Source organism: Aeromonas caviae (assembly GCF_000819785.1).
Lineage (GTDB): Bacteria > Pseudomonadota > Gammaproteobacteria > Enterobacterales > Aeromonadaceae > Aeromonas > Aeromonas caviae.
In genome coordinates this window covers 1-47,211 of record NZ_CDBK01000068.1, presented here as the reverse complement: position 1 = coordinate 47,211, position 47,211 = coordinate 1, and the positions used below count along the sequence as shown (strand labels likewise).

At 63.5% G+C, this 47,211-nt stretch carries 36 protein-coding genes; 18 read left to right on the top strand and 18 right to left on the bottom strand.

The genetic code is table 11. The annotated features are described in order from the left end of the window. Nucleotides 1-407 precede the first annotated feature (407 nt). On the bottom strand, nt 408-3,872 hold the full coding sequence (mfd, locus tag BN1120_RS10815) for a transcription-repair coupling factor (RefSeq protein WP_042016087.1): 3,465 nt from the start codon (nt 3,870-3,872) through the stop codon (nt 408-410). Between the two features lie 42 nt (nt 3,873-3,914). Continuing rightward, complete coding sequence (locus BN1120_RS10810; protein WP_042016085.1) at nt 3,915-4,490, bottom strand: hypothetical protein; 576 nt, start codon at nt 4,488-4,490, stop codon at nt 3,915-3,917. Nucleotides 4,491-4,566: 76 nt separating this feature from the next. On the opposite strand from BN1120_RS10810, the gene BN1120_RS10805 reads away from it, so the two are divergent. The 3 genes from BN1120_RS10805 to lolE are packed head-to-tail and all read left to right on the top strand — an operon-like array spanning nt 4,567 to nt 7,782. Next, nucleotides 4,567-5,802 carry a lipoprotein-releasing ABC transporter permease subunit gene (locus BN1120_RS10805; protein ID WP_042016083.1) on the top strand — a complete coding sequence of 412 codons (1,236 nt, stop codon included), beginning with the start codon at nt 4,567-4,569 and terminating at the stop codon, nt 5,800-5,802. Between the two features lie 40 nt (nt 5,803-5,842). Beyond that, the gene (gene lolD, locus BN1120_RS10800) at nt 5,843-6,541 is read left to right on the top strand and encodes a lipoprotein-releasing ABC transporter ATP-binding protein LolD (protein ID WP_010674567.1); all 699 of its coding nucleotides are present in this window, start codon (nt 5,843-5,845) and stop codon (nt 6,539-6,541) included. Continuing rightward, nucleotides 6,541-7,782, top strand: coding sequence for a lipoprotein-releasing ABC transporter permease subunit LolE (gene lolE / locus BN1120_RS10795; RefSeq protein WP_039039045.1), 1,242 nt, complete (start codon nt 6,541-6,543; stop codon nt 7,780-7,782). The genes lolD and lolE overlap by 1 nt, the downstream gene beginning before the upstream one ends. Before the next feature lie 130 nt (nt 7,783-7,912). Here the strand turns inward: lolE and yfbR are convergent, their stop codons facing one another. Both yfbR and BN1120_RS10785 read right to left on the bottom strand, forming a co-directional pair. Further along, on the bottom strand, nt 7,913-8,503 hold the full coding sequence (gene yfbR, locus BN1120_RS10790) for a 5'-deoxynucleotidase (protein ID WP_010674569.1): 591 nt from the start codon (nt 8,501-8,503) through the stop codon (nt 7,913-7,915). Nucleotides 8,504-8,587: 84 nt separating this feature from the next. Continuing rightward, a complete protein-coding gene (locus BN1120_RS10785; RefSeq protein ID WP_042016081.1) occupies nt 8,588-9,022 on the bottom strand; it encodes a YccF domain-containing protein in 435 nt (144 codons plus the stop codon). Nucleotides 9,023-9,452: 430 nt separating this feature from the next. Between BN1120_RS10785 and tig the strand changes: the two genes are divergently transcribed. The 6 genes from tig (at nt 9,453) to ppiD (ending at nt 17,888) form a co-directional block, all read left to right on the top strand. Beyond that, nucleotides 9,453-10,763: a trigger factor gene (gene tig, locus BN1120_RS10780; RefSeq protein WP_010674572.1), complete on the top strand. Its 1,311-nt coding sequence runs from the start codon at nt 9,453-9,455 to the stop codon at nt 10,761-10,763. Between the two features lie 86 nt (nt 10,764-10,849). Next, entirely contained in the window at nt 10,850-11,473 is a 624-nt protein-coding gene (clpP, locus tag BN1120_RS10775) for an ATP-dependent Clp endopeptidase proteolytic subunit ClpP (protein WP_005324106.1), read from the top strand. Between the two features lie 70 nt (nt 11,474-11,543). Beyond that, nucleotides 11,544-12,818 carry an ATP-dependent protease ATP-binding subunit ClpX gene (gene clpX, locus BN1120_RS10770; protein ID WP_010674573.1) on the top strand — a complete coding sequence of 425 codons (1,275 nt, stop codon included), beginning with the start codon at nt 11,544-11,546 and terminating at the stop codon, nt 12,816-12,818. A gap of 139 nt (nt 12,819-12,957) precedes the next feature. Next, on the top strand, nt 12,958-15,312 hold the full coding sequence (gene lon / locus BN1120_RS10765; protein WP_041215258.1) for an endopeptidase La: 2,355 nt from the start codon (nt 12,958-12,960) through the stop codon (nt 15,310-15,312). A gap of 240 nt (nt 15,313-15,552) precedes the next feature. Beyond that, nucleotides 15,553-15,825: a nucleoid-associated protein HU-beta gene (gene hupB / locus BN1120_RS10760; protein WP_005315375.1), complete on the top strand. Its 273-nt coding sequence runs from the start codon at nt 15,553-15,555 to the stop codon at nt 15,823-15,825. A 149-nt stretch (nt 15,826-15,974) separates the two neighbouring features. After that, complete coding sequence (ppiD, locus tag BN1120_RS10755) at nt 15,975-17,888, top strand: peptidylprolyl isomerase (RefSeq protein ID WP_042016078.1); 1,914 nt, start codon at nt 15,975-15,977, stop codon at nt 17,886-17,888. Nucleotides 17,889-18,171: 283 nt separating this feature from the next. Here ppiD and BN1120_RS10750 read toward each other — a convergent pair whose 3' ends face one another. The 5 genes from BN1120_RS10750 to BN1120_RS10730 all read right to left on the bottom strand — a co-directional run bounded on the left by BN1120_RS10750 (nt 18,172) and on the right by BN1120_RS10730 (nt 24,462). Then, nucleotides 18,172-19,764, bottom strand: coding sequence for an ABC-F family ATPase (locus BN1120_RS10750; protein WP_010674576.1), 1,593 nt, complete (start codon nt 19,762-19,764; stop codon nt 18,172-18,174). Between the two features lie 210 nt (nt 19,765-19,974). After that, a complete protein-coding gene (locus tag BN1120_RS10745) occupies nt 19,975-21,630 on the bottom strand; it encodes a cation acetate symporter (protein ID WP_039039048.1) in 1,656 nt (551 codons plus the stop codon). Next, nucleotides 21,627-21,938 (bottom strand): DUF485 domain-containing protein, encoded by a 312-nt coding sequence (locus BN1120_RS10740; RefSeq protein ID WP_042016077.1) that lies wholly within the window; start codon nt 21,936-21,938, stop codon nt 21,627-21,629. The genes BN1120_RS10745 and BN1120_RS10740 overlap by 4 nt, the downstream gene beginning before the upstream one ends. Before the next feature lie 107 nt (nt 21,939-22,045). Continuing rightward, nucleotides 22,046-22,672 (bottom strand): 3'-5' exonuclease, encoded by a 627-nt coding sequence (locus tag BN1120_RS10735; RefSeq protein WP_029314461.1) that lies wholly within the window; start codon nt 22,670-22,672, stop codon nt 22,046-22,048. Nucleotides 22,673-22,674: 2 nt separating this feature from the next. Then, a complete protein-coding gene (locus tag BN1120_RS10730; protein WP_042016076.1) occupies nt 22,675-24,462 on the bottom strand; it encodes a putative nucleotidyltransferase substrate binding domain-containing protein in 1,788 nt (595 codons plus the stop codon). Between the two features lie 157 nt (nt 24,463-24,619). Here BN1120_RS10730 and BN1120_RS10725 point away from each other — a divergent pair, with 157 nt between their 5' ends. Continuing rightward, nucleotides 24,620-25,426, top strand: coding sequence for a crotonase/enoyl-CoA hydratase family protein (locus BN1120_RS10725; RefSeq protein WP_042016074.1), 807 nt, complete (start codon nt 24,620-24,622; stop codon nt 25,424-25,426). Between the two features lie 81 nt (nt 25,427-25,507). Here the strand turns inward: BN1120_RS10725 and BN1120_RS10720 are convergent, their stop codons facing one another. Then, entirely contained in the window at nt 25,508-27,001 is a 1,494-nt protein-coding gene (locus tag BN1120_RS10720) for an alanine/glycine:cation symporter family protein (RefSeq protein ID WP_039039053.1), read from the bottom strand. A gap of 330 nt (nt 27,002-27,331) precedes the next feature. On the opposite strand from BN1120_RS10720, the gene BN1120_RS10715 reads away from it, so the two are divergent. Both BN1120_RS10715 and BN1120_RS10710 read left to right on the top strand, forming a co-directional pair. After that, nucleotides 27,332-27,745 carry a GNAT family N-acetyltransferase gene (locus BN1120_RS10715; protein ID WP_029314462.1) on the top strand — a complete coding sequence of 138 codons (414 nt, stop codon included), beginning with the start codon at nt 27,332-27,334 and terminating at the stop codon, nt 27,743-27,745. Nucleotides 27,746-27,763: 18 nt separating this feature from the next. Beyond that, entirely contained in the window at nt 27,764-28,573 is an 810-nt protein-coding gene (locus tag BN1120_RS10710) for a M90 family metallopeptidase (protein ID WP_042016073.1), read from the top strand. 78 nt (nt 28,574-28,651) lie between these two features. Here the strand turns inward: BN1120_RS10710 and BN1120_RS10705 are convergent, their stop codons facing one another. From BN1120_RS10705 to BN1120_RS10670, 8 genes are all read right to left on the bottom strand, one after another. Then, complete coding sequence (locus tag BN1120_RS10705; protein ID WP_029314465.1) at nt 28,652-29,248, bottom strand: acetate uptake transporter; 597 nt, start codon at nt 29,246-29,248, stop codon at nt 28,652-28,654. A gap of 1,098 nt (nt 29,249-30,346) precedes the next feature. Next, nucleotides 30,347-33,253, bottom strand: a complete 2,907-nt coding sequence (locus BN1120_RS10700; RefSeq protein ID WP_197713257.1) for a DUF748 domain-containing protein — start codon at nt 33,251-33,253, stop codon at nt 30,347-30,349. Between the two features lie 271 nt (nt 33,254-33,524). Then, complete coding sequence (locus BN1120_RS10695; protein ID WP_010674587.1) at nt 33,525-33,938, bottom strand: MerR family transcriptional regulator; 414 nt, start codon at nt 33,936-33,938, stop codon at nt 33,525-33,527. Nucleotides 33,939-33,992: 54 nt separating this feature from the next. Beyond that, nucleotides 33,993-34,964, bottom strand: a complete 972-nt coding sequence (locus BN1120_RS10690) for a hydroxymethylglutaryl-CoA lyase (protein ID WP_042016070.1) — start codon at nt 34,962-34,964, stop codon at nt 33,993-33,995. Then, complete coding sequence (locus BN1120_RS10685; RefSeq protein WP_042016069.1) at nt 34,961-36,925, bottom strand: acetyl/propionyl/methylcrotonyl-CoA carboxylase subunit alpha; 1,965 nt, start codon at nt 36,923-36,925, stop codon at nt 34,961-34,963. The genes BN1120_RS10690 and BN1120_RS10685 overlap by 4 nt, the downstream gene beginning before the upstream one ends. 109 nt (nt 36,926-37,034) lie before the next feature. Next, nucleotides 37,035-37,883, bottom strand: coding sequence for an enoyl-CoA hydratase-related protein (locus BN1120_RS10680; RefSeq protein ID WP_042016068.1), 849 nt, complete (start codon nt 37,881-37,883; stop codon nt 37,035-37,037). Between the two features lie 9 nt (nt 37,884-37,892). Further along, nucleotides 37,893-39,509, bottom strand: a complete 1,617-nt coding sequence (locus BN1120_RS10675) for a carboxyl transferase domain-containing protein (RefSeq protein ID WP_042016067.1) — start codon at nt 39,507-39,509, stop codon at nt 37,893-37,895. After that, nucleotides 39,506-40,654 carry an isovaleryl-CoA dehydrogenase gene (locus tag BN1120_RS10670; protein WP_042016066.1) on the bottom strand — a complete coding sequence of 383 codons (1,149 nt, stop codon included), beginning with the start codon at nt 40,652-40,654 and terminating at the stop codon, nt 39,506-39,508. Before BN1120_RS10670 ends, BN1120_RS10675 begins: the two co-directional genes overlap by 4 nt. Nucleotides 40,655-40,930: 276 nt before the next feature. On the opposite strand from BN1120_RS10670, the gene BN1120_RS10665 reads away from it, so the two are divergent. The 6 genes from BN1120_RS10665 to BN1120_RS10640 form a co-directional block, all read left to right on the top strand. Then, the gene (locus BN1120_RS10665; protein ID WP_042016065.1) at nt 40,931-42,442 is read left to right on the top strand and encodes a CoA-acylating methylmalonate-semialdehyde dehydrogenase; all 1,512 of its coding nucleotides are present in this window, start codon (nt 40,931-40,933) and stop codon (nt 42,440-42,442) included. A 79-nt stretch (nt 42,443-42,521) separates the two neighbouring features. Further along, the gene (locus BN1120_RS10660) at nt 42,522-43,679 is read left to right on the top strand and encodes an acyl-CoA dehydrogenase family protein (protein WP_042016064.1); all 1,158 of its coding nucleotides are present in this window, start codon (nt 42,522-42,524) and stop codon (nt 43,677-43,679) included. A 118-nt stretch (nt 43,680-43,797) separates the two neighbouring features. Continuing rightward, on the top strand, nt 43,798-44,589 hold the full coding sequence (locus BN1120_RS10655) for an enoyl-CoA hydratase (RefSeq protein WP_041215244.1): 792 nt from the start codon (nt 43,798-43,800) through the stop codon (nt 44,587-44,589). A gap of 78 nt (nt 44,590-44,667) precedes the next feature. Continuing rightward, entirely contained in the window at nt 44,668-45,768 is a 1,101-nt protein-coding gene (locus tag BN1120_RS10650; RefSeq protein ID WP_042016107.1) for an enoyl-CoA hydratase/isomerase family protein, read from the top strand. Between the two features lie 27 nt (nt 45,769-45,795). Next, complete coding sequence (gene mmsB / locus BN1120_RS10645; RefSeq protein WP_042016063.1) at nt 45,796-46,716, top strand: 3-hydroxyisobutyrate dehydrogenase; 921 nt, start codon at nt 45,796-45,798, stop codon at nt 46,714-46,716. 71 nt (nt 46,717-46,787) lie between these two features. Next, a partial coding sequence (locus tag BN1120_RS10640) for an SDR family NAD(P)-dependent oxidoreductase (RefSeq protein WP_042016062.1) occupies nt 46,788-47,211 on the top strand: 424 nt, incomplete at its 3' end.

Below are 47,211 nucleotides of genomic sequence, written 5' to 3'. Positions count from 1 at the left end.
CGGACTGACGGACTGACGGATTGACGGACTGACGGACTGACGCGGCGCCTCGGCGGTCGCGGTGCAATGGCTGGTGGCCCCCTTGCCGGGATACCTAGTCTGGATACGTGGGCGGGATAAATACGGCACGGGCCATCTGCGGGGCTATCGAGGCGCGTTGAACCCGTTTTTTGCCCACGATCATCCCCACATCCATCTGTTTTTCAGATGGGTGATGACTCAATGCATCGTATCAACAGATGGATTCGGCGGCAAAATGGTGCTGCCAGAAGGGCGAACCGAGGCGTCGGGGACAAGAAGGGGGGCCGGGGGCGAGATGCCGCCCCTTGCCAGCAACGAAACGGGAGCCCTGGGGCTCCCGTTGTTATGGGCGGCAGGTCGCGCCCTGCTGACGTCATGCTTCCCCCTCAGGGGGTGGCATGGCGGGCGAGATCCGCCAGCAGGCCGTCCACCAGTTTGAGGCGCATGGCCCTGTCCTGGGTCGGCACCTGGAAGCGCAGCCGGGTCGGTCCGTCCATCTTGTAGATGCGCGGCTGCTCGGAGAGCAGCTTGACCAGATAGGCCGGGTTGACCTTGGTTTCCTGGGTAAAGTCCAGATAGCCGCCGCGCTCGCTCATCTCCACCCGGCGAATGCCCAGCGCCGTGGCGCGCTGGCGGAAGGCGGCCAGCTCCATCAGCGTCTTGGTCGGCTCCGGCAAGAGACCGAAGCGATCGATGAGCTCCACTTTGAGCTCCCGCAGCTCCTGCTCATCGGCGGCACTGGCGATGCGCTTGTACATGGAGAGCCGCATGTTGACGTCCGGGATGTAGTCGTCCGGGAGCAAGGCGGGCAGGCGTAGCTCCACCTCGGTATGCTGGCTCATGAGCTGCTCGAGCGACGGCTCCTTGCCATGTTTGAGCGCCTCCACCGCTTGCTCCAGCATCTCCATATAGAGGGTGAAGCCCACCGATTCGATCTGGCCGCTCTGATCGTCGCCCAGCAGCTCGCCCGCGCCCCGGATCTCCAGATCGTGGGTGGCGAGCGCAAAGCCGGCGCCGAGATCTTCGAGGGACGCGATGGCCTCCAGCCGCTTGGCCGCATCCTTGGTCATCAGCTTGGGATGGGGGGTGAGCAGGTAGGCATAGGCCTGGTGGTGGGAGCGACCGACCCGGCCCCGCAGCTGGTGCAGCTGGGCCAGGCCAAGGTGATCCGCCCGGTCCATGATGATGGTGTTGGCGCTCGGCACGTCGATGCCGGTCTCGATGATGGTGGTGCACACCAGCAGGTTGAAGCGCTGGTGGTAGAAGTCCGACATCACCCGCTCGAGCTCCCGCTCGCGCATCTGGCCGTGGGCGATGCCGATGCGCGCCTCCGGCACCAGCTCGGCAAGATCGGCGGCGCACTTCTCGATGCTCTCCACATCGTTGTGCAGGTAGTAGACCTGGCCGCCGCGCTTCAATTCCCGCAGTACCGCCTCGCGCACCACCGCAGGTTCGTGCTGGCGCACGAAGGTCTTGATGGCGAGCCGCTTGGCGGGCGGGGTGGCGATGATGGAGAGATCCCGCATGCCGGACATGGCCATGTTGAGGGTGCGGGGAATGGGGGTCGCGGTGAGGGTGAGGATATCCACGTCGGCGCGCAGCGCCTTGATCTTCTCCTTCTGGCGCACCCCGAAGCGGTGCTCCTCGTCGACGATGAGCAGGCCCAGATCCTTGAAGGTGAGCTCGGCGCCGAGCAGCTTGTGGGTGCCGATGATGATGTCCACCTTGCCCTCGGCCATCTCCTTCATCACGGCGCTCTGCTCCTTGGCGGAGCGGAAGCGGCTCAGCACCTCCACCCGCACCGGCCAGTTGGCGAATCGGTCGCGGAAGTTGTCGTAGTGCTGCTGGGCCAGGAGGGTGGTGGGCACCAGCACGGCCACCTGCTTGCCGCCGTGCACGGCCACAAAGGCCGCCCGCATCGCCACTTCGGTCTTGCCAAAGCCCACGTCGCCGCACACCAGGCGGTCCATGCTCTTGGCCTGGCACATGTCGCCGAGCACAGCGTTGATGGCATTGAGCTGATCCTCGGTCTCCTCGAACGGGAAGCTCGCGGCAAACTGGCGATAGGCCTCCCGGTCGTGTTTGAAGGCAAAGCCGTGGCGGGCTGCCCGCATGGCATAGACATCCAGCAGCTCGGCCGCCACGTCCCGCACCTTCTCGGCCGCCTTGCGCCGCGCCTTGACCCAGGCCTCGCCGCCGAGCTTGTGGCTGGGCGGGTTGTCGGAGCCGGTGTAGCGGCTGATCAGGTGCAAACTGGTGACCGGCACGAACAGCTTGTCGCCGCCGGCGTATTCCAGGGTCAGAAACTCGGTGGGCAGGCCGCCTGCGTCTATGGTCTCGAGCCCCAGGTAGCGACCGACCCCGTGATCCAGGTGCACCACCGGCTGGCCCTGGGTCAGCTCGCCCAGGTTGCGGATCACCGCATCGGAGCTTAAGTTCTTGCTCTTGTCCCGCTGGCGCTTGCTGCGGATCTTGCCGCCGAGCAGCTCGGCTTCGGTGATGAGGGCAAGGGGCGTCTGGCCGGGCTCTTGCAGCAGGAAGCCCCGCTCCAGGGGGCAGACCAGCAGCCCGTGGCGCGCATCGCTCGAGAGGAAGGCGTCGAGGGAGGCAAACTCCCGGGGTTGCAGGTTGATCCGCGCCAGCAGATCCCCGAGCCCCTCGCGCCGCCCCTCGGACTCCACCGCAAACAGGGTGCGCCCGGCAAAGCCTTGCAGGAAGCCGTCAAGGGCCAGCAGGGGTTGCTCCTTGCTGTGGTCGAGCTGCAGATCCGGCAGGGGGGCGAGGGGCAGATCCTGCTGACCCGCTCCGCCGTCAACGGTCGCCTCCTGCAGACGCACGGCGCCATAGTCCCCGAGGGCGGCGAAGAGCTGCTCCACCGGCAGATAGATCTGCTGGGGCGGCAGCAGGGGACGGGTGTTGTCCCAGCGCCTGTCTTCATAGCGCTGGCCGATGTCGTTCCAGAAGCGCTGGGCCGCGGGGTAGATCTCCCCCACGGTGAGCAGCAGGGTGTTGCCTGGCAGGTAGTCAAACAGACTGGCGGTCTGGTTGAAGAAGAGCGGCAGGTAGTATTCGATGCCGGCGGGCCAGCGCCCCTTGCTCACCTCCTGATAGACGGAGCCCTCGGCCCGGGAGATCTCGAACTGTTCGCGATACTGGCCACGAAACAGCTCGATGGCCCCCTCGTCGGTGGGAAATTCCCGGGCGGGCAGGAGGCTCACCGACTTCACCGGCTCGCTGGAGCGCTGGGTCTCGGGGTCGAACGGGCGGATGGAGTCCACCTCGTCGTCAAAAAAATCAATGCGATAGGGGCGGCTGCTCCCCATGGGGAAGAGATCCAGCAGGGAGCCGCGGGCGGCGAATTCGCCGTGCTCCAGCACCTGTTCCACCGCCACGTAGCCCGCCTCCGCCAGACGCCCGCGCAGCTGCTGCAGGTTGAGGCGCTGGCCGCTTGTGACCATCAGGCTGTATTTGTCGAGATAAGCCTGGGGCGCCGTGCGCAGCATCAGGGTGGAGATGGGCACGATGAGCACGCCGTGGCGCATCTGCGGCAACTGGTAGAGGGTCTCGAGGCGCTGGGAGATGATGTCCTGGTGGGGAGAGAAGCTGTCGTAGGGCAGGGTCTCCCAGTCCGGGAACAGCAGCACCGGGCAATCCTGATCCGCCAGCAGGAACCCCAGTTCCTGTTCAAGGCGCAGGGCGCTCGGGGTATCGGCGGTGACCAGCAGGACGGGTCTTCGGGCTTCCCGGGTGAGGCGGGCGGCAACCAGCGCCAGGCTGCTGCCGACCAGCTGGCCGAACGTTGTCTTCTGGCCCGCTTTGGCGGGCAAGGCGGGGAGGGTCATTGGCATCATCGGAGTCTTTTACTGTTGGCGTTCTTTTGACATGGACCTGGGTTAGCGCTGACGTTCCTGGGCACGCAGCTTGAGCTGTTTCGACTGCACATGCAGGCTGGCGCGCACCAGCAGCTCCCGGTCATCCTCGCGGATGCGCACGTAGTCGAGCATCACGTGGGTGCCGTGCTCTCCAGCGTCCCGCTGCACGACCTCGCCGTAGCAGTAGACGGCGGAGGCCTCTTCCCGCAGGAAGATCTTGAGCCGCACTATCTGGTGCAGGTGTGGCACCTCGCCGTGGCCCTGATGGGGATGCAGATAGGTCAGCTGGCCAGCACCAAAGCGCAGAGTGTGAAAGCGATGTTCCGGGTGATCCTGTACCGACAGCACATAGCCCATGATCATGTCGATCTTGCGCGACTGCTGGTTGATGATCTCCACCAGATCGTGCATCGAATCGTTCTGATTGCGGATCAGGCGGCTGGTCACCATGTCGATGGAGGTAATGGCGGAGGCGATGCGAAACGGCTCGGGCAACTCGGCCTCCAGGGCTTCCAGCGAGGGCAGATGAAAGTCACCGGGCATGGGGATCACATTGACCGGTGTGGCATGGGTGACACTGAAGAACTGTTCCTGCATGGAGGCTATCCCTTGTTGTCATAGACGGTTTCCCTTTATTATCCGGTATCTTATTTTGTTGGCAATGTAGATATCCTTGAAGACTGGACTTTTTCAGCCACTGTCGCTGGCCATCGGCCTGCGTTATGCAGGCTCGCGACGCAGTAACCGCTTCGTCTCCTTTATCTCCCTGTTCTCCACCTTTGGCATCGCCATCGGGGTCGCCGCCCTGATGGTGGTGATCTCGGTGATGAACGGGTTCGAAGGCCAGCTCAAGGGGCGCATCCTCGGGGTGATCCCCCATGTGGTGGTGACCAATCAGGCCGGACGCATCGAGGCCGAGCCCGAAGGTCTGCCCGATCTGGCCCGCTTGCCCCACGTGGTAGCCACGGCCCCCATGCTCGACAGCGAAGGCATGCTGCAAAGCCCGGGTCAGCTCACCGGCGTGAGCGTGCAGGGGATCGATCCCGCCCGCTGGCCCAAGGATGACATCCTGCACGCCCAGATGCTGGGAGGGCGCCTTGACAGCCTGCAGGCCGGTGAATACCACATCGTGCTGGGGCAGGGGGTGGCCAGCCGCCTCAAGGTCTCCATCGGCGACCAGGTGCGTCTCATCCTGACCGAAGGTACCCGCTTTACCCCCTTTGGCCGAGTGCCGGCCCAGCGTCTTTTCACCGTCTCCGGCATCTTCGGGGTCGGCGCCGACGTGGACAGCCAGGTGGCCCTGATTGCCCTCGGGGATGCCCAGCGCATGCTGCGCCTGCCCGCAGACAAGGTGGGCGGCATCCGCCTCTGGCTGGACGATCCCTTCGCCGCCGACGAGGTGGTGAAGACCACGTTGCCGGATGGGCTGGAGTGGCAGGACTGGCGCCGCGAGCGCGGCGAGCTGTTCCAGGCGGTGGCCATGGAAAAACGGATGATGGGGCTGATGCTGGTGCTGATCATCGCGGTCGCCACCTTCAACATCCTCTCCGCCCTGGTGATGGTGGTCACCGACAAGGAAGGGGAGGTGGCCATCCTGCGTACCATGGGCATGAGCGAATCCGGCATCGTCAAGATCTTCATGGTGCTGGGGGCGTCGAGCGGCGTCATCGGCGCCCTGTTCGGAGGGCTGGCGGGGCTGGCGCTCTGTTTCGGCCTCAATCCTCTGCTCAATGCCCTTGGGCTCAACCTCTATATGGCGGCGGGGGGCAGCGGTCTGCCGGTCATCGTCGAACCGGCCCAGGTCATGACCATCCTGCTGGGTGCCGTGCTGCTGAGCTTCAGTGCCACCCTCTACCCGGCCTCCCGCGCGGCCCGGGTCAAACCGGCGGAGGCGCTGCGTTATGAATAATTCATCTTCTGTTGTTACTGGTGCAAGTGGAGCCCCCGTTATGAATCAATCCGTCTCCTGCGAGCCGCTGCTGCGCTGCCAGGCCCTCAACCATGTCTACAAAGAGGGCAATCTGGAGACCCAGGTACTCAAGGGGATCGAGCTGGACGTCGCCCCCGGGGAGATGCTGGCGGTGGTGGGGAGCTCGGGCTCCGGCAAGACCACCCTGCTGCACCTGATGGGGGCGCTGGACAACCCCTCCAGCGGCGCCGTGCTGTTCAAGGGGCAGGACATCCATGGCTGGGACAGCCGCACCCAGGCGAGGTTTCGCAACCAGGAGCTGGGTTTCGTTTACCAGTTCCACCACCTGCTCTCGGAATTCAGCGCGCTGGAAAATGCGGCCATGCCGCTGCTGATCGCCGGTGAGTCGGTGGCCAGCGCCACCGAGAAGGCGAGCAAGATGCTGGGGCGGGTGGGGCTCTCCCACCGTCTCAACCACAGACCGTCCGAGCTCTCCGGTGGTGAGCGCCAGCGGGTGGCCATCGCCCGTGCCCTGGTCAACGAACCCAGCCTGGTGCTGGCGGACGAGCCCACCGGCAACCTGGATCATGCCAGCGCCACCGCCGTCTATGAGCTCTTGTGCGAGCTCAACCGCGAGCTTGGCACCGCGTTCGTGGTGGTGACCCATGACTTGAGCCTGGCCGCCAAGCTCCACCGCCGGGTCACCCTGGTGAGCGGCATCATGGCGGAGGTCGCCTGATGTTCAAGCCGCTGCCCCTGTTCCTGGGCCTGCGTTACAGCCGCTCCCGCCGCCGCAACGGCTTCATCGCCTTCATTTCTGCCTCCTCCCTCATCGGGATCGCCCTCGGGGTGATGGCCCTCATTCTTGGCCTCTCCGCCATGAACGGGTTCGAGCGGGAGCTCAAGAACCGGGTGCTCTCCGTGGTCCCCCACGGCGAGCTCATCGGCATGGAAGCGCCGCTGCCTGACTGGCCGCGGCTCAGGGACTACCTGCTGGCCCAGCCCGGGGTGGAGGCGGCTGCCCCCGTCATTCGCCTGGACGGCCTGCTGGAGCACGGCTCCGCCCTCAAGGGGGTCCAGCTGCGTGCGGTGCTGCCGGAGCTGGAAGCCAATCTCTCCGATGCGGGCAACTTCATGACGGGTCGGGGTCTTCGCGAGCTGCAGGCGGGTGAACACGGGGTCATCCTCGGCAAGATCATCGCCGACAAGCTGGGGGTCAAGACAGGGGACACCGTCACCCTGCTGCTGCCCCAGGCGGGGGATGCCGCCGGCATCAAGAACCCGAAACGGGAGGCGCTCACCGTGGTGGGGCTGCTCGAGATCGGTGGCCAGCTCGACGGCCTGCTCGGCTTCATGCACCTGGCGGACGCCCAGGCCATCACCGGCATGGGCAGCGCGGTGGAGGGGTTCAGCCTCAAGGTGAGCGACGTGCTCAAGGCCCAGTCCATTACGGTGGCGGCGGCCCAGAAATTCCCTCACTACGTCTATATCAGTAGCTGGATGAGCCGTCAGGGCTATCTCTATCAGGACATCCAGATGGTGCGCACCGTGATGTACGTGGTGATGCTGATGGTGGTGGCGGTGGCCTGCTTCAACATCGTCTCCACCCTGGTGATGGCGGTGAACGAGAAGCGCAGCGAAATCGCCATCTTGAAGACCATGGGGGCGAGCCCGGGCCAGATCCGGCTTACCTTCGTCATCCAGGGGATGGTGAACGGGGTGGCGGGGGCTTTGCTTGGCGCCCTGCTGGGCGGCCTGCTCTCCAGCAAGCTGACCCAGATCCTGAGCGCCATCGAAGGGGTGATCGGGCACCGTTTCCTCAATCCCGACATCTACTTCATCGACTTCCTGCCGACCGAGCTGCACATGCAGGACTTGCTCATCGTGACCGGCGCCGCCATCCTGATGAGCCTGGTGGCGACCCTCTATCCCGCCTGGCGGGCGAGCGGCCTGGTGCCGTCCCGGGAACTGGGGCATTGATGCCCATGGATGTGATAAAGGGCCCTGCGGGGCCCTTTTTATTGTCACTCTTTTGTGGGGAAACCCCCGAAGTGGCGGTTATCGGGGCAATACGCAGGAGGAGATGATGCCTGGTGCCGTGTTGATGGCATCAATGGGCATTCAACTCATCGAGAGGCAGTGAAAAACTCCCCACGAAGACATCGATGAAGTAGCGCATGGCGGGGTTCATCCTGGCGTCCAGCATCTGCTCGAGGCGCTTTCGCGCGGGCTCGAACTCCCGGTTGCCGACGCTCAGCTCCTCCAGACACTTGGTGTAGGCGCAGAGGGTGTCTGCATCCTTCACCAGGCTGGTGAGGGCCTCGTCCTGGGCGCCGGAGTCGAGCAGGGGGCGAAAGTCCTCGACCAGCTCGGGCGGCAACATGCCCAGCAGGCGCTGCTCGGCGGCAAGTTCAATCTTCTTGTATTCGCGGGCGATTTCGGGATTGAAGTACTTGACCGGGGTGGGCAGATCCCCGGTCAGCACCTCGCTGCTGTCGTGGTAGAGGGCCATGACGGCGGCCCGGTCTGCATCCACCTGAGCGCCGAACAGGCGATTGCTGATAAGGCCGAGGGCGTGGGCCACCATGGCAACCTGCAAGCTGTGCTCGGCGATGTTTTCGGGCTGGATGTTGCGCATCAGGGGCCAGCGGTAGATGAGGCGCATACGGGCGAGGTTGGCAAAAAAATGGCTGGGCAGCATGGAAGACCTCGAATGGGGCAATGAAAAAGGGCAGACCCTAGTCTGCCCTTTTTTCCACCCGCAAGGATAGCCTGAGATGGGCTGTCAGCGGATGTAGCGGCCCGATTCGGCCTCGTGGTTGGTCACTATCATCTGGCCGATGGGGGCCAGGCTGATGAGGGCCAGCTTGAGGTGCTGGATGCCGAACGGGATGCCGACGATGGTGACGAAACAGGCCAGCGCCGAGGCGATGTGGCCGATGGCCAGCCAGACCCCGATGAGCACAAACCAGAGAATGTTGCCAATCAGCCCCAGGGCACCGGTGCCGATGTCGCTCTGGCCCGTCATGCTCTTGCGGCTCACCGCCTGCTTGCCAAACGGGAAGAAGGTGAAAGTGCCGATGACGAAGCAGGCGCGTCCCCAGGGGATCCCGATGAGGGAGATGAAGCAGAGCAGCCCCGCCAGCCACCAGGCCAGCCCCATGAAGACGCCTCCCAGCACGAACCAGAGCAGATTGAACAAGAAGCGGAAAAAGGACATGTGGGTGACTCCAGCAGCACGTAAATTGGCTGTCACCATAGCGAGCCCTGCCGGGGGACGCAATGGCACAGGCGAGAAGGTGGACAATTTGGGTCGCAGCACGCCATTTTTGTGCCCGATTGGCGGCGGATGGCGATCAAAATGGCCCGTTTACCGTGAAAAAGAGTGAGCCAGTGCAAATTATTGCGGATGGAACGCTTGAACTCGGTGCAAGGCTTCCCCATATAGGAGAAAGTCTTGCGCAAATTGTGCTGTCTGTGCCCCGGATGGGGGATGTGCGGCTCGACGCGACCACTGCACGCCGCTATAATGTCGCGTCATATTTTCTCATCACAAAGACAGTCGTTGTCTTTATAAACAGGAAGACTCCGGGCTTGCCCGGGGGCAATAAAGGGTCAGCACGCAGTGCTGAGTTGAACGAGGTAAAAGAATGCAAGTTTCTGTAGAGACAACCCAGGGTCTGGAACGCCGTCTTACCATCACTGTACCGGCCGCTACCGTTGACGCCGCCGTGCGCAAAGAATTGAATGGCCTGGCCAAAACCCGTCGCATCGACGGTTTCCGTCCTGGCAAGGCTCCGGTTGCCATCATCAAGAAGATGTTCGGTGCCATGGCTCACGCCCGCGTTGCCGATGAAATGATGCAGAACAACTTCATCAAGGCCATCATCGAGAACAAACTGAGCCCGGCTGGCGCCCCGACCATGGATCCGAAAGAGATCAAAGAAGGTCAGGATTTCGAATTCACCGCCACTTTCGAAGTGTATCCGGAGTTCGAAGTTGCCGGTCTGGAGAGCATCAAGGTCGAGAAGCCGGTTGCCACCGTGAAGGACAGCGACCTGGAAAACATGATCGACACCCTGCGCAAGCAGCACGCCACCTGGACTGAAGCCGCTGTGGCTGCCGCCAACGGCATGCGTGTGACCATGGACTTCGTCGGTTCCATCGACGGTGAAGAGTTCGACGGTGGCAAGGCTGAAGGCTTCACCCTGGAACTGGGCGCTGGCCGCATGATCCCGGGCTTCGAAGACGCCATCCTGGGCAAGAAAGCGGGCGACGAGTTCACCATCGAGGTCACTTTCCCGGCTGACTACCACGCCGAAGCCCTGAAGGGCAAGGCTGCCAAGTTTGCCTCCAAGCTGCACAAGGTTGAAGAGCAAGTGCTGCCCGAGCTGACCGAAGAGTTCGTCAAGCGTTTCGGCATCGAGAGCGGCAGCGTTGAAGAGCTGAAGGCTGAAGTGCGCAAGAACATGGAGCGCGAACTGGCCCAGGCCCTGAAAAACAGCGTGAAAGAGCAGGTACTGAACGGCCTGGTTGAAGCCAACCAGATCGATCTGCCGAAGGCTGCCGTTGCCCAGGAAATCGACACCCTGCGTCAGCAGGCCCTGCAGCGCTTCGGTGGCTTCCAGGGCGGCAACGCCCCCGAGCTGCCGGCCGAGCTGTTCCAGGCCCAGGCCGAGCGCCGTGTCCGCGTTGGTCTGCTGCTGGGTGACGTCATCCGCACCAACGAGATCAAGGCTGACGACGCCCGTGTGACCAGCATCATCGAGTCCATGGCCACTGCCTACGAAGATCCGAAAGAAGTGATCGAGTACTATCAGCAGAACGAGCAGATGCTGAACGGCGTGCGCAACCTGGCCATTGAAGATCAAGCCATCGATCTGATCCTGTCCAAGGCGCAAGTCACCGAGAAAGAAGTTGCCTTCGACGAAGTGATCAACAAGTCCGGTGCCGCTGCCTAAGAACATTTGACTTAAGGTCAAAACTGTTAAGTATAATGGCTCGTGTGATCTCCACTCGGGCCATTTTATTTTAGGGACAATGCCTTATGTACAAGAACTATAACGATGTGACTGAATCCCCACGCAATGCGCTCATCCCGATGGTGGTAGAGCAAACCGCGAAAGGGGAGCGTTCCTACGACATCTATTCCCGTCTGCTGAAAGAGCGGGTGATCTTCCTGACCGGTCAGGTCGAGGATCACATGGCGAACCTGGTGGTGGCCCAACTGCTGTTCCTGGAGTCCGAGAACCCGGATCAGGACATCAGCATCTACATCAACTCGCCGGGTGGCGCCGTCACTGCGGGTATGTCCATCTATGACACCATGCAGTTCATCAAGCCGGACGTGAGCACCGTCTGCATGGGGCAGGCCTGCTCCATGGGGGCCTTCCTGCTGGCCGGTGGCGCCAAGGGCAAGCGTTTCTGCCTGCCCAATGCCCGAGTGATGATCCACCAGCCGCTGGGCGGCTTCCAGGGGCAGGCTTCTGACATCCAGATCCATGCCCAGGAGATCCTGAAAATCAAGAATACCCTGAACGATCGTCTGGCGTTCCATACCGGTCAGGACATGGCCACCATCGAGCGCGACACCGACCGTGACAATTTCATGTCTGCCGAGCAGGCCGTTGCCTATGGTCTGGTTGACGGCATCCTGAGCCAGCGCGGCTGAGCAGGGTACCCCGTCCTGTTGTAAACTCAACAGGACGATCCATCCTCTATTGATAAAACGAGGTCGCTGAATGACAGAGAAACGCAAGGGTGAGGGCGACAAGCTGCTGTATTGCTCTTTCTGCGGCAAAAGCCAGCATGAAGTGCGCAAGCTGATCGCTGGCCCTTCCGTCTACGTATGTGATGAGTGTGTCGAGCTGTGCAACGACATCATCCGCGAAGAGATCCGCGAGATCTCTCCCAAGCGCGATGGTAGCGAGCTGCCGACCCCTCATGAAATCCGCGCCCATCTGGACGACTACGTGATCGGTCAGGAGTACGCCAAGAAGGTGCTGGCAGTGGCTGTCTACAACCACTACAAGCGTCTTCGCAGCGGCAGCGAGTCCGGTGGCGTGGAGCTGGGCAAATCCAACATCCTGCTGATTGGCCCCACCGGCAGCGGTAAGACCCTGCTGGCCGAGACCCTGGCTCGTCTGCTGGATGTGCCCTTCACTATGGCCGATGCCACCACCCTGACCGAAGCCGGTTACGTGGGCGAGGACGTGGAGAACATCATCCAGAAGTTGCTGCAAAAGTGCGACTACGACGTGGAGAAGGCCCAGCGCGGTATCGTCTATATCGACGAGATCGACAAGATCTCCCGCAAGTCGGACAACCCCTCCATCACCCGCGACGTCTCCGGGGAAGGGGTGCAGCAGGCACTGCTGAAACTGATCGAAGGCACCATCGCCTCCGTGCCGCCCCAGGGCGGTCGCAAGCACCCGCAGCAGGAGTTTTTGCAGGTCGACACCTCCAAGATCCTCTTCATCTGTGGTGGTGCTTTCGCGGGGCTGGACAAGGTGATCGAGCAGCGCTCCGTCAAGGGCACCGGCATCGGTTTTGGCGCCGAGGTGAAATCCAAGAATGCCAAGGCAACCCTGAGCGAGAACTTTGCCAAGGTGGAGCCGGAAGATCTCATCAAGTACGGTCTCATCCCCGAGTTCATCGGCCGTCTGCCGGTGGTCGCGACCCTGACCGAGCTTGACGAGGCTGCCCTCATCCAGATCCTGAAAGAGCCGAAAAACGCGCTGACCAAGCAGTATGCCGCGCTGTTCGCCCTGGAAGAGGTTGAGCTGGAGTTTCGTGACGACGCGCTCAATGCCATTGCACGCAAGGCCATGGAGCGTAAAACCGGTGCCCGGGGTCTGCGTTCCATTGTCGAGGCCGTGCTGCTAGACACCATGTATGACCTGCCCTCCCTGAAAGGGGTCAGCAAGGTGGTGATCGACGAGACGGTGATCAAGGGAGACTCCGCGCCCCTGATGATCTACGACAATCCCGAGACTCAGGCCGCAGCCTCAGAGTAACTGTCTGATTTTTAATCACATAAAGGGGCTTTTTGCCCCTTTCATGCTTTTTACGGCCAAGGCGATTGAATCTCATCTTTGCGCCCCCATATACTCAGCCAAGCCTTTGCCAACGGTATAACAAGCCGAGAGGACATATATGAACCTAGAGCGTTCAGAACGCATCGAGATTCCCGTCCTGCCTCTTCGTGACGTGGTGGTCTATCCCCACATGGTCATTCCACTCTTTGTGGGGCGGGAAAAATCCATTCGCTGTCTGGAAGCGGCCATGGAGCAGGACAAGAAAGTCCTGCTGGTGGCCCAGAAGGATGCGTCGACTGACGAACCGACGGTGGAGGAAATTTTCTCCGTCGGGACAGTGGCCAATATTCTGCAGATGCTCAAGCTGCCGGACGGCACCGTCAAGGTGCTGGTGGAGGGGGGCCAGCGTGCCCGCCTTGAGCGGATGATCGACGATCGCGACTTCTTTGTCGGGGAGGCCCAGTACATCGCGTCCGCCCCCATCGAGGAGAAGGATCAGGACGTGCTGGTGCGCTCTGCCATCGGCCAGTTCGAAGGTTACATCAAACTCAACAAGAAGATCCCGCCCGAGGTACTCACCTCGATTTCGGCGATCGACGATGCGGCGCGCCTGGCCGATACCATGGCTGCCCACATGCCGCTCAAGCTCGAAGACAAGCAGAAGGTGCTGGAAATCGCCTCCGTGTCCGAGCGCATCGAGTTTCTGATGGCCATGATGGAGTCGGAGATCGACCTGTTGCAGGTCGAGAAGCGCATCCGCTCCCGGGTCAAGAAGCAGATGGAGAAGAGCCAGCGGGAGTATTACCTCAACGAGCAGATGAAGGCCATCCAGAAAGAGCTGGGTGAGCTGGAAGACAGCCCGGATGAGTTCGAAGCCCTCAATCGCAAGATTGAAGAGGCCGGGATGCCGGAGGATGCCCGCGAGAAGGCCCAGGCCGAGCTCGCCAAGCTCAAGATGATGTCCCCCATGTCGGCGGAAGCCACCGTGGTGCGCAGCTATGTGGACTGGATGGTGCAGGTGCCCTGGAAGACCCGCTCCAAGGTCAAGAAAGACCTGGGCAAGGCCCAGGAGGTGCTGGATGCGGATCACTATGGCCTGGACAAGGTCAAGGATCGCATCCTCGAATACCTGGCGGTGCAGGCGCGTGTGAACAAGCTCAAGGGCCCCATCCTCTGCCTGGTCGGGCCTCCCGGGGTGGGCAAGACCTCCCTGGGGCAGTCCATCGCCAAGGCCACCGGCCGCAAGTATGTGCGCATGGCCCTGGGTGGGGTGCGTGACGAGGCGGAGATCCGTGGTCACCGTCGTACCTACATCGGCTCCATGCCCGGCAAGCTCATCCAGAAGATGGCGAAAGTCGGCGTGAAGAACCCGCTGTTCCTGCTCGACGAAATCGACAAGATGAGCTCGGACATGCGTGGCGATCCCGCTTCCGCCCTGCTGGAGGTGCTGGATCCCGAGCAGAACAGCAGCTTCAACGATCACTATCTGGAAGTGGATTATGACCTGTCGGACGTGATGTTCGTGGCCACCTCCAACTCCATGAACATCCCGGGTCCGCTGCTGGACCGGATGGAAGTGATCCGTCTGTCCGGTTACACCGAGGACGAGAAGCTCAACATTGCCAAGCAGCACCTGGTGGCCAAGCAGATCCAGCGCAACGGCCTGAAGCCTTCCGAGATCACCATCGAGGATTCGGCGCTGATCGGAGTGATTCGCTACTACACCCGCGAGGCGGGTGTGCGCAGCCTGGAGCGTGAAATCTCCAAAATCTGTCGCAAGGCAGTCAAACGCATCCTGCTGGACAAGAGCATCAAGCATGTTCAGGTCAACCAGGAGAACCTCAAGGAGTTCCTGGGGGTACAGCGCTTTGACTATGGCAAGGCCACCGACCAGAACCAGATTGGTCAGGTGTGCGGGCTGGCGTGGACCGAAGTGGGGGGCGATCTTCTCACCATCGAGACCACCAACATGCCAGGCAAGGGCAAGCTCACTTACACCGGTTCCCTCGGTGACGTGATGCAGGAGTCCATCCAGGCGGCCATGACGGTGGTGCGTGCCCGCGCCGAGAAGCTACGTATCAACGGCGACTTCTACGAGAAGCGCGACATCCACGTGCACGTGCCGGAAGGGGCGACCCCGAAAGACGGCCCGAGCGCCGGTATCGCCATGTGTACCGCCCTGGTCTCCAGCCTCACCGGCAACCCGGTGCGCGCCGACGTGGCCATGACGGGTGAAATCACCCTGCGTGGCGAGGTGTTGCCCATCGGTGGTCTCAAGGAGAAACTGCTGGCGGCCCACCGTGGTGGCATCAAGCGTGTGCTGATCCCGAAAGAGAACGAACGTGACCTCGAGGAGATCCCGGCCAACGTCAAACAAGATCTTGAAATCTATCCGGTTCGCTGGATTGATGAGGTGCTTGCACTGGCGTTGCAGGACAATCCGCAAGGTTTCGAACGCGTTTCTGTCGTGTAAATGTTGATGCGCCGCAAATTTGGCGCATTCGGGGGGTGGTTAAGGCTTGCATGCACCGGACAACGGAAGTAGCCTTGACCACCGATCGGGTACTCATGATGAGTCGCAATGCGTGATGTGGCGCGGGTTTGCGCCAGATTGTCACTTGCAACTGATCAGGAGGCTTGTTATAAAACCTCCACTTGTTGTGGCCAGGGAAATCAGCGCCGCAGCGATGTTCGATAAAAGGGGAATATAAGAGTGAATAAATCTCAACTGATTGACAAGATTGCAGACGGTGCTGATATCTCCAAAGCTGCCGCTGGCCGTGCGCTGGATGCCTTCATCGATGCCGTGGGCGAAGCCCTGAAAGAGGGTGACCAGGTTGCTCTGGTTGGTTTCGGTACTTTCGCCGTTCGCGAGCGTGCAGCCCGTTCCGGCCGCAACCCGCAAACTGGTGCGACCATCGAAATCGCTGCCGGTAAAGTTCCTGCCTTCAAAGCCGGCAAGGCCCTGAAAGACGCGGTCAACTAAGCCGGTCGCTGATATCTATCGGCACCGTCCTTGGTCTCTGACCAGACAAGTGAGAGGGCTCTCCCTCATACTGCTTGACCAAGGCGCATCGCAATCGGTGCGCCTTTTCATTATTTACGCCCATCGAGTTCGGGAGCATAAGTACAAACATGATGTTGGATAAACTACGCGAAGGGGCGCAGGGCAAGGTAGCCAAGGTTATCTTGGGCCTGATCATCCTCTCCTTTGCCTTGGCCGGCGTAGGCAGCTACCTCAATGGCCCGGCACGTACCGCCCCCGCCACCGTCAACGGCAATGACATCAGTGCCCCCGCACTGGAGAATGCCTACCGCAATGAGCGGGCCCGCATGGAATCCCAAATGGGTGAGGCCTTCAACCAGCTGGCCGCCAATCCCGATTACATGAAACAGTTCCGCCGTGGCGTGCTGGACCGTCTGATCGATCAGGCGCTGATCGATGACAAGGCCCGCTCCCTGGGTCTGCGCGTCAGCGATGAGCAGATCAAGCAGGCCATCGTCGCCATGCCCGAGTTTGCCGAGAACGGCAAGTTCAGCAATGACCGCTACCTGCAGCTCATTCGCCGAGCCGGCATGACCCCCGAGATGTTCCGCGACTCCCTGCGCCAGGACATGGTGCGCCAGCAATTGATGGGCGCCGTGCTGGGATCGGAGTTCGCCCTCAAGGGGGAAGCCGAGCAACTGGATCGTCTCTACAACCAGACCCGTGACCTGCGCCTGATCCGTCTGGCCGCTTCCGCCTATGTGGACGGGATCGAGGTGAGCGATGCCGAGGTGGAGCAGTTCTACAAGGCCAACAGCGCTCGCTTCATGAACGACGAGACGGTCAAGGTCGACTATCTGCTGCTCGATGCCGCGAACCTTGGCAAGAACATCAAGGTCACCGAGCAGGATGCCCAGGATTACTACGACCAGCATCAGGATCTGTTCCAGCGTCCCGAGCGCCGTCAGGTGGCGCACATCCTGATCCCGTTTGGCAAGGATGAAAAGGCCGCCGAGCAGAAAGCCGAGGCCGTGCTGGCCAAGGCCAAGGCGGGTGACGATTTCGCCGCGCTGGCCAAGGCCGACTCCTCCGATACCTTCTCCGCGAAGAAGGGCGGGGAACTCGACTGGTTCGAGAAAGGGGTGATGGATCCTGCCTTCGAGAAAGCCGCGTTCGCGCTGGCCAAGGCCGGCGATCTCTCCGCCGTGGTGAAGAGCCCGTTCGGCTTCCACATCATCAAGCTGCTGGGAGTCGAGCCTGCCAAGACCAAGCCCTTCGTGGACGTGATGAGCGATACCATCGCCCGTCTGCAGTCTGAGAAGGCCAAGGAGCAGTTCTTCGCCGAACAGCAGAAGATGGCCGACAGCAGCTTCGAGAACCCGGACTCCCTGGACTTGACCGCCGAAGCCATGGGCCTCCAGGTGCAGTCCACCGGCTATTTCAGCCAGGCCGATGCGCCGGCACCGCTCAATGATCCCAAGGTGCTCTCCGTGGCGTTCTCCGAACAGCTGCGCGATGACAACACCAACTCCGACGTGATCGAGCTGGCCGACGGCAAGGCGCTGGTGCTGCACATCATGGGTCACCAGCCGAAGGCGGCCAAACCGCTTGCCGAGGTGAAAGAGCAGGTGATCACCGCCATCAAGCACGACAAGGCCAGTGAAGTGGCCCGTGGCAAGGCCCAGGGTCTGCTGGACAAGCTCAAGGCCGGTGAGAACGTTCAGGCCGACCTGACCGCGCTGGGTCTGAAAGTGGATACCCATACCGGCGTATCCCGTTTTGCCCAGGAGATGGATCAGAACCTGGTGACCCAGGCGTTCCGCATGCCCCATCCGACCGATGGCAAGCCGAGTGTCGAGCTGGTGACCGAAGCCAACGGTGATCGTGTGGTGGTGGCGCTGGACAAGGTCAACGTCATCAAGGAGCCATCCCAGATGGTGAGCCTGCTGCAAGGTCAGCTTGGTCAGGGCAAGGCACAGGCTGACTACAAGTCGCTGATCGACGAGCTGCGCAAGGCGGCCAAGATCGAATACTTCACCGACGTGGAAGCCACTGTCGAGTAAATCAGCCTCACGGCCCCAAGTGTGAAAACGGCTCCATGATGGAGCCGTTTTTTTGTGCCATCAACAGCCAGGCAGAGCGGGCGGGCGCAGGAGGGAAGGGGCCAGGCACGGGCTTGTGCTGCCTATCCTGGCTGGGGATGAGCGGGACAGGTGTATGACAGCGCGCTGTACTCTTGCTCTCCCTATCCCCAATCCTTCTCTTGCTGTGGGGCGTGATCAAGGAGGCATAAAAAAACCGGCGCACGAGGCGCCGGTTCTGATCGCTTTGCTTGAAAGCAGAGGATTACACCACACCCTGGGTGCGCAGGTAATCCTCGTAGGTGCCGCCGAAGTCGCGGATGCCGTCTTCGGTCAGTTCCAGGATGCGGGTCGCCAGGGAGGAGACGAACTCGCGGTCGTGGGAGACGAAGATCAGGGTGCCCTTGTACATCTCCAGCGCCAGGTTCAAGGATTCGATGGATTCCATGTCCAGGTGGTTGGTCGGTTCATCCATGATCAGGATGTTGGGGCGCTGCATCATCAGCTTGCCGAACAGCATCCGGCCCTGTTCACCACCGGAAAGCACCTTGACCGGCTTCTTGATGTCGTCCTGGGAGAAGAGCAGACGACCCAGCACGGAGCGCACCGCCTGCTCGTCTTCGTTCTCCTGCTTCCATTGGGCCATCCAGTCGAACACATTGAGATCGGTGTCGAAATCTTCGGCGTGATCCTGGGCGTAGTAGCCGATCTGGGCGTTCTCGGACCACTTGATGGTGCCGGTATCCGGTGCCAGGGCACCGACCAGCGTCTTGATCAGGGTGGACTTACCGATCCCGTTGGTACCCAGGATGGCGACCTTCTCGCCCACTTCCAGCATCATGTTGAGCCCCTTGAACAGGGGACCGTCGCCATAACCCTTGGAGACGCCTTCGATCTCCAGGATGTTGCGGTAGAGCTTCTTGTCCTGCTCGAAGCGGATGAAGGGGTTCTGACGGCTGGAGACCTTTACTTCCTCAATCTTGATCTTGTCGATCTGCTTGAGGCGGGAGGTAGCCTGGCTGGATTTTGAGGCGTTGGCGCTGAAGCGGGAGACGAAGGATTGCAGATCGGCGATCTGGGCCTTCTTCTTGGCGTTGTCGGCCAGCAGGCGCTCGCGGGCCTGGGTGGCAGCCAGCATGTACTCGTCGTAGTTGCCCGGGTAGACCCGCAGCTCGCCGTAGTCCAAATCCGCCATGTGGGTGCAGACGGAGTTCAGGAAGTGACGGTCGTGAGAGATGATGATCATGGTGCTTTCACGATCGTTGAGCACCTGCTCCAGCCAGCGAATGGTGTTGATGTCCAGGTTGTTGGTCGGTTCGTCCAGCAACAGGATGTCGGGGTTGGAGAAGAGCGCCTGCGCCAGCAGTACCCGCAGTTTCCAGCCCGGGGCCACTTCGCTCATCGGACCGTTGTGCTGCTCGATGGGAATACCGGCACCCAGCAGCAGCTCGCCTGCGCGGGATTCGGCGGTGTAGCCATCATACTCGGCGACCAGGCCTTCCAGTTCGGCGGCCTTCATGTAGTCGTCGTCGGTCGCTTCCAGGTTGGCGTAGATGGCATCGCGTTCGGCGATGGCGGCCCACAGCTCGGTGTGGCCCATCATGACCACGTCCAGTACGCGCATCTCTTCGTAGGCGAACTGATCCTGGCGCAGCTTACCGATGCGCTCGTTGACATCCAGGCTCACATTGCCGCCGGTGGGTTCGAGATCGCCGCCGAGGATCTTCATGAAGGTGGACTTGCCACAGCCGTTGGCACCGATGAGGCCGTAGCGGTTGCCGCCGCCAAACTTGACGCTGATGTTCTCAAACAGCGGCTTGGCGCCGAACTGCATGGTGATGTTGTTGCTTGAAAGCACTGGAATGTCCCGGTTGGTCTGTCAAATGGCGCGCATTATGGCACAGATCCCCTGAAAGTTTTAGCAGGAACTGTGATCTGGCCCCATTGCAGGGGGGAAGGTTTCACGACCAGGCCGGCAACGGGCTCCGGCCTCTCTTGCAGAGGGGAGGCGAGGGGGCGGTCATTAAAAAAGCCGGCACTGGGCCGGCTTGGATGCGTGGGATGCCACTTAGTGGGCGGAGGCGCCGGAGGCACCGAGCCCGGTCTGGGAGCGGACGAACTGCGGGAAGAACTTGGCATGCTCGTCGGAGGCTGCCTGGGACTTGTCGGTGACCGAGAAGAACCAGATCCCGATGAAGGCCAGCCCCATGGAGAAGAGCGCCGGGTATTCGTAGGGGAAGATGGCCTGGGCATGACCCAGTACTTTCACCCAGACGGTGGGGCCCAGGATCATCAGGGTCACGGCGCTGATGAGGCCGAGCCAGCCGCCATAGACGGCGCCACGGGTGGTCAGGCGGGACCAGAACATGGAGAGGAAGAGCACCGGGAAGTTGCAGCTCGCCGCGATGGAGAAGGCCAGGCCCACCATGAAGGCGATGTTCTGCTTCTCGAACAGGATGCCAAGGCCGATGGCGACCACACCCAGCACCAGGGTGGTCATCTTGGAGACGCGCAGCTCGTCGGCCTCGTTGGCCTTGCCTTCCTTGATGACGCAGGCATAGAGGTCGTGAGAGACCGCGGAGGCCCCCGCCAGGGTCAGCCCGGCCACGACCGCCAGTATGGTGGCAAACGCCACGGCGGAGATGAAGCCCAGGAACAGGCTGCCGCCCACCGCATCGGCCAGATGGACCGCCGCCATGTTGGTGCCCCCCAGCAGGGCGCCGGTGGCGTCCTTGAAGTCCGGGTTGGTGCTGACCAGCAGGATGGCGCCAAAGCCGATGATGAAGGTGAGGATGTAGAAGTAGCCGATGAAGCCGGTGGCGTAGAACACCGATTTACGGGCTTCCTTGGCATCGCTCACGGTGAAGAAGCGCATCAGGATGTGGGGCAGACCAGCGGTACCGAACATCAGGGCCAGCCCAAGGGAGATGGCGGAGATGGGGTCGGCGACCAGGCCGCCCGGGCTCATGATGGCCGCACCATTGGCATGCACCTTGACCGCTTCGCTGAACAGGGTCCCGACGTCGAAGTTGACGGACTTCATCACCATGATGGCCATGAAGGAGGCACCGGAGAGCAGCATCACCGCCTTGATGATCTGTACCCAGGTGGTGGCTAGCATGCCGCCGAACAGCACGTAGAGCACCATCAGGATGCCGACCAGCACCACGGCCACGTGGTATTGGAGGCCGAACAGCAGCTCGATGAGCTTGCCGGCACCGACCATCTGGGCGATGAGGTAGAGGGCGACCACCACCAGGGAGCCGCTGGCGGAGAGGCTGCGCACCGAGGTCTGCTTGAGGCGGTAGGAGGCCACGTCGGCAAAGGTGTACTTGCCGAGGTTGCGCAGCCGCTCCGCGATCAGGAACAGGATGATGGGCCAGCCCACCAGGAAGCCGATGGAGTAGATGAGACCGTCGTAGCCCGAGGTATAGACCAGGGCGGAGATGCCGAGGAAGGAGGCGGCGGACATGTAGTCACCGGCGATGGCCAGACCGTTCTGGAAGCCGGTGATGCGCCCGCCGGCGGCGTAGTAGTCGGAAGCCGAGCGGTTGCGCTTGGAGGCCCAGTAGGTGATGAACAGGGTGGCGGCCACGAAGACCACGAACATCACGATGGCCGAGATATTGAGGGGTTGGCGTTGCACCTCGCCGCTGATGGCGTCGGCCGCCAGCAAGGGGGTGGAGATCAGACCTGCCAGCGGCAGCAGAAACTTGCCTTTCATGATTGCGCTCCCTTGAGGATCTTCTGGTTCAGCTCGTCGAACTCGCCGTTGGCACGAAATACGTAGATACCGGTCAGCACGAAGGCCGATACGATGAGGCCAATCCCGACCGGGATGCCACGGGTGATGCTGGAGCCTTCGCTCAAGGGGGTGCCAAGCCAGCCAGGTGCAAAGGCGATGAGCAGGATGAACGCCAGGTAGAGCCCCAGCATCAGGATGGAGAGGGCCCAGGCGAAGCGCTGGCGTTTGGCGACCAGTGCCTGGAAGTTGGGATCTTGCTGGATCCGAAGATACGGTTGCTGTTCCATTGCAGTTCTCCATGACAGTGAATGTCAGCGGTGGATGAGGGGTTCCCTACCGGACAGCACGGCTGTCCATGTAAGCAAAATGTGAATTAAATGTTATTTGTGGACAATTAGACTTTGGGATAAGCCAGGGGGCCGCCCTGATGCAGGCGTACAAAGACAAGGGCGGCGGTGACGGCATCGCTCAGGGCGTCGTGAGGGGGCAGGGCTGGTAGCGCCAGATGGCGACAGATCGCGGCCAGGTGCAGATCGATGGCGGCGTCGGGATAGCGGCGATAGAGGTGATCGTGATAGAGGCGGCTCACCTCGATGCCGCGCTGGGGGAGGGTGAGCCCCCACAGCCGTTGGCAGGCGAGGTTGAGAATGCGCAGGTCATAGGCGATGTGATACCCCACCAGCTCACGGGGGCCGATGAACTCCAGCAGCGCGCGCAGCGCGGGCTCCAGTGCCATGCCCTGTTGCAGATCCTGATGGCGCAGGCCGTGGATCACCACGGACCCGGCGCTCAGGCTGGCGGGAGCCTGGACCCGGATGGCAAGGGCATCGCCCGTCTCTATCCGGTTGCCCCGGATACGCACCGCCCCGATGGAGACGATCTCCGCCAGCGCCGGATCCAGGCTGGTGGTCTCGAAGTCCAGCGCCACCCACTCGTCGCCAGCAGGGCGGGCAAAGAGCGGGGCAAACTCCCCCTCCCGAAACGTCCTGCCAAGCCAGCGGCGGCGCCAGTGCATCCACATCGCTATTGCCTAAGACGAAAGTGCAAGGTGAGCCATTGCTGGAACTTCTTCACCTGGTGCAGGGCATGGCGCAGCAGATCCCGCTCTGCGGGGCCGAGGTCGGCCACCCGCACCCGTCCGTCTCCCTCCTGCAACTGGCTGCGCAGCCGAAGCCGCATGAACAGCCGGAAGGCCTCCGCCAGATTGGTGCCATAGTCCCGGCTGAGGCGTCCCTGGCCCACCAGGGCCTCGATGCGTCCTGTGGTCGAGGTCTCCAGGATCCCCGCCTCCAGGGAGAGCACCCGGACGCCGTGGACAAGGGGGAAGAGTCCGCCACGCTTGAGATCCAGCCCCTCCGGGGCTTGCTCCAGCCTGCCAAAGAGGGTGAGGGGGGCGTGAAAGGCGACGGCTGCCCTTGCCATCTCCGCCAGCAGATCCGGCCGGTCGGCGAGGCAGGCCCGCAGGTGGCGGGCGACGGGGGCGAGCCGGGCGCGATCTCCCGTGATGGCCTGGGCATCGGCCAGGGTGGCGAGCCAGAGCAGATCCGCTTCGCTGGCGCGCACACAGGCCTGCTCTATCCCTTGCAGCCAGCCGTCAAGCGGCTTCACCCAGGCCGGGTTGTTGACCATCACCCTGCCCGGGCAAGGGGGATAACCCAGGCGCGCCAGCAGGGCGCTGAAGGCGGCCAAGTCGGCCTGCTGGGTCGGCCAATGCAGGCCATCTCGCAGGATCAGGGCATTGTCCTGATCGGTTTTCTGGATCTGCTCGCCACGCCCCTCCGACCCCAGCATCAGCAGGCACACCTGCTCTTGCTGCGCCGCGGGGATCACCAGGGAAAAGGCCTTGGCGATCAACTGCTCGTTGATGGTGGCGATGAGCTTCATCAGGAACAAGGTGTGGATCCCCTGGGCAAACAGGGAGCGAATGAGCTGCTGCTGCTCCCGGGCGACCGCCTCGAGGGTGGTCGGGGAGTCGGCGCGGGCGATGCGCAGGGTCAGCACATGGGAGTGGGTGGAGAAGAGCCCGAGCACCTGGGTCAAATGCAGGATGCCTGCCACCTCCTGCCCCTGCCAGATGACCAGGCGCTTGATGCGGTGGCGGGTCATCAGCAGCAGGGCATCGAACAGATAGCTCCCCAGTGGGAGACCCGTCAGCGGGGTGGGGGTCAGCACCGCCAGCGGCGCACTGAGCGGCAATCCCTTGAGGGTGAGGGCGTGGAGCAGGGTCTTGCGGGTGGCCAGGCTCAGGCTGCCGTCTGCTCCGGGATAGAGCAGACAGTCGGTGCACCTGGCCACCATGGCCTCGGTGGCGGCCAGGAGCGAGAGGCTGCTTTCCACAATGAGCGGCGCCTGCAGATGGTCGGGAGCGATACGGGTCAGGATGAACTCCGCCAGGTTCTGCTGTCCGAGCTGACTGCGCCGCTCCTGCTCCCGCTGGCGTTCCGCCAGGGTGGCGGTGAAGTAGCGGGCGATATGGGGGTGCGCGTCGCACAAGGCCAGAAAGACGGGGCGGGGAATGAGCTGGCAGAGAGTATCTTCCAGGGCGGCGAAACGGTGGCGGCAGTGCCCGTCAAACTGGGCACGGACGTCAAACATGTCCCCCTCGCCATAGTCCCCAAAGGATTGATGGGGGGCTGACTCTTCCACGGCCCCCTTGATGATGAGGTAGAGCCCGGCGGGCTCCTCCCCGGCGTGCTGCACCGTCTGGCCCGCGCGAAAGTAGCAGATGCTGAGGTGCTGACCGAGCCGCTGGCGTGCCTCCTCGTCCAGGCCGTCGAACGGTGGACGGGCAAAATTGAACAGAAGTGACATGAGAGGCTCCACCGTGACCATGGGGCCAGTCTGACAAAGGCTCCACCACCGGGCCAGCCGACTTTAGTCGCAGGCCCGGGGCGGCCTCCCTGTACCTGCCCATAACACTCTGGTAACGTTGTGGTATGACCAGTTGAATCAAAGGACGAAGACGGAGATGGAAAAGCCAAGGGTCAAATGGGTGTTTCAGGAGGGGATTGCCGAGGTGATGCTCTGCCGGGGGGACAAGCTCAACGCGCTGGATCGGGCCATGTTCGACGCCATCGACGAGACGCTGAACGCGGTATCCCGGCAAAAAGGGTTGCGGGCCGTGATCCTGCACGGGGAGGGGCGGGCGTTCTGCGCCGGGCTGGATGTGAAATCCATGCTGAGGCAGCCGGTGGCGGCGCTGGAGATCCTCAAGCGCGAGGCGGACGAGGCGACCAACCTGGCCCAGCGGGTGGCCTATGGCTGGCATCAACTGCCGGTGCCCGTGATTGCGGTGACCCAGGGGGTCTGTTTTGGCGGCGGCCTGCAGATAGCGCTCGGCGCCGATTTTCGCTTCAGCACCCCGGATTGCCGCTTCTCGGTGATGGAGATCAAGTGGGGCATCATCCCCGACATGAGCGGCAGCGTCACCCTGCGCAACCTGATGGGGATGGATACCGCCATGGAGCTTGCCATGAGCGGGCGCGAGCTGGAAGCCAGCGAAGCCAAGTCCCTCGGCCTGGTGAGCCGGGTGTGCGCGGATCCCCTGGAAGAGGCGCGGGCCTTTGCCCGGACCCTGATCACCAAGTCGCCGGATGCGCTGGCGGGGATCAAGCAGCTCTACACCCAGGCCTGGGCTTGCAGTGACGAGACCATGCTCAAGGAAGAGACCCGGTTGCAGAGGCAGATCCTGGGGCGCCCCAACCAGTGGCGGGCGACCCTCAACAGCCTGTTTCGCTGGCGCCTGCCGTTCGGACCCCGCCGCAACGCGCTCTGAACCGGCGCTCACTCTCAAGAGAGCACAAATAAAAATGGCAGCCTAGGCTGCCATTTTGTTTTCTGTTTAGGGGTCAACGCTTCAGGTGGACTGACGGTCCGGTTCGAAGGGGTGACCGGATTGCTCCTGCTCCAGGTTTTGCTCGGAACGGCGGCCGGTCCAGTAGTCGGCGTTCTTGATGCCGAGCTTTTCTGGATGGAACACGGGATCCAGTCCCATTGCCTTCTGGGCCTCATAGTCTTTCAGACAGGCGAAGGCGGGCTTTTGCAGCATCAAAATGGCGCCGATGTTGAGCCAGGCCATCAGGCCGACGCCGATGTCACCCAGACCCCAGGCCAGATCAGCGGTCTTGACGGTGCCGTAGACGGTGGATGCCATCAGTGCAATCTTCAGCAGGAAGGTGAGCCAGGGGCGGTTAATCTTGCGATTGACAAAAGCGATGTTGGTTTCGGCGATGTAGTAGTAGGCCACGATGGTGGTGAAGGCGAAGAAGAACAGGGCGATGGCGACGAAGTAGTTGCCAAAGCCTGGCATCATGCTCTCCATGGCGGTCTGCACATAGCCTGGGCCGGCGGCCACGCCGGCGATGCCGGTGTAGAGGGCGGCACCGTCCGGACCCTGCACGTTGTACAGGCCGGTGATGAGCAGCATGAAGCCGGTGGCGGAGCAGACGAACAGGGTGTCGATGTAGACGGAGAACGCCTGCACCAGACCCTGCTTGGCCGGGTGGCTCACCGCGGCGGCGGAGGAGGCGTGCGGCCCCGTCCCCTGGGCGGCTTCGTTGGAGTAGACCCCGCGCTTGACGCCCCACATGATGGCCAAGCCCAGAATGGCGCCGAAGCCGGCGTCCATCCCGAAGGCGCTCTTCCAGATGAGCAGGATCACGCCCGGCAGCTGGCCGATGTTCAGGGCGATGATGACGCAGGCGACGATGATGTAACCCAGCGCCATGAAGGGCACCACGGTACTGGCGAAGTTGGCGATGCGCTTGACGCCGCCGAAGATGATGAAACCGAGCAGCAGCGCCAGACCGGCGGCGGTCACGTTGGGGTCGATGGCAAAGGCGGTCTGCAGGCTGGAGCCGATGGAGTTCGCCTGTACGCCCGGCAGCAGCACGCCGCAGGCGAAGATGGTGGCGATGGCGAAGGTCCAGGCGTACCACTTCATGCCGAGCCCCTTCTCGATGTAGAAGGCCGGACCGCCGCGATATTCACCGTTGATCTTCTCCTTGTAGACCTGGCCCAGGGTGGACTCCACGAAGGCGGAGCTGGCGCCGAGGAAGGCAACCATCCACATCCAGAACAGGGCGCCCGGGCCGCCGAAGGTGATGGCGGTGGCCACACCGGCGATGTTGCCGGTACCGACGCGACCGGCCAGGGTCATGGCCAGGGCCTGGAAGGAGGAGACGCCCGCATCCGTACTCTTGCCATCGAACATCAGGCGCACCATTTCCTTGATATGACGCAGTTGCAGGAAACGGCTGCGCAGGGAGAAGTAGAGGCCTACCCCCAGACACAGATAGATGAGCGCTGGGCTCCAAATCACGCCATTGATGGCATTGACGATCTCATTCATGTACAACAACTCCTTTGTTGCGCTGTCTTGGCGAGGTCTATATGCCTCGCTCCCTTAACATTGAAATATGCGGTGACCAAGGGGGTCACTCAGGATTGTGCGGGACTTTCGACTGGTTAGTCCGCGGGATTTAACATATCGGTTTGTTCAGGGCCTTCCTAGTGAAAAGTGTTGTGGCTTTGTTAATTTGTGAATTGACATTAACAAATGGTGAATGGAACTGGACAAGATTCGGTACATACCCATCATCTGCCGCTTTGCCATGCCCAGAGGGCTGATTGGGGTAATGCAAATAGGAGGCCAGGAGTGGCAACAAGGGAAAACAGATACATCATTCGCCTCGCCGGGGAGGCGGATGGGGCCGGATTGACGGGGTTGTTTGCCCAGCTGGGCTACCCCAACCCTGACGGGGCGGTCAGCGCCAGGCTGGCCCAGCCCGATCCGGCGCGGGAGGTACTGGTGGCCCTGTGCGAGGGGATCCCGGTGGGGGTGCTGGTGTGGCACCACTTGCAACCCATGCACCTTGCACCAGCCTGGGGCCTGATCTCGGCGCTGGTTGTCGATGAGGGTGCAAGGGGAGGCGGCATCGGGGCCCTGCTGCTGGCGGCGGCAGAGCAGCGGGCGGCAGCCCTGGGGTGCGGCCAGCTGGAGCTCTCCAGCAGCCTCAAGCGCGAAGGGGCGCACCGATTTTATCTGGCGCAAGGGTATTGCGAGCGTCCGAAACGTTTTGTGAAAGCTGTCTGATTGGCAAGAGGAGTCCGTGTGTTCTGGTCCAGGTTGAAAGAGGTATTGGGTGGTGCATCTCCCCGGGAGCCCCGTCTCCCCGAAGAGCAGGAGTGGCGCGAGGCGCTGGCGGCGGTGCCCATCTTGCAGGGGCTTGAAGATGAAGAGTCGCAGAGGTTGATGGAGCTGGCGCGCCATTTTCTCTCGCGCAAGACCCTCACCCAGATCGGGGTGGAACTGACGCCCCGCCAGCAGGGGGTGCTGGCCCTGCAGGCAGTGCTGCCCATCCTGCACCTGGGGTTCGATTGGTATCGAGGGTTCCACGAGGTGATCATCATCCCCGAGCCCGTGACCCGTCGTCAGGAGGTGCAGGACGAGTTCGGGCTGGTGAGCGAATTTGAAGAGGAGAACGCCGGTGAATCCTGGCCCCAGGGGCCGCTGGTGCTGGCCTGGAGCGAATTGCAGCAGGACGGTGACTGGGACGGATTCAACCTGGTGATCCATGAGCTTGCCCACAAGCTCGACATGCTGGGAGGGGATGCGGACGGTGCACCGCCCTTGCCGCGGGGCATGGATCCCCAGCAATGGACCCGGGCGCTACAAGGTGCGTTTGACGAGATGAACGATCAGTTGACCAGAGAGGAGGTGACCGAGATAGACCCCTACGCCGCCTCGCATCCCGCCGAATTCTTCGCGGTGTGCAGCGAGAGCTTCTTCACCGATCCGTTGCGTCTGCGCGCCGTCTACCCCGCGGTCTATGACCAGTTCGCCCGCTTCTACGGCCAGGATCCCGCAGGCCGCTACCCGGCCACCCGGTTGCTGGCGGGAGATCCCGGAGCGCAGGGCTGACCGGCACGGTGTCCGGGCGGCAGAAACACAAAAGGCACCCGAGGGTGCCTTTTTCGTGACAGCGATGTCGCCGGGTGCTTAGGCAGCGGCTTTGAGCTGGGCGGGAGCGGCTTTCTTCTGCTCGCCGATGGGCAGCACGGTGCGACCGAACTGCTCGTTGATCACGGTGGCCATGGCCAGGTAGATGGCGCTGGCGCCGCAGATGATGCCTTCGAAACCGGCGATGGTGCCGATCAGGGTGCTGCCGGTGAAGTCACGGGCGGCCAGCAGGAAGAACAGCACGGTCAGGGAGGCGAACACGAACTGCTTCACGCGGGGGAAGTTGACAGTCCCGATCAGCATGAACAGGGTGAACATGCCCCACATCAGCAGGTACCAGCCCATGTAGGCGTGCGGGGTGGCCTCGGCCAGACCCATGGTCGGCATCACCAGCAGGAACACCAGGCTCCACCAGAAGGTGCCGTAGGAGATGAAGGCGGTGACACCGAAGGTGTTGCCACGCTTGTACTCCATGATGCCGGCGATGATCTGGGCCAGACCGCCATAGCACAGACCCATGGCCAGGATCATGGCGCTGATGGGGAAGAAACCTGCGTTATGGATGTTCAGCAGAATGGTGGTCATACCGAAACCCATCAGACCCAGAGGGGCAGGGTTGGCCAATTTTTCGCTCACGTGGTGTTCTCCAACAATAGAGGTGGGGTTGATAAAAGACGCGCGATTTTAGGCAGGCTCAGGGTCCCGGGCAAGGGGGGGACACACAGAAATGGTAAAAAAAGAACACGAAAGTTTAAGTGGCCAACCATTCGTGCCATTCAGGTAGACGAGTGGTGAATGAAAAACGTTTTCAACGTTGCGTTTTTGTATAAAAGGCACCTTGGTATGAAAGTCGGCAACGATGGTGGTGACTGGGATTGGTGAGGGAAACACGCCCCGGATGGTCGCGTTATGGCGGCTTGATTGAAAAATGAGTTCATATGCCATCAGACCAGAGTGTTTCCCTCCTGTTTTTGACCCATGGACCTCCCGTATCGCTTGCCATCGCAGTGTCCGTTGCGCTCCCCATTTTCTCGTCAACCCCGCGCTCGCCACCGTGTTCCCTACACAAGGGCGGGGTGCCTGAGAAACCCGCAAGCGCGCCATGTTGACTGCCACGGGCGAAAGGGGCGCAAGATTAACGGGCAGGATCAGAGGCTGCCCTTGTCAAAAAGCCAGAGGCGGGATGGGCCATGGGCCCAGTAAAGACACTTCGAAATGGAAGGGGGCGCGGGGTTGGCCCTGTAGCGTGCGCGAGAGGGTGTTCAGGATTGGCCCGATTAGACACTGTATATCTAATCGGGCCATCTATTTTGACATGCCGACATGCCGACATGCCGACATGCCGACATGCCGACATGCCGACATGCCGACATGTCGACATGCGGGGTAACGGGATAACGAGATCTTTCGGGACGGCTAGCGAGAGATAAATCCTGATGGCAGGGGTCGGGGGAGGTTAGAGAAGGGGAGGCAAGCAGGGATAAGGCAGCTCCACCATGATGTCGCCGCCGCTAGGCACAAAGGGAACAGCAGGGGCAAAGCGCGGCGCCAGCCACCGCCCGCTCGCCTCGGCGGGAAAGAAAGGGACGAGAAAGGGCCGAGCAACTGGCGCCGCCCGGTACCTGGGCGGTGGGCACCTTAAATGGCCAGGAAGGCGTTATCCGGTCGGGGGCGGGAGCCCCTCGGGCTATATGCCGTCGGGGCAAACAAGAGGGGTATCCGGCGGGCGCCGGATCAGTTGTCCAGGGTCAGCACCACCTTGGCTTCCTTGTCGGTCTCCTTTACCTGGCTGTCGAGCACGAAGAGGCGCTCCGGCGCGATGCCCTGGGTATCCACCAGATACTCCTTGGTGTTCTGGGCGCGGCGCATGGCGAGGTTTCGCAGGGACTTGGCGGTGATGAGCTGCTGATCCCGCAGCCGGAGCACCGCCTGGGCGCGCAGGGCCTCGCTCCCTTCATCGAGTCGCAACCGGTCGGCCAGATCCCCGAGATCTTCGTTGAACTTGGCTTCATAAGCCTCTGCCAGTGCGGACTGCATGGCAGGATCCTGCTCCAGCAGCGTCAAATCCACCGGGCTGCCGGTGATCTTGGCCAGCAGCCGCTCAAGCTTCTGGCGCTGGAGGATGGGGCGCTCTTCGTTGAAGTTGACCTTGCCGCGGATGTTCATGCTGAGCTTGGGCCTCTCCTTGAGGGCCTGGGCGAGGGTGGTCAGCTTGGTCTGCTGGGTCGGTGTCAGGGCGGGATCGCCAGGCAGGAAGGGGAGCTCGTCGAGATCCTTGGTGCCCCCCGTCAGGGACGCAAGCAGGGAGAAGGGGGAGGTAATGGCCTTGCCGAGGGTATTGCCGAGCACGTCCCAGAAGATGTTGCCCAGGCTGAAATCAGGCTGATCCAGATTGCCCTTCACCTTGAGGTTCATCTTGATGACGCCGTTCGAATCGCTCAGCAGGGCGATGGCGAGGCCGAGGGGCAGATCCTTGGCCTGCTCGCTCTTGACCTTCTCCCCGAGTTGCAGCTTCTTGATGGTGATGTCGTTGTCCCCCTCCAGCCGGTTGCCCTGCAGCTTGTAGTTGAGCTTCATGGAGAGCTGCCCCTTGTCGATGGCATAGCCTGCATAGGTGCTGGAGTAGGGGGTGAAGGTGGTGAGCTCCAGGTTGTTGAAGGCCACGGCCACGTCCAGCACGGGATCCTCGATGAGCAGGTTGGCGCCCCCCCGGATGGTGACGGGGGCGTAGCGGTCCACCTTGCCGTTGAAGGCGAGCTCGGAGCGCTGCCCCGGGGTGTTGCTGATATGGCGGCTCTGGCCGTCGAGGGAGGCGATGTCCACCACGAACTCCGGGCTCAGGCTGCGATCAGCGAAGCGCAGGTTGCCCTGGGCGGTACGGATCTGATCGATGACGATGTGCGGGGCGGGGGCGTTCTCCCTGGCGTTCGCGGCGGGTTGCGGCAGCAGCAGTTGCTGCACGTTGGTGATCCCCTCTTCGTTGATCTCGATACGGGCATAGGGTTTGCTGAGCAGGATGTCGGCGATGCGCAGTTGCTGGCTCAGGCCATCATAGTGCAGGCCGCTCAATTGCAGATTCTCTATCTGGAGCAGGCGCTGGTTGTCGGCCCGATCCAGCACGTTGAGCCCGGCGACCTCGAGTCCACCGCTTATCTCCAGCTTGCTGATGGTCCCCTGGCGGTCGGTGACCAGGTCCAGCCTGGTGCGGCTGGCAAGCTCGCCGTCCCGCACGCTGATGCGCAGCAGATCCTGCAGGTAGGGTTGGGCCAGGATGAGCGGCAGCCCCTGCTGGCGGATGGCGCCGTTCAGGGTGAAGGGGGTCAGCCCCAGGGTGCCGTCAAACGCCACCGTCGTCCTGGTGTCGAGGGCTGCGTTGAGGGTGAGGTGGCTGGGTTGGGCGGTCTGGCTGCCAAGGGGCCCCAGGGTGAGGGCGAGGGCGGAGATGGCCCGTTTCAGGGGCTTGCCGCTGGTGGCTTCGGTCAGGGTGAGGCTGCCCTGGTCGATGCGGGTCTGCTTGAGGGCCCATTGCCAGGGCTTGGCGGGGGTGGCCGGTTGTTTGCCCCCCTTGGGGGTCTTCTGGCGGATCAGCAGGTCCGCGAGATCCAGTTGTTGCTGGTGGTCGAGGACGGCGGTGATGGCCGGGCTCTTGAGGATGGCGGCATCGAGCTCAAGGCGCTGCTTGTTGCCATCGATGCGGATCCCGGTCAGTGCCAACTGCTTGAAGCGGGCAAATTCCTCCCCCTTGTTGCGTGTGAGCTGCCAGTTGGCCAGGGTCAGCTTGCCCTTTGACAACTGCCAGTCCAGTCCCTGCTTGCCCTGGGTGAGGCGATAGGCGAGCTCGGCGCTGGCCTCCCCTTTGGCGAGGGTCGCCTTGAGATAGGGGGCCCAGAGGGGGGCGAAGGGGGCGATGGCCACCTTGCCAAGGCTGAGGTTGCCCTTGCCGGCACCGCTCATCATGTCGAACTCCCCTTCGGCCTTGAGGGGGCTCTTCTCGTTGACGGTAGCGCTCAGGCGATAGGGGTTGAGCACCCCCTCTGCGCTGGAAAATCCGGGCAGGTGCAGGGCGAGCTTGTCCAGGGTGAGGGGCGGGACCCACCCCGGACTGCTCTGCTTGCGGCTGTCCCGGTAGCTGAGCCGGCCCTGCTCGACGGACAGCTTGCCGATGGTCACCAGCACGGGCTCGGTGGCGGCTGGCGGCGTTTGCTCCGGCGCAGGGGCGAGCAGGGAGGCCAGTGCATCGGTCAGGTTGAAGCGTGCCTCCCCCTTGAGATCCTCGAGGCGCACCAGATCTGCCCTGGGGGCGGTCAGGGTGGCCTCTTCCAGTACCAGGGCGCGCTGCTGCCAGCTCGCTTTCAAGGCGGGAATGAGCTTCAGCTCTTCAAATGACACCAGTGCTTGCTGCTGGTCATCGAGCAGGGCGCTGGGCCCCAGCACGAGGGAGGGGGAGCGGATCCCCACCTCTATCTTGCCAAGGGAGAGGTGCAGACCGTAATGGGTGGCAAGCCAGCCGGGGAGATGGCGCTGGATGAGGGTCGGCGCCTGCCAGAGCAGGATGGTGATGCCGATGAGCAGGAGCGCGAGAAGATAGAGGGCATAGCGCAGCAGACGAGCGGGCAGAGGCTTGAGCATGATGGTCTCCATTTGATGCGCATATGGTAGCAATTAATCGTGCCCGGTTCATGGGAAGGACTCATGAGGTGCGCCGCACTCTGACCGGGCTGGGGAATTATTGTGCGACCAAGGCCGGATTTTCCCCGTTTGCTCCACCTCGCCACTTGCCCAAACCGCCCACTCTGTCCGGCATGCCATGACGGGCGATGGGGGGAACAAGGGGGTTGCCGGGTCAGGGCTTGCCACTGCGGATATCCACGGGAAAATCGGGATACCGGGGGCGAGATACCCCCAGAGTCTGTCAATCCCCGTCGGTTTTCAAGCCGCCGAGGGAGTGGATGCAGCGCTGCTCGGCGGCATCGAGCTCGGCCATCACCATCTGGATGTCCTCCAGCTGCTGGCGCAGGGAGTGGCGTCTGGCTTCGATGAGCTGGATCATGGAGTGAAGCTGCATCCGGCTGGAGCGGTCGGTGTCGTACATGTCGAACAGTTCGCGGATCTCCGCCAGGCTGAACCCGAGGCGCTTGCCGCGCAGGGTCAATTTCAGGCGGATCCTGTCCTTGTGGCTGTAGATGCGGGTCTGCCCCTCCCGGGTCGGGGTGATGAGCCCCTCGTCCTCGTAATAGCGGATGGTGCGGGGGGTGATGTCGAACTCCTGGGCCAGCTCCGAGATGCTGTAGGTCCTCTCCTTGCCACTGGCGTGTCTGGCTCTCATGGTGCGCCCTCCTGATAAGCTGGCGGGGTCCTGGCACAGCGGCAAGGGCCGGGTTCATGATGCATGATGGCCTCCCGGGGGTCGCTGCTCGCGCTCTTGTGCGAGGCGCCGTCCCCTCCCGTGCAGGGCCTGGCCGACCCGGGAGCCGTTGGGGCGCCCCAGCAGCTCGCTCACCCACTGGCCGGTGGCGGCCAGCTGGTCGAGGTCGACGCCGGTGCTCATGCCAAGGCCGTGCAGCAGATAGACCACCTCTTCCGACGCCACATTGCCGGAGGCGCCGGGGGCATAGGGGCAGCCGCCGAGCCCGGCCACCGAGCAGTCGATGGTGCGGATCCCGCGCTCCAGCGCCGGCAGCAGGTTGGCCAGCCCCTGGCCATAGGTGTCGTGAAAATGAACCGCAAGCCGGCCCGCCGGGATCTCGTGCAGCACCGCATCCAGCATGGGAGCCACGGTGCCCGGGGTGCCGACGCCGATGGTGTCGCCAAGGGAAATCTCGTGGCAGCCCAGATCCAGCAGCCGCTCTGCCAGGGCGGCGACCCGTTTCGGGCGGGTCGGGCCGTCGAACGGGCAGGCGATGACGGTGGAGAGGTAGCCGCGCACCTTGATGCCGAGGCTGCGCGCCTCCTGCACCAGGGGGGCAAAGCGCACCAGGGACTCCTCCACGCTGATGCCGATGTTGGCCCGGGTGAAGCCGTCCGAGCAGGCGGTGAAGAGGCCTATCTCGTCGGCGCGTGCGGCGATGGCGGCCTGCAGACCCTGCAGATTGGGCACCAGGGCACCATAGCGGGTCGGCCCCCTGCGCGGCAGGGCATTAAAGAGTGCGGCGGAATCCGCCATCTGCGGCACCTTCCTGGGCGACACGAAGGCCCCCACCTCGATGCGCTGCAACCCGCTCTCGGCCAGGCGGGCGATGAGCGCCAGCCGCTGCGCCAGGGAGAGGGTGGCGGTCTCATTTTGCAGGCCGTCCCGCGGCCCCATCTCCACCAGACTGACCTTGTCGTCCCGGTTCTCGTGCGTGTGGCTCATGAGCGCTCCTCCTGCGCGGTATGGTCCTCGGCAAAGCGCACCAGCACGGCGCCCTGACTCACCTGTTCCCCCTGGCGGCACTGCAGGGCCTCAATCACCCCGTCCCGGTCAGCTTTGAGAACGTGCTCCATCTTCATTGCCTCCAGCACCAGCAGGGGTTGCCCCTTGCTGACCGGCTGGCCGGCCTCGACCTGCAACGCCACCACGATGCCGTGCATGGGGGCCAGGATGCCCGGGACATGGCTCGTGTCGTGATCATGGTGGAGCTGATGATGCTGATCATCGAGCGAGAAGCGGATGCGTCTGCCCGCCAGGTGCAGCAAATAGGCGTCCTCGCCGAGGGGCTGCACCGGATAGCGCTGCCAATGTCCACTCTGGCACAGGCGGATCTGATCTGACCCGAGTTCAAACGGGATCTGCTCGCCCTGCCAGAGCAGGGCGCCCCCTCGCTCGGCGAGGGTGAGAGTGCGGGTCTCCTCGCCGATGCGCACCGTGGCGCAAAAGCGGCGGGTGGGGCCCAGTCGAAAGCCTGCGGCCTGCTGCCAGGGGGAGGCATCGCGCTCGCAAGTGGCGAGCCAGAGCGCGGCGAGGGGCCAGGCGAGCGCCGGAACGGGCAGGGTGTCGGTGGGAATGGGCCACTGGGTGTGGTGGTCCATGGCCAATACTTCTGGTTCTTCGCACAGGCGCAGCAAGAGCGGGCCGTTGTGCACCAAGGGGCCGAGTTCCAGTGTCGCCAGGGCATCGGCCAGGGTGGCAAAGGCTTCGCTGCGGCTCGGTGCGTGGGCGACGAGCTTGGCGATCATGGGGTCGTAATAGGGGCTCACCCCATCGCCGGCGGTGACGCCGGTGTCGATGCGCACCCCCTTGGGCCAGGTGAGCCAGTGGATGGGGCCGCTCGCGGGCAGAAAACCGGCGGCCACGTCCTCGGCGTAGAGGCGCGCCTCCACCGCGTGGCCGCGCAGCACCACTTCATCCTGGGTGAGGGGCAGCGGTTTGCCCTCGGCCACCGCCAACTGCCAGGCCACCAGATCCTGGCCTGTGATGGCTTCGGTAACCGGATGCTCCACCTGCAACCGGGTGTTCATCTCCATGAAGAAGAACTCCTCCTTGCAGAGCAGAAACTCGATGGTGCCGGCCCCCTGATAGTGGATGGCCTTGGCCGCCGCCACGGCCGCCTCGCCCATGGCGCGGCGCAGGGCAGGGGAGATGTCGGGGGCGGGGGCCTCCTCGATCACCTTCTGGTGGCGGCGCTGCAACGAGCAGTCCCTGTCCCCCAGATAGATGGCGTTGCCGAGGGCATCGGCAAAGACCTGCACCTCCACGTGACGGGCGCGGGGGAGATAGCGCTCCAGCAGCACATGGTCGTCGCCAAAGGCGGCACTCGCCTCCCGCTTGACTGCCGCGAGGGCCGCGTCAAAGTCGGCCAGCTGATCGACCCGGCGCATCCCCTTGCCACCGCCGCCACTGGCCGCCTTGATAAGGAGCGGGAAGCCCACCTGGCTCGCCTGATCGCGCAAAAAGCCGGGGTGCTGATCCGCGCCGTGATAACCGGGCAGCACGGGGACGCCGGCTGCCTGCATCAGCCCTTTGGCCCCCGACTTGTCCCCCATGGCGAGGATGGCGGCGCCGCTTGGGCCGACAAAGCGCACGCCCCGCTGCTCGCAGGCGGTGGCAAAGTCGCTGTTCTCGGAGAGGAAACCGTAGCCCGGGTGGATGGCGTCGGCATTCGCCTCTTTGGCAATCTTGAGCACCTTGCCGGTGTCGAGGTAGCTCTCCCGGGCGGGGGCCGGCCCCAGATGCCAGGCCTCGTCGGCTTCGCGCACGTGCATGGCGCGGGCGTCGGCGTCGGAGTAGAGGGCGATGGTGTGAATGCCGAGGCGTCGTGCTGTCTTGATGATGCGCACGGCGATTTCACCGCGATTGGCGATCAGCAGGCGCTTGATGGGAGTGTGATGGGTCATGCTGGCTCCCTGCTGTTCAAGGTGCACAAGTGCGAAGCGTGTTGATCCACACTCCCGTTATATTGACCAAAGTTGGCGATCAGCCGGCGCTTGATGGGGTGGTATTGAGTCATGCTTCGTCCTTGAAACGGGGGCGCCAGGTTGGGGGGCGTTTGTCGAAGAAGGCCTGGATCCCCTCCTGGGCCTCGAGACCGACCCGTACCCGGGCGATGGTCTCGACGGTCTGCTCTTCGTGCTGGTGGCCTGGGCGCCCTTCAAGGGCGGCCAGCAGCCGCTTGGTCTCCTTCATCGCCTGGGAGCCGTTGCGACATAACCGCAGGGCCATGGCGCGTCCCTCCGCCAGCAACTGATCAGGCTGGCTGAGCCTGTGCACCACGTTGAGTCGGCAGGCGGTGATGGCATCGAAAGGCTCCGCGCTCAGCATGTAGCGGCGGGCCTGGCGCATCCCCATGGCGCGCACCACGTAGGGGCTGATCACCGCAGGCACCAGTCCCAGGGTCACCTCGGAGAGGCAGAAGCGGGCATTTTCGCTGGCCAGCACGATGTCACAGGCGCAGACAAGGCCTAAGGCTCCGCCGTAGGCGGCCCCCTGCACCAGGGCCACCGTGGGGAAGGGCAGCTCGTCCAGTGCCTGCATCAGGTGGGCCAGCACCCGGGCGTCCTCGCGATTCTTGTCAAAGGCGCGGGGGTCGAACGCCTCCCCGGCCATCTTGCGCATCCACTCGAGATCGGCGCCCGCGCAAAAATGCGGCCCCTCGGCGCGCAGCAGCAGCACGTGGGGGCGGTCGGCCAGCGGCTGGCCGTGGGCCAGCTCGTCGAGGCAGTCGAGCAGCCCCTGCATCAGGTCGGCATCAAGGGCGTTGTGACGGGCCGGGCGGGCGAGCACCAGCTCGATCACCGGGCCGTGGCGCTCCAGGCGAAAATGGGCAAGGGGATCGTTGAAGAGCGGGTCTGACATATGAACTCCTTACATCCGGAAGATGCCGTACTGCCTGGGGCCAAGCTCGGCCCCCTGGCAGGCCGCCAGCGCCAGGGCCAGCACGGTGCGGCTCTGGGCCGGGTCGATGACGCCGTCATCCCACAGGCGAGCACTGGCGTAATAGGGGTGACCCTGGCGCTCGTATTGCGCGATCACCGGGGCGCGAATGGCGGCCGCCTCCGACTCGCCCAGAGTCTTGCCCTCGGCGGCGAGCTTGTCCCGACGCACCTGCACCAGCACCCCGGCCGCCTGCTCGCCCCCCATGACGGAGATGCGGCTGTTGGGCCAGCTGAAGAGAAAATCCGGTTCATAGGCGCGCCCGCACATGCCGTAGTTGCCGGCACCGAAGCTGCCGCCGACGATCAGGGTGATCTTGGGCACCCGGCTGCAGGCCACGGCGGTCACCAGCTTGGCGCCGTGCTTGGCGATCCCCTCTTTTTCCGCCGTACTCCCCACCATAAAGCCGGTGATGTTTTGCAGAAACAGCAGCGGGATCCCCCGCTGGTTGCAGAGCTGGATGAAGTGGGCTCCCTTCTGGGCGCTGTCGCTGTGCAGCACGCCGTTGTTGGCGAGGATCCCCACCTGCATGCCCTCAATGCGGGAAAAACCCGTCACCAAGGTAGTGCCGAACAACGCCTTGAATTCGTCAAACACAGAGCCATCCACCAGCCGGGCGATCAATTCTCGTGCGTCATAGGGGCGCTTGAGACTGGTGCCCACCAGGCCGTAAAGCTCCTCGATGGGGTAGTGCGGCTCATCATAGGAGGGAGCGGATGGGGCGGGTGGCGCCGCCGTCTGGTTGTCCCCCAGGTTGCTTACCAGGGTGCGGGCGATGGCCAGGGCATGGGCATCGTCCCGGGCCATGTGATCCGCCACCCCGGAGTGGACGCAGTGCACCTCGGCGCCCCCCAAGGCTTCTGCGCTGATCTCCTCACCGGTGGCGGCCTTGACCAGGGGCGGGCCCGCCAGAAAGAGGGTGGCCTGTTCCCTGACCATAATCGACTCGTCCGCCATGGCGGGCACGTAGGCACCCCCGGCGGTACAGAGCCCCATCACCACCGCCAGCTGGGGGATGCTCTGGGCCGACATGCGAGCCTGGTTGTAGAAGATGCGGCCAAAATGCTCCCGGTCGGGGAACACCTCGTCCTGCATCGGCAAAAAGGCGCCGCCGGAATCCACCAGATAGAGGCAGGGGAGGCGCAGCCGCTCGGCGATGGCCTGGGCACGCAGGTGCTTTTTCACCGTGAGGGGGTAGTAGGTGCCGCCCTTCACGGTGGCGTCATTCACCACCAGCATGCACAGGCGTCCCGAGACCCGGCCGATGCCGGTGAGGATGCCGGCGGCGGGCACCGGCTCGTCATAGACCTGCCAGCCCGCCAGCGCCGAGAGCTCGAGAAAGGGGGAGCCCGGGTCCAGCAGCTGGTCGATGCGCTCGCGGGGTAGCAGCTTGCCGCGGGCCTGATGGCGGGCGTTGTTGGCCGCGCCCCCGCCCTGGGCTATCTCCTCCAGGCGGGTATTCAGATCGTCGACCAGTGCCTGCATGGCGGCCCGATTGGCCTCATAGTCGGGGCTGGCGGTGTCGAGACGGGAGTGGATCCTGCTCATGTGTTATCTCCCATCAGCTCGCGGCCGATGAGCCAGCGGCGGATCTCCGAGGTGCCGGCGCCTATTTCGTAGAGCTTGGCGTCCCGCAGCAGGCGGCCGGTGGGGTATTCGTTGATGTAGCCGTTGCCGCCGAGCAGCTGGATGGCATCGAGGGCCATCTGGGTGGCGTTCTCGGCGGCAAACAGGATGGCGGCGGCGCAATCCTTGCGGCTGGTGCGGCCCTGATCGCAGGCGCTCGCCACCGAGTAGACCAGCGCCCGGCTGCTGGCGAGGCGGGTATACATGTCGGCGAGCTTGCCCTGCACCAGCTGAAACTCGCCGATGGCCTGACCGAACTGCTTGCGCTCGCGCACATAGGGGAGCACCACGTCCATGCAGGACTGCATGATGCCAAGGGGCCCGGCCGCCAGCACCACCCGCTCGTAGTCCAGACCGCTCATCAGTACCTTGACCCCGCCGTGCAGGGGGCCCAGCAGGTTCTCCTGCGGCACCCGGCAGTTGTCGAACACCAGCTCGCAGGTACTGGAGCCGCGCATGCCGAGCTTGTCGAGCTTCTGGGCGGTGGAAAAACCGGGAGTTCCCGCCTCGACGATAAAGGCGGAAATACCTTTGGGCCCTGCAGCGGCATCGGTCTTGGCATAGATGACGAAGGTGTCGGCATCGGGCCCGTTTGTGATCCACATCTTGTTGCCGTTCAGCACGAAGTGATCCCCCTCGCGCACCGCGGTGAGGCGCATGCTCACCACGTCGGAGCCAGCACCCGGCTCGCTCATGGCCAGCGCCCCCACGTGTTTGCCGCTGACCAGATCAGGCAGATATCTCGCCTTCTGATCAGGGGTGCCGTGGCGGTGGATCTGGTTGATGCAGAGGTTGGAGTGGGCGCCGTAGGAGAGGCCGACCGAGGCGCTGGCGCGGCTCACCTGCTCCACCACCAGCACATGGGCCAGATAGCCGAGGTTCACCCCGTCATACTCCTCCGCCACCGTGATGCCGTGCAGCCCCAGCTCACCCATGCGGGGCCAGAGATCCCGGGGAAAAGCGTTGCTCTGATCGATCTCGCTGGCGCGCGGTGCGATCACTTTCTGGCAGAAAGCCTCGACCTGTTCGGTCAGGGCGCGGAGGGTTTCATCCATCAGGGCATGCATCCTTGCTCTCCTTGGTCTGTGGTGCTCACCGGTCTTCTACTCCCGACAGGGAGGGAAAACTGGTCAGTCCATTCGTGAATTAAGTTTACGTTAGCGTAAACGTAAATGAGTTGTTAGTCTAAGGTAAATTCGTTGAGTGCCGACTGCAAGGGGCATACCCCCGAGCGGGCAAACGCAAGGAGTGAGCAAGATGATCAGCGAGTGCATCCGGTCTGTCGGTCTGCCTGAGGAGCTCTGGCACAGTGCCAGCCCCCGGGCAGCCAAGGAGAGTGCGGCATGAGCCAACACCATACCCAGTACGGGGATCTGCCGCTCTACATCGGTGGCGAGGCGTGTCCGTCCGCAAGCGACGAGTGGATAGAGGTGACCGACCCGGCGGACCAGCATCTGCTGGCGCGGGTGCCGAAAGCGACCTCTGCGGAAATTGAGCTGGCGGTGCGCGCCGCCCACGACGCCTATCTGCTGTGGCGAGAGGTGCCGACCTCCGAGCGGGCCCGGGTGATGTTCAACTACCAGCATCTGTTGAAAGTGCATCACGACGAGCTGGCGACCCTGCTGGCCCAGGAAACCGGCAAGAACCTGGCTGATGCCAAGGGGGATGTGTGGCGAGGCATCGAGGTGGTGGAGCAGGCTTGCGCCATTGCGAGCCAGACCCTGGGGGAGACCATGGGCAACGTGGCGCGCCGGGTGGATGGCCACTCCTGGGTGCAGCCCCTCGGGGTCTGCGTCGGCATCACGCCGTTCAACTTCCCAGCCATGATACCGCTCTGGATGTTCCCGCTGGCGGTGGCCTGCGGCAACGGCTTTGTGCTCAAGCCCTCCGAGCAGGATCCCCTCACCCCCATGCGCCTGGCCGAGCTGTTTACCGAGGCGGGGGCCCCCAAGGGCATTCTGTCGGTGGTGCATGGCGGCGCCGAGCAGGTGGATGCGCTGCTGGCCCATCCCGATGTCAAGGCAGTCAGTTTCGTGGGCTCGGCCCGGGTCGGCGGCCACGTCTATCGCAGCGCCACGTCGCAACTCAAGCGGACCCAGTGTTTTGTCGGCGCCAAGAATCACATGGTGATCATGCCGGATGCCAACAAGGCGCAGGTGCTGAGCAACCTGGTGGGGGCCGGGGTCGGCGCCGCCGGTCAGCGCTGCATGGCCATCAGCGTGGCGGTGTTCGTGGGGAGCGCCAGGGAGTGGATCCCGGAGCTCGCCGCCGAGTTCGCCAAGGTGAAACCCGGCGTCTGGCACGATCCCGAGGCGGCTTATGGCCCCCTCATCAGCCCGGAGGCGAAAGTCAGGGTGGAGGGGCTTATCGAGGCGGGGATTGCCGAGGGAGCCGAGTGCCTGCTGGACGGCCGTTTTTGCGACGTCCCCGGCTACCCGGTGGGCAACTGGGTGGGGCCGACCCTGTTTCGCGGCGTGACCCCCGAGATGCGCATCTACAAGGAGGAGATCTTCGGGCCCGTGCTGGCCTGCCTCGAGGTGGGGAGCCTGGATGAGGCGCTTGCCCTCATCAACGCCAACCCCTATGGCAACGGCACCTCCCTCTTCACCGGCTGTGGCGCCGCCGCTCGCAAGTTCCGCCACGAGGTGGCGGTGGGCCAGGTGGGGATCAACGTGCCCATCCCGGTGCCGCTGCCGTTCTTCTCCTTCACCGGCTGGCGTGGCTCCTTCTACGGGGATCTGCACGCCTACGGCAAACAGGCGGTGCGTTTTTACACCGAGACCAAGACGGTGACGGAGCGCTGGTTCGACGAAGACATTCCCAGCGGCCCCAATATGACCATTCAGCTGCGCTGATGGCAGGTTGCCCACTTTGCCCGGGCGCCCCCATTGACAGCAACGGATCGACGGAACAAGTACAAAGGAAGCGAACAAGATGGATTTTACCCTGACCGAATCCCAACGGGCCTGTGTCGAGTCGGCCGGCGCCTTCGCCGATCTGGCGCTCAAACCCCATGCCGCGCGCTGGGACAGGGAGCACGAGTTCCCTATCCCCACCATCAAGCAGGCGGCGGCGCTGGGCCTGTGTGGCCTCTATACCCCGGAGCAGTATGACGGTCTGGGCCTGAGCCGGCTCGATGCCAGCCTCATCTTCGAGCGTCTCGCCATGGGCTGCACCTCCACCACCGCCTATCTCACCATCCACAACATGGTGAGCTGGATGCTGGGCAGCTGGCTGCCTGCCGAGGTGGCCGAGGAGTGGGTACCCAGGCTCGCCAGCGGCGAGTTGCTGGGATCCTACTGCCTCACCGAGCCGGGGGCGGGCTCCGACGCTGCGGCCCTCAAGACCCGCGCCGTGCGCGATGGCGAAGATTACCTCCTCGACGGCAGCAAGGTGTTCATCTCGGGCGCCGGCAGCACCGACGTGCTGGTGGTGATGGCCCGCACCGGTGGAGAGGGGGCCAAGGGGATCTCCGCCTTCATGGTACCGGCCCAGACCCCCGGCGTGAGCTACGGCAAGGCGGAGGAGAAGATGGGCTGGAACAGCCAGCCGACCCGGGAGGTGAACTTCAATGCCGTGCGCATTCCCGCTCGCTTCCGGCTGGGGGAGGAGGGGGAAGGGTTCAAGTTCGCCATGCAGGCCCTCGATGGGGGGCGCATCAACATCGCCAGCTGTTCGCTGGGCACAGCCCAGCAGGCTCTCAACGATGCCCTGGCCCATGTGCAGCAGCGCCAGCAATTTGGACACCCGATCAGCGAATTCCAGAGCGTGCAGTTTCGCCTGGCCGACATGGCCACCGAGCTCGCCGCCGCCCGCCTGCTGGTGCGCCAGGCGGCCGCCAAACTCGATGAGGGCAGCCCGGACAAAAGTGCCTGGTGCGCCATGGCCAAGCGTTTTGCCACCGACGTGGGGCACCGCATCTGCGACGACGCCCTGCAACTCTTTGGCGGCTATGGTTATATCCGCGAGTATCCGCTTGAGCGCTATCTGCGCGATACCCGGGTGCACCGCATTCTGGAAGGGACGAATGAAGTGATGCGGCTCATCATCGCCCGCCGCCTGCTGGCCGACCCCGGCCTGTCGCTGGAGTAGCGGGAGTAGCCTGCCCTGAGGACGCAGTCGGCACGTCCTCAGGCTTTGTGAGCCAGGTGCAGGTTGGCTCCATTCAACCCTGTCATCATGGGGCAGTTTTTTTGACAAGGACAACGCAATGACAAGGATCAGGCTCGAATATCACGGCCACGTGGCCTACATCACCCTCGATCACCCACCCGCCAACACCTGGACGCTCGCCAGCCTGAAAGCCTTCTTGCAGATGATGGTGGAGCTGGATGGTCGCCCCGACGTGGTGGCCCTGGTGATCCGCGGTGCTGGAGAGAAATTCTTCTGCGCCGGCGCCGATCTCAAGATGTTCGCCGACGGCAGCCTGGCGCATGCCCGCGAGGTGGCCGAGGCCTTTGGCCACGCCTTCGAGGCGCTGGCCCGCTTTCACGGGGTTAGCATCGCCGCCATCAACGGCTATGCCATGGGAGGGGGGCTCGAAGTTGCGCTGGCCTGCGACATCCGCATCGCCGAGCAGCAGGCCAAGCTGGGGTTGCCAGAGGCCTCGGTGGGTTTGTTGCCCTGCGCCGGCGGCACCCAGCGCCTCACCGAGCTGGTGGGGCCGGGCTGGGCCAAGCGGATGATCCTCTGCGGCGAGAAGGTGAGCGCCACCCTGGCCTACGAGATGGGGCTGGTGGAGGAGGTGGTGACCGAGGGGCACGCCTGGGAGGCGGCGCAGCAGATGGCCCAGCTGGTGGAGCGCCAGAGCCCGAGCGCCCTGCGCGCCTGCAAACAGCTCATCAATCAGGGGCGAAGCACCCACAGGGACGCGGCGCTGCCACTCGAGCGCAGCCTCTTTCTCGCCCTGTTTGACGATGCCAATCAGCGCGAAGGGGTGGCGGCCTTCCTCGAGAAGCGGGCCCCGCGCTGGCGCTATGACCAATCCAGGCCGAAAGAGTGAGGGAGTGAAGGATGAATGAGGTATTGATGGCGACCCGCCATGTCGCAGGGGCAGATACCCGGTCTGCGGGGGCTGCCCATGAGTGAGCCCGTGCTCATCGAGACCCACCCCACGGCGGATGGCCGCCACATCGGCATGCTGACTCTGGACAGCCCCGCCTCCCTCAACGCCCTGAGCCTTGAGATGATCCAGTTGTTGCAGGGGGCGTTGACCCGCTGGGAGCAGGATCCGGCCATCGTCTGCGTGTTGTTGCAAGGGGCCGGCGAGAAGGCATTCTGCGCCGGTGGTGACATCCGCTCCTTTTATTACCGCAAGCAGGAGGCGAGCCACTCTGAATTGTTCGGCTATGCCCGCGACTTCTTCCTGCAGGAGTACCGGCTCGATCACCACATCCACTGCTACGGCAAGCCCCTTGTCTGCGTGGCGGACGGCATCTGCATGGGGGGCGGCATCGGCCTCTTTGCCGGGGCCGAATTCCGGGTGGTGACAGAGAAGAGTCTGTTCGCCATGCCGGAGGTAACCATAGGCCTCTATCCGGATGTGGGGGCCAGCTGGTTTTTGAGCCGGATGCCGGGGCGGCTCGGACTCTGGCTCGGCCTCACCGGTGCCCGTTTCAACGGGGCGGACGCCATCGGCCTGGGGCTCGCGGATCACGCCATGGGGAGCCGCGAGCGGGCCGAGCTGCCGGCGCGCCTCGCCGCCCTCGACTGGTCCGCAGGCGACCCCGGCGAGCAGATCGAGGCGCTGCTCACCGGTTTGCAGCGATCCCTTGGCCAGGCATTGCCGCCTCCCGTACTGCTGCCCCACCAGGCCCGCATCGATGCGCTGTTGACCGGCCGCTCCCTGCAAGGGGTGCTGGCACGCCTCGAGGGCGCCGAGCTGGACGAACCGGCGCTGACTCAGGGGCGGGAGACCTGCCTTCGCGGCAGCCCTATCAGCCGCGCCATTCTCTGGCGCCAGTTCTGGCAGGCACGGCGCCAGTCCCTGGCCGAGGTGTTTGCCGACGAGCTGACCCTCTCGGTCAATTGCGTGCTCAGAGGGGACTTCGTGGAAGGGGTGCGGGCCCTGCTCATCGACAAGGACAAATCCCCCCGCTGGCAGGCCCCGCAGACGGGTGAGGCCTGGCTGGATGCCTTCTATCGCTGGCCCGAGGGGGACAACCCCTTGCGCCTCGGCTGACGCGGGATCACACACAAGGAGCACATCATGACAAGGATTGGGTTTATCGGGCTTGGCAATATGGGGGGGCCCATGGCCGCCAACCTGGCCAGGGCGGGGCACAGGGTACAGGTGTTTGATTTGGTGCCCGAGAGCCTGAGCCGGGCCATTGAGGCTGGCTGCATTGCCGCCGGGAATGCCCGGGAAGCGGTGAGCGGCTGCGAGCTGGTCATCAGCATGCTGCCAGCGGGGGAGCACGTGCGCAGCCTCTGGCTGGGCGAGAGTGCCGGTGAGCGGGGTGGCCAGGATCTGCTGGCGGCCCTGTTGCCCGGCGCCCTGGTCATCGACTGCTCCACCATAGACGTGGCCTCGGCCCGTCAGGTGGGGGCGGCGGCGAAGGCGAGCGGCATCCGTTTTCTCGATGCCCCCGTCTCGGGGGGCGTGGCCGGTGCGGCGGCGGGCACGCTCACCTTCATCGTTGGCGGCGAAAAAGCGGATTTTGAAGCGGCCAGACCCGTGCTCGCCTGCATGGGGCAGAACCTGTTTCACGCCGGGGCGCTTGGCGCTGGCCAGATCGCCAAGATGTGCAACAACATGCTGCTCGCCATCCACATGGCCGGCACCGCCGAGGCGCTGGCGCTCGGGGTCAAGGAGGGGCTGGATCCCGCCGTGCTCTCCACCATCATGGGCAAGAGTTCGGGCAACAACTGGAGCCTGGAGCGCTACAACCCCTGGCCCGGGGTGATGGAGAACGTGCCGGCGTCGCGTGGCTATCAGGGGGGCTTCATGACCCGGCTGATGGTCAAGGATTTGGGGCTCGCCATGGCGTTGGCGGAACATGCCCACAGCGCCGTGCCCATGGGGGCCCTGGCCCGCAACCTCTTCAACCTGCACGGGAGCCTGGGCCAGGAGACCAAGGATTTTTCCAGCATCCTCGAGCTCTATCGGGACAAAACAGCACCGGGTTAAGGGCCGCTATCTACCTTTTTACCCGATAGTCCTTGACTCGACAGTCACCGGCCATCTCACCAGGAGCATTTATGGATATCACACAAAAAGTCATCGCCATCACGGGGGCGGGCAGGGGGCTAGGCCGCGCCATCGCCCTGAGTCTGGCGGAGCAGGGGGCCGTGCTGGCCCTCATCGACGTCAACCGCACCGATCTGGAGGTGACCGAGGCGGAGGTGCGCAGCCGTGACGGCCGCTGCGCCCTGTTCGTCTGCAACGTGGCAAGCGAGCCGGAGGTCGAGGCGACCTTCGCCGCCATCAAGGATCAGTTCGGGGCCTTGCACGGCCTCGTCAACTGTGCCGGCATCCTGCGCGACGGCATGCTGATCAAGGTGAAGGAGGGGGCACTGACGGAGAAGATGAGCCTGGCCCAGTGGCAGAGCGTCATCGACGTCAATCTCACCGGCACTTTCCTGTGCGGGCGCGAGGGGGCGGCGCTGATGGCCATCGGCGGGG

Excerpts from the sequence above, each read along its gene's own strand:
- lon (WP_041215258.1), top strand. The coding sequence starts at position 12,958 with ATGAACCTAGAGCGTTCAGAACGCATCGAGATTCCCGTCCTGCCTCTT.
- mmsB (WP_042016063.1), top strand. The coding sequence starts at position 45,796 with ATGACAAGGATTGGGTTTATCGGGCTTGGCAATATGGGGGGGCCCATG.
- BN1120_RS10680 (WP_042016068.1), bottom strand. The coding sequence starts at position 37,883 with ATGTCAGACCCGCTCTTCAACGATCCCCTTGCCCATTTTCGCCTGGAG.
- BN1120_RS10695 (WP_010674587.1), bottom strand. The coding sequence starts at position 33,938 with ATGAGAGCCAGACACGCCAGTGGCAAGGAGAGGACCTACAGCATCTCG.
- lolE (WP_039039045.1), top strand. The coding sequence starts at position 6,541 with ATGTTCAAGCCGCTGCCCCTGTTCCTGGGCCTGCGTTACAGCCGCTCC.
- BN1120_RS10670 (WP_042016066.1), bottom strand. The coding sequence starts at position 40,654 with ATGCATGCCCTGATGGATGAAACCCTCCGCGCCCTGACCGAACAGGTC.
- BN1120_RS10735 (WP_029314461.1), bottom strand. The coding sequence starts at position 22,672 with ATGTGGATGCACTGGCGCCGCCGCTGGCTTGGCAGGACGTTTCGGGAG.
- clpX (WP_010674573.1), top strand. The coding sequence starts at position 11,544 with ATGACAGAGAAACGCAAGGGTGAGGGCGACAAGCTGCTGTATTGCTCT.
- clpP (WP_005324106.1), top strand. The coding sequence starts at position 10,850 with ATGTACAAGAACTATAACGATGTGACTGAATCCCCACGCAATGCGCTC.
- BN1120_RS10650 (WP_042016107.1), top strand. The coding sequence starts at position 44,668 with ATGAGTGAGCCCGTGCTCATCGAGACCCACCCCACGGCGGATGGCCGC.
- lolD (WP_010674567.1), top strand. The coding sequence starts at position 5,843 with ATGAATCAATCCGTCTCCTGCGAGCCGCTGCTGCGCTGCCAGGCCCTC.
- BN1120_RS10655 (WP_041215244.1), top strand. The coding sequence starts at position 43,798 with ATGACAAGGATCAGGCTCGAATATCACGGCCACGTGGCCTACATCACC.
- ppiD (WP_042016078.1), top strand. The coding sequence starts at position 15,975 with ATGATGTTGGATAAACTACGCGAAGGGGCGCAGGGCAAGGTAGCCAAG.
- BN1120_RS10685 (WP_042016069.1), bottom strand. The coding sequence starts at position 36,925 with ATGACCCATCACACTCCCATCAAGCGCCTGCTGATCGCCAATCGCGGT.
- BN1120_RS10785 (WP_042016081.1), bottom strand. The coding sequence starts at position 9,022 with ATGTCCTTTTTCCGCTTCTTGTTCAATCTGCTCTGGTTCGTGCTGGGA.
- BN1120_RS10660 (WP_042016064.1), top strand. The coding sequence starts at position 42,522 with ATGGATTTTACCCTGACCGAATCCCAACGGGCCTGTGTCGAGTCGGCC.
- BN1120_RS10690 (WP_042016070.1), bottom strand. The coding sequence starts at position 34,964 with ATGAGCCACACGCACGAGAACCGGGACGACAAGGTCAGTCTGGTGGAG.
- BN1120_RS10810 (WP_042016085.1), bottom strand. The coding sequence starts at position 4,490 with ATGCAGGAACAGTTCTTCAGTGTCACCCATGCCACACCGGTCAATGTG.
- BN1120_RS10675 (WP_042016067.1), bottom strand. The coding sequence starts at position 39,509 with ATGAGCAGGATCCACTCCCGTCTCGACACCGCCAGCCCCGACTATGAG.
- BN1120_RS10745 (WP_039039048.1), bottom strand. The coding sequence starts at position 21,630 with ATGAAAGGCAAGTTTCTGCTGCCGCTGGCAGGTCTGATCTCCACCCCC.
- mfd (WP_042016087.1), bottom strand. The coding sequence starts at position 3,872 with ATGATGCCAATGACCCTCCCCGCCTTGCCCGCCAAAGCGGGCCAGAAG.
- BN1120_RS10665 (WP_042016065.1), top strand. The coding sequence starts at position 40,931 with ATGAGCCAACACCATACCCAGTACGGGGATCTGCCGCTCTACATCGGT.
- BN1120_RS10700 (WP_197713257.1), bottom strand. The coding sequence starts at position 33,253 with ATGGAGACCATCATGCTCAAGCCTCTGCCCGCTCGTCTGCTGCGCTAT.
- tig (WP_010674572.1), top strand. The coding sequence starts at position 9,453 with ATGCAAGTTTCTGTAGAGACAACCCAGGGTCTGGAACGCCGTCTTACC.
- BN1120_RS10725 (WP_042016074.1), top strand. The coding sequence starts at position 24,620 with ATGGAAAAGCCAAGGGTCAAATGGGTGTTTCAGGAGGGGATTGCCGAG.
- yfbR (WP_010674569.1), bottom strand. The coding sequence starts at position 8,503 with ATGCTGCCCAGCCATTTTTTTGCCAACCTCGCCCGTATGCGCCTCATC.
- BN1120_RS10730 (WP_042016076.1), bottom strand. The coding sequence starts at position 24,462 with ATGTCACTTCTGTTCAATTTTGCCCGTCCACCGTTCGACGGCCTGGAC.
- BN1120_RS10720 (WP_039039053.1), bottom strand. The coding sequence starts at position 27,001 with ATGAATGAGATCGTCAATGCCATCAATGGCGTGATTTGGAGCCCAGCG.
- BN1120_RS10740 (WP_042016077.1), bottom strand. The coding sequence starts at position 21,938 with ATGGAACAGCAACCGTATCTTCGGATCCAGCAAGATCCCAACTTCCAG.